Source organism: Pseudoalteromonas sp. PAB 2.2 (genome assembly GCF_001938575.1).
Classification (GTDB): domain Bacteria; phylum Pseudomonadota; class Gammaproteobacteria; order Enterobacterales; family Alteromonadaceae; genus Pseudoalteromonas; species Pseudoalteromonas lipolytica.
In genome coordinates, this window is the sequence record NZ_LYPI01000008.1 from 461372 (window position 1) to 519042 (window position 57671).

Annotated in this window: 46 protein-coding genes (2 of these 46 running past the window's edge); 23 read left to right on the forward strand and 23 right to left on the reverse strand. The window is 41.5% G+C overall.

Annotated features, from left to right (window positions below; genetic code table 11):
* Together BWD47_RS06145 and glk are read right to left on the reverse strand one after the other, a co-directional pair.
* Positions 1–629: the 5' portion of a LacI family DNA-binding transcriptional regulator gene (locus tag BWD47_RS06145; RefSeq protein WP_036968823.1), read on the reverse strand. Its footprint begins 385 nt before the window's first position; the window shows 629 of its 1014 coding nt (coding positions 1–629); its start codon is at positions 627–629; its stop codon lies beyond the left edge, outside the window.
* A 28-nt stretch (positions 630–657) separates the two neighbouring features.
* On the reverse strand, positions 658–1656 hold the full coding sequence (gene glk, locus BWD47_RS06150) for a glucokinase (RefSeq protein WP_065979840.1): 999 nt from the start codon (positions 1654–1656) through the stop codon (positions 658–660).
* A 406-nt stretch (positions 1657–2062) separates the two neighbouring features.
* Here glk and BWD47_RS06155 point away from each other — a divergent pair, with 406 nt between their 5' ends.
* Together BWD47_RS06155 and BWD47_RS06160 are read left to right on the forward strand one after the other, a co-directional pair.
* A complete protein-coding gene (locus BWD47_RS06155; RefSeq protein ID WP_036968830.1) occupies positions 2063–3082 on the forward strand; it encodes a LacI family DNA-binding transcriptional regulator in 1020 nt (339 codons plus the stop codon).
* Positions 3083–3287: 205 nt separating this feature from the next.
* Positions 3288–5474 carry an OsmC domain/YcaO domain-containing protein gene (locus BWD47_RS06160; protein ID WP_065979839.1) on the forward strand — a complete coding sequence of 729 codons (2187 nt, stop codon included), beginning with the start codon at positions 3288–3290 and terminating at the stop codon, positions 5472–5474.
* Positions 5475–5601: 127 nt separating this feature from the next.
* Here the strand turns inward: BWD47_RS06160 and BWD47_RS06165 are convergent, their stop codons facing one another.
* The 6 genes from BWD47_RS06165 to BWD47_RS06190 all read right to left on the reverse strand — a co-directional run bounded on the left by BWD47_RS06165 (position 5602) and on the right by BWD47_RS06190 (position 17698).
* A complete protein-coding gene (locus BWD47_RS06165; protein WP_075593639.1) occupies positions 5602–8004 on the reverse strand; it encodes a glucan 1,4-alpha-glucosidase in 2403 nt (800 codons plus the stop codon).
* 12 nt (positions 8005–8016) lie between these two features.
* On the reverse strand, positions 8017–9501 hold the full coding sequence (locus BWD47_RS06170) for an MFS transporter (RefSeq protein ID WP_074988286.1): 1485 nt from the start codon (positions 9499–9501) through the stop codon (positions 8017–8019).
* Positions 9494–11359 carry an alpha-amylase family glycosyl hydrolase gene (locus tag BWD47_RS06175; RefSeq protein WP_075593640.1) on the reverse strand — a complete coding sequence of 622 codons (1866 nt, stop codon included), beginning with the start codon at positions 11357–11359 and terminating at the stop codon, positions 9494–9496. The genes BWD47_RS06170 and BWD47_RS06175 overlap by 8 nt, the downstream gene beginning before the upstream one ends.
* A 94-nt stretch (positions 11360–11453) precedes the next feature.
* Complete coding sequence (locus tag BWD47_RS06180; protein ID WP_075593641.1) at positions 11454–13304, reverse strand: alpha-amylase family glycosyl hydrolase; 1851 nt, start codon at positions 13302–13304, stop codon at positions 11454–11456.
* A gap of 2 nt (positions 13305–13306) precedes the next feature.
* A complete protein-coding gene (locus BWD47_RS06185) occupies positions 13307–14803 on the reverse strand; it encodes a tryptophan halogenase family protein (RefSeq protein ID WP_075593642.1) in 1497 nt (498 codons plus the stop codon).
* 105 nt (positions 14804–14908) lie between these two features.
* On the reverse strand, positions 14909–17698 hold the full coding sequence (locus BWD47_RS06190) for a TonB-dependent receptor (protein ID WP_075593643.1): 2790 nt from the start codon (positions 17696–17698) through the stop codon (positions 14909–14911).
* Between the two features lie 244 nt (positions 17699–17942).
* Here BWD47_RS06190 and BWD47_RS06195 point away from each other — a divergent pair, with 244 nt between their 5' ends.
* On the forward strand, positions 17943–18224 hold the full coding sequence (locus tag BWD47_RS06195) for a hypothetical protein (RefSeq protein WP_075593644.1): 282 nt from the start codon (positions 17943–17945) through the stop codon (positions 18222–18224).
* 152 nt (positions 18225–18376) lie between these two features.
* The gene (locus BWD47_RS06200; protein WP_075593645.1) at positions 18377–20002 is read left to right on the forward strand and encodes an alpha-glucosidase family protein; all 1626 of its coding nucleotides are present in this window, start codon (positions 18377–18379) and stop codon (positions 20000–20002) included.
* A 49-nt stretch (positions 20003–20051) separates the two neighbouring features.
* On the opposite strand, the gene BWD47_RS06205 is transcribed toward BWD47_RS06200, so the two are convergent.
* Positions 20052–20600, reverse strand: a complete 549-nt coding sequence (locus BWD47_RS06205; RefSeq protein WP_036968856.1) for a TIGR00645 family protein — start codon at positions 20598–20600, stop codon at positions 20052–20054.
* Between the two features lie 243 nt (positions 20601–20843).
* Here BWD47_RS06205 and BWD47_RS06210 point away from each other — a divergent pair, with 243 nt between their 5' ends.
* A complete protein-coding gene (locus BWD47_RS06210) occupies positions 20844–21086 on the forward strand; it encodes a hypothetical protein (protein WP_036968859.1) in 243 nt (80 codons plus the stop codon).
* A 94-nt stretch (positions 21087–21180) separates the two neighbouring features.
* Here BWD47_RS06210 and topA read toward each other — a convergent pair whose 3' ends face one another.
* Both topA and BWD47_RS06220 read right to left on the reverse strand, forming a co-directional pair.
* Positions 21181–23847, reverse strand: a complete 2667-nt coding sequence (gene topA, locus BWD47_RS06215) for a type I DNA topoisomerase (RefSeq protein WP_075593646.1) — start codon at positions 23845–23847, stop codon at positions 21181–21183.
* A gap of 308 nt (positions 23848–24155) precedes the next feature.
* Positions 24156–27920, reverse strand: a complete 3765-nt coding sequence (locus BWD47_RS06220) for a hypothetical protein (protein WP_075593647.1) — start codon at positions 27918–27920, stop codon at positions 24156–24158.
* A gap of 193 nt (positions 27921–28113) precedes the next feature.
* On the opposite strand from BWD47_RS06220, the gene BWD47_RS06225 reads away from it, so the two are divergent.
* Positions 28114–29445 carry a dicarboxylate/amino acid:cation symporter gene (locus BWD47_RS06225; protein WP_036968865.1) on the forward strand — a complete coding sequence of 444 codons (1332 nt, stop codon included), beginning with the start codon at positions 28114–28116 and terminating at the stop codon, positions 29443–29445.
* Between the two features lie 62 nt (positions 29446–29507).
* Here the strand turns inward: BWD47_RS06225 and sohB are convergent, their stop codons facing one another.
* A complete protein-coding gene (sohB, locus tag BWD47_RS06230) occupies positions 29508–30524 on the reverse strand; it encodes a protease SohB (RefSeq protein ID WP_065979832.1) in 1017 nt (338 codons plus the stop codon).
* 99 nt (positions 30525–30623) lie between these two features.
* On the reverse strand, positions 30624–33056 hold the full coding sequence (locus BWD47_RS06235; RefSeq protein ID WP_065979831.1) for a VolA/Pla-1 family phospholipase: 2433 nt from the start codon (positions 33054–33056) through the stop codon (positions 30624–30626).
* A gap of 227 nt (positions 33057–33283) precedes the next feature.
* Here BWD47_RS06235 and BWD47_RS06240 point away from each other — a divergent pair, with 227 nt between their 5' ends.
* Positions 33284–34027, forward strand: coding sequence for a YciK family oxidoreductase (locus BWD47_RS06240; protein WP_036968874.1), 744 nt, complete (start codon positions 33284–33286; stop codon positions 34025–34027).
* Positions 34028–34062: 35 nt separating this feature from the next.
* Here the strand turns inward: BWD47_RS06240 and rluB are convergent, their stop codons facing one another.
* The 3 genes from rluB to BWD47_RS06255 form a co-directional block, all read right to left on the reverse strand.
* Positions 34063–34935: a 23S rRNA pseudouridine(2605) synthase RluB gene (gene rluB, locus BWD47_RS06245; protein WP_036968876.1), complete on the reverse strand. Its 873-nt coding sequence runs from the start codon at positions 34933–34935 to the stop codon at positions 34063–34065.
* Positions 34932–35522 carry an SMC-Scp complex subunit ScpB gene (gene scpB / locus BWD47_RS06250; protein WP_075593648.1) on the reverse strand — a complete coding sequence of 197 codons (591 nt, stop codon included), beginning with the start codon at positions 35520–35522 and terminating at the stop codon, positions 34932–34934. Before scpB ends, rluB begins: the two co-directional genes overlap by 4 nt.
* A gap of 240 nt (positions 35523–35762) precedes the next feature.
* Positions 35763–36197, reverse strand: a complete 435-nt coding sequence (locus tag BWD47_RS06255; protein ID WP_036968882.1) for a hypothetical protein — start codon at positions 36195–36197, stop codon at positions 35763–35765.
* Positions 36198–36444: 247 nt separating this feature from the next.
* Here BWD47_RS06255 and xthA point away from each other — a divergent pair, with 247 nt between their 5' ends.
* From xthA to BWD47_RS06270, 3 genes are read left to right on the forward strand one after another with little or no spacing between them, the layout of a single operon-like run.
* Complete coding sequence (xthA, locus tag BWD47_RS06260; RefSeq protein WP_065979830.1) at positions 36445–37254, forward strand: exodeoxyribonuclease III; 810 nt, start codon at positions 36445–36447, stop codon at positions 37252–37254.
* A complete protein-coding gene (locus BWD47_RS06265) occupies positions 37251–37901 on the forward strand; it encodes an energy-coupling factor ABC transporter permease (protein ID WP_075593649.1) in 651 nt (216 codons plus the stop codon). Before xthA ends, BWD47_RS06265 begins: the two co-directional genes overlap by 4 nt.
* Complete coding sequence (locus BWD47_RS06270; protein WP_075593650.1) at positions 37898–38695, forward strand: putative RNA methyltransferase; 798 nt, start codon at positions 37898–37900, stop codon at positions 38693–38695. The genes BWD47_RS06265 and BWD47_RS06270 overlap by 4 nt, the downstream gene beginning before the upstream one ends.
* On the opposite strand, the gene yfbV is transcribed toward BWD47_RS06270, so the two are convergent.
* Positions 38692–39138 (reverse strand): terminus macrodomain insulation protein YfbV, encoded by a 447-nt coding sequence (gene yfbV / locus BWD47_RS06275; protein WP_036968894.1) that lies wholly within the window; start codon positions 39136–39138, stop codon positions 38692–38694. The genes BWD47_RS06270 and yfbV overlap by 4 nt on opposite strands.
* A 272-nt stretch (positions 39139–39410) precedes the next feature.
* On the opposite strand from yfbV, the gene BWD47_RS06280 reads away from it, so the two are divergent.
* The 7 genes from BWD47_RS06280 (at position 39411) to BWD47_RS06310 (ending at position 46049) form a co-directional block, all read left to right on the forward strand.
* Complete coding sequence (locus BWD47_RS06280) at positions 39411–40625, forward strand: acetate kinase (RefSeq protein ID WP_075593651.1); 1215 nt, start codon at positions 39411–39413, stop codon at positions 40623–40625.
* 2 nt (positions 40626–40627) lie between these two features.
* Entirely contained in the window at positions 40628–42784 is a 2157-nt protein-coding gene (gene pta, locus BWD47_RS06285) for a phosphate acetyltransferase (RefSeq protein ID WP_036968900.1), read from the forward strand.
* A 210-nt stretch (positions 42785–42994) separates the two neighbouring features.
* Positions 42995–43387 (forward strand): ACT domain-containing protein, encoded by a 393-nt coding sequence (locus BWD47_RS06290; RefSeq protein WP_036968903.1) that lies wholly within the window; start codon positions 42995–42997, stop codon positions 43385–43387.
* Positions 43388–43391: 4 nt separating this feature from the next.
* Entirely contained in the window at positions 43392–43889 is a 498-nt protein-coding gene (locus BWD47_RS06295) for a PTS glucose transporter subunit IIA (RefSeq protein ID WP_075593652.1), read from the forward strand.
* A gap of 5 nt (positions 43890–43894) precedes the next feature.
* A complete protein-coding gene (locus BWD47_RS06300) occupies positions 43895–44239 on the forward strand; it encodes an ArsC family reductase (protein WP_036968906.1) in 345 nt (114 codons plus the stop codon).
* The gene (dapE, locus tag BWD47_RS06305; protein WP_036968908.1) at positions 44239–45369 is read left to right on the forward strand and encodes a succinyl-diaminopimelate desuccinylase; all 1131 of its coding nucleotides are present in this window, start codon (positions 44239–44241) and stop codon (positions 45367–45369) included. The genes BWD47_RS06300 and dapE overlap by 1 nt, the downstream gene beginning before the upstream one ends.
* Complete coding sequence (locus BWD47_RS06310; protein ID WP_075593653.1) at positions 45366–46049, forward strand: M15 family metallopeptidase; 684 nt, start codon at positions 45366–45368, stop codon at positions 46047–46049. Before dapE ends, BWD47_RS06310 begins: the two co-directional genes overlap by 4 nt.
* A gap of 1 nt (position 46050) precedes the next feature.
* Here BWD47_RS06310 and BWD47_RS06315 read toward each other — a convergent pair whose 3' ends face one another.
* Complete coding sequence (locus tag BWD47_RS06315) at positions 46051–46911, reverse strand: DMT family transporter (protein WP_283246056.1); 861 nt, start codon at positions 46909–46911, stop codon at positions 46051–46053.
* A gap of 134 nt (positions 46912–47045) precedes the next feature.
* On the opposite strand from BWD47_RS06315, the gene BWD47_RS06320 reads away from it, so the two are divergent.
* The 4 genes from BWD47_RS06320 to BWD47_RS06335 are packed head-to-tail and all read left to right on the forward strand — an operon-like array spanning position 47046 to position 49946.
* Positions 47046–48410, forward strand: coding sequence for a COG3014 family protein (locus BWD47_RS06320; protein WP_075593654.1), 1365 nt, complete (start codon positions 47046–47048; stop codon positions 48408–48410).
* Positions 48411–48418: 8 nt separating this feature from the next.
* Complete coding sequence (locus BWD47_RS06325) at positions 48419–48844, forward strand: YcfL family protein (RefSeq protein ID WP_036968913.1); 426 nt, start codon at positions 48419–48421, stop codon at positions 48842–48844.
* 10 nt (positions 48845–48854) lie between these two features.
* The gene (lpoB, locus tag BWD47_RS06330; protein ID WP_036968915.1) at positions 48855–49466 is read left to right on the forward strand and encodes a penicillin-binding protein activator LpoB; all 612 of its coding nucleotides are present in this window, start codon (positions 48855–48857) and stop codon (positions 49464–49466) included.
* Positions 49467–49478: 12 nt separating this feature from the next.
* On the forward strand, positions 49479–49946 hold the full coding sequence (locus tag BWD47_RS06335) for a glycine zipper 2TM domain-containing protein (protein WP_036968917.1): 468 nt from the start codon (positions 49479–49481) through the stop codon (positions 49944–49946).
* A gap of 346 nt (positions 49947–50292) precedes the next feature.
* Here BWD47_RS06335 and BWD47_RS06340 read toward each other — a convergent pair whose 3' ends face one another.
* On the reverse strand, positions 50293–51510 hold the full coding sequence (locus BWD47_RS06340) for a pyridoxal phosphate-dependent aminotransferase (protein WP_036968919.1): 1218 nt from the start codon (positions 51508–51510) through the stop codon (positions 50293–50295).
* A 93-nt stretch (positions 51511–51603) separates the two neighbouring features.
* Positions 51604–51948 (reverse strand): Hpt domain-containing protein, encoded by a 345-nt coding sequence (locus BWD47_RS06345; protein WP_065979823.1) that lies wholly within the window; start codon positions 51946–51948, stop codon positions 51604–51606.
* Positions 51949–52074: 126 nt separating this feature from the next.
* Between BWD47_RS06345 and BWD47_RS06350 the strand changes: the two genes are divergently transcribed.
* Both BWD47_RS06350 and BWD47_RS06355 read left to right on the forward strand, forming a co-directional pair.
* Entirely contained in the window at positions 52075–52674 is a 600-nt protein-coding gene (locus BWD47_RS06350; RefSeq protein ID WP_065979822.1) for a tRNA-uridine aminocarboxypropyltransferase, read from the forward strand.
* On the forward strand, positions 52671–53450 hold the full coding sequence (locus tag BWD47_RS06355) for a CLCA_X family protein (RefSeq protein WP_371915637.1): 780 nt from the start codon (positions 52671–52673) through the stop codon (positions 53448–53450). Before BWD47_RS06350 ends, BWD47_RS06355 begins: the two co-directional genes overlap by 4 nt.
* On the opposite strand, the gene BWD47_RS06360 is transcribed toward BWD47_RS06355, so the two are convergent.
* The 3 genes from BWD47_RS06360 to BWD47_RS06370 form a co-directional block, all read right to left on the reverse strand.
* The gene (locus tag BWD47_RS06360; RefSeq protein ID WP_176714570.1) at positions 53416–55842 is read right to left on the reverse strand and encodes an EAL domain-containing protein; all 2427 of its coding nucleotides are present in this window, start codon (positions 55840–55842) and stop codon (positions 53416–53418) included. The genes BWD47_RS06355 and BWD47_RS06360 overlap by 35 nt on opposite strands.
* 187 nt (positions 55843–56029) lie before the next feature.
* Positions 56030–56617, reverse strand: a complete 588-nt coding sequence (dcd, locus tag BWD47_RS06365; protein ID WP_036968938.1) for a dCTP deaminase — start codon at positions 56615–56617, stop codon at positions 56030–56032.
* A 410-nt stretch (positions 56618–57027) separates the two neighbouring features.
* Positions 57028–57671: the 3' end of a TonB-dependent receptor gene (locus tag BWD47_RS06370; protein ID WP_371915638.1), read on the reverse strand. 2263 nt of this gene lie beyond the right edge of the window; the window shows 644 of its 2907 coding nt (coding positions 2264–2907); its start codon lies off the right edge, out of view; the stop codon is at positions 57028–57030.

The following is a 57671-nucleotide window of genomic DNA, read 5'->3' on the forward strand; positions in this document are numbered from 1 at the left end:
CCATTAGTAGCAAGTGCGCGACGATAACCTTTAAAGCGCTGCTCTGTCGCACTGTGATCCGGGTGACCTTTAATAAACGCAATTTCTTTGTGGCCGAGCTTAATTAAATGTTCTGTTATTTCAAAAGCGCCTTGCTCATCATTACTGCGTACAGAAATAGAATCATCCTCTAGCACGGCTGATGCAACACGGGCATACGGAATTTTTTTCGATTTTAAAAATGTAACAAGTTCAGCAAAATCTGAAAATGGAGGCGTTAGAACAATCCCGTCGAGTCGTGATGTTTGAAGTAACTGTTCTATATTACTGATCAGCTCTTCACCACGTAATTCACACGGGTGAATCAACAAATTATAATTGTGTTCATGACACGCAGCTAACGCACCTGTTTGTACCCGCGTGATATAACTCTTACTTGGATTATCGTATAAGCAACCAATAATAAAACTACGGTTCTGCGCTAACCCTCGTGCGATAGGGTTTGGTGTGTAATCAAGCTCTTTAAATACTTTTAGTACTTTTTCGCGTGTAGCATCACTCACGTTTGGCTCATTATTGAGCACACGAGACACTGTTTTTTTAGAAACACCGGCGTAGCTGGCGACACTATTAATGGTTACTTTTTTCATCCGATACTCATCCAACGACACTCCTTGGTTACGCGTTACTATTTACATGTAAACACGCAGCAGCACCAACCAGTGGAATGTTGTCTTGTGTTACAAGCGTAACAGGGATTTGCGACGTATATTGCGACATAATACCTTTATCAGCAAAACGCTCAACAAATCGACTAGATAATAACCGTTGTTGCATACGAGGTAAAATCCCACCACCAATAAATACACCCCCTAAGGCGCCAAATGTAAGTGAAAGATCACCCGCAACACTGCCAATCCAATCACAGAACTGGTTAAGTGTGGCTTCGCATACTTCGCACTGGCCTGTGCTTGCCAGCTCGCTTATTTGCGCTGCATCAAGGTTTTTAGCTTCAACACCTTTAACAGCGGCCATTGCGCGATATAAATGGGCAATGCCTGGACCTGAGAAAACAGTTTCTACAGATACATGGTTTAATTGCTTTTTAAGCTCTTTAATTAACTCACGGTCAAGTTCGGTCACTGCCGCAAGCGTAATGTGTCCTGCTTCACAGCTTAATACAGCACTGCCCTGCGACGTTCTCACTAAACAAGCAGCACCAAAACCCGTACCAGGTCCCATGACAGCAATATTTGCATTGTCATCAGCTTGCCCAGCTTTCACTGCGACATTTTTTGAATCATCTAAATAAGGTGCAGCATACGCAAAAGCAGCAAAGTCATTAATGACTTCTAATTGCGTAAAAGCAAATTCATTTTTAAGGTCGGCAACACTAAAGTGCCAACCTAAGTTAGTAAGGTGTACTTGTCCAGCTTTAATTGGACCCGCAACGGCTAAACATGCTCGCGACGGTTTTGCATACGAAATATGATTAAAATAATGTGATATGGCGCTTTCAAGTGAACCAAAATCTGCGCTTGGAAATTTAAGATTTTGCTCGATAACGAATTGATTTGTTTGTTCGTTAAAGTCTGTGATTAAGGCAAAACGCGCATTAGTGCCACCAATATCGGCAACGAGAATGGGATCAAATTCTGTGTTAGGCTGTGTGTTCATGTTGTTTTCTCTATTTGTCTAAGCTTTTTGCCGCTTATTCTTATATTTTTCAATGGCCTAGCCACTGTATTTGATAATACTTTGAGCTATCCTCTCAAAGCAGCTATCTTTAGTATTAAAAAAATGCTGCCCAAATAAATGGGCAGCCAAATACGTTTTGACAACAAAATGATAAAACAGTGACATTATGACACCGGTGTCAGCTTTGAATCAATAAAAATTTTCATTATTTACCCATGCATACGTATTTATTCACTAAAATGACAGTGTAGGTATGGATAAAAAGTAAAATAAATGCTTGCTTATTAACGTATTTCGCTTTGCTGTGTGACTCATCACAAATTGCTTGAAAAAAATAATAAATAGCCGAAAATGGCACTCACTGACACTGTAACTTGGTAACCATATGAAAGGTAAGGCTACATCATTTGACATTGCACACTATGCAGGTGTGTCTCAGTCAACCGTGTCTCGCGCACTCAGAAATAGTCCGCTGGTCAACGAAGAAACACGTCGACGAGTTCACGAGGTCGCAAAACAGCTTAATTATAAAGTAGATAAAAATGCCAGTAACTTGCGCACGCAACAAAGCAGTACCCTCGCGCTGTTACTCTTTGAAGATCCTACATCGGATGAGTCACAAATAAATCCTTTCTTTTTGGCCATGCTTGGCAGTATTACGCGTGCTTGCGCAAAAGAAGGCTACGATTTATTGGTTTCCTTTCAGTCAAGTAGCTCTGATTGGCAAGCCGACTATGAAGATAGTCACCGCGCTGATGGCCTTATATTACTTGGCTATGGCGACTACTTAGACTATCAACCCAAGTTTAGAACCTTAATTGAGCAAAACACCAAGTTTGTTTGTTGGGGAGCCAGTGTAGATAACCGCCCTGACTTAACGGTTAGCTGTGATAATTATGGTGGCGGAAAAATGGCGGCGCAGCATTTACTGGCAACCGGTCGCACCGATTGTGCTTTTATAGGTGATGCATCAGACCATAGCCCTGAATTTTTTGCTCGCTACCACGGTTTTAAAGATGCCTTTTTGGCAAAAGGGATTACTCTTAGCGAACGAAAAATGGCCAATGCAATTTCTACAGAAGAGTCAGGTTACCATGCCACTCGTTCACTGATTGCTAATAATATTCGCTTTAACTCGCTGTTTGCTGCGAGTGACTTAATTGCTATTGGTGCTATTCGGGCTTTAAAAGAAGCAAAAATCAACGTGCCCGACGATGTTCATGTTGTAGGGTTTGATAATATTGCTGTTGCGAGTTTTGTTAATCCACCGCTAACAACAGTACAGCAAGACACCACACTCGCAGGGCAAATGTTAGTTGATAACCTTTTAAAACTAATTCGAGGTGAACCGGTTGAGAACACCCTACTCCCGCCGCGTTTAATCATTCGAGGTTCAAGTATTTAAATCGCTAGATAAGGGCTCTTAAGCGAGTCAATCTCTAGCCATTTTCATTCACTGACAATTCAACCACCATTAAAATGGCTTTTTTTTCGATTTACCCAAGACTATTACCGCGAAAAAGCAGATAATTACACCTATTATGATGAAAACGCTATTAGCAAGCTTTTAAAGTTTGTAGTAGCTAAGCGCACTAAGGTGGAATTTTTTAATGGAAATTAAAGTTAATTTTCTCGACAACCTCAGACTTGAAGCCAAGTTTGATGACTTCTCTGTCATCGCAGATCAACCTATACGCTATAAAGGCGATGGTTCAGCACCAAGTCCTTTTGACTATTTCTTAGCGTCTTCTGCACTGTGCGCCGCTTATTTTATTAAAGTGTATTGTAACTCTCGTGATATCTCGACGGATGGTATTCGTGTTGCACAAAATAATATTGTTGATCCTGAGGATCGTTACAATCAAATATTTCAAATTCAAGTCGAATTACCAGAGCACCTATCCGAAAAAGATCGCACGGGTATTTTGCGCTCAGTAGAGCGTTGTACAGTAAAACGTGTTATTCAGACAGGCCCTGAATTTAAAATTGATACCGTAGAAAACATTGAAGCCGATGCGCAAGCAATGTTAATGGCAAAACCTGATGAAGATCATAATACCTTTATTTTAGGCAAAGACTTACCGCTTGAAGAAACCATCGCGAATATGACCGCGATACTCGAAGACTTAGGGATGAAAATAGAAATTTCATCTTGGCGCAATATTGTGCCAAATGTATGGTCGTTGCATATTCGTGACGCCGCATCGCCTATGTGTTTTACCAATGGTAAAGGCGCAACCAAAGAAAGCGCACTGTGCTCTGCGCTTGGTGAGTTTATAGAACGTTTAAATTGTAACTTCTTCTATAATGATCAATTTTTAGGTGAAGAAATAGCAAACAGTGCATTTGTTCATTACCCAAATGAAAAATGGTTCAGCCTAACCGACGATGACTCCCTGCCTGAAGGTATATTAGACGACTACACGCGCGACATTTATAACCCCGATGGCGAATTATGTGGCTCTCACCTAATTGATACTAATTCAGGTAACACAGCGCGCGGAATTTGCTCTATTCCTTATGTGCGCCATTCAGATGGTGAAACCGTTTATTTTCCATCAAACTTGATTGAAAATTTATTCTTAAGCAATGGTATGAGCGCGGGTAATAACTTTGCAGAAGCAAAAGTACAGTGTTTGTCAGAGATTTTTGAACGGGCCGTTAAACGCCAAATAATTGAGCAAGAAATTGCTCTTCCAGATGTACCTGACGCAGTCTTAAATAAATACCCAAGCATTGTTGCTGGCATTAAAGGCCTTGAAGAACAAGGCTTTCCTGTTGTTGTTAAAGACGCATCACTGGGTGGTCAATTTCCGGTTATGTGTGTCACGCTAATGAACCCAAAAACAGGCGGTGTATTTGCCTCGTTTGGCGCGCACCCAAGTTTTGAAGTCGCATTAGAGCGCAGCCTTACAGAGCTGTTACAAGGTAGAAGCTTTGAGGGCTTAAACGATGTTCCTAAACCGACCTTTAATAGCATGGCCGTGTCGGAGCCAGAAAATTTTGTTGAGCACTTTATTGACTCAACAGGGGTTATTTCATGGCGCTTCTTTAGTGCGAAGCATGATTTTGAGTTTGTGGAGTGGGATTTCTCAGGCACAAACGAAGAAGAAACCGCAAGCTTATTCGGTATTTTAGAACGCTTAGGTAAAGAAGCCTACATTGCAGAGTTCTCAGATCTTGGTACTGCGTGTCGTATATTAGTCCCTGATTATTCTGAAGTTTACCCAGTCGAAGATTTGATTTGGGATAACACTAATAAAGCCCTAAATTTCCGTGAAGATATTTTAAATCTGCACCGTCTAACTGAAGATCAACTGGCTGATTTAGTTGAGCGATTAGAAGAAAGTGAGTTAGATAACTATATCGATATCATTACGCTAATCGGTATCGAATTTGACGAAAATACGGTATGGGGTCAATTAACAATTCTTGAGCTTAAGTTATTAATTTACCTAGCATTGGGTGATTTAGAAGCCGCTATGGAGCTAGTTGAAGCCTTTTTACAATACAACGACAATACCCTTGTTGAACGAGGTCTATTTTATCAAGCGATGCATGCAACACTGGAAGTTGCGCTTAGCGATGACCTAGAAATTGAAGATTACATTCACAACTTTACGCGTATGTTTGGTCAAGAAACCATGGACGCCGTGGTTGGCTCGATTAATGGGGATGTTATGTTTTATGGTTTAACCGAAACAAGTATGAAACTTGAAGGCTTAGACAGACATCAGCGTTTAATCGACAGCTACAAAAAGTTGCACGCAGCGCGAGCAAAAAAAGCAGGTTTATAAGGCACAATCAGACACAATCAGACACAATCAGACACAATCAGACACAATCATTTTGCTGAACTGATAAATAAAAAAACCGCTGAGGGTTAAAGCTCAGCGGTTTAATTTTAATATTTAAATGCTCAATTTACTTCAAAGCATCTTCGACAACAGGGTAATGATCCCACACATGTTTATCGCTTAAAGAGCGAAGTAATTTAATGTACTCTGCATGCGTCCACGCAAGTGGTGTCGCTGAGTTCGTCCCCTCGCCTAACACATAGCCAGCTTTATTGTTACCAACACCATCCCACACTTGCTCAGGTAGCATCATGCCTTCATTAGCAAATGCTTCCATGCCTTTTACATACGTGTTTTTGATCGTGTTTTGTTTCATCGCATTTAAGCTATTGCTGGCATTTGCTGCGGCAATTTCATAGTGACCGCGTTCACCCGTGAAAAACGGCCATACTCGCCCACGCTGACCTGGGGTATTATTCCCCCCTTCTGCGTAGTTATTGCCCGTAACTTCGTCTTCGCCGTAACCATCATTACCATAACGACGGTAGCCTGGGAATGACCCTGAGCCATCAGCAAAGTTAAAGGTATAGCGCACTTGTAGGTTATCAATTAAGCTTTCGTCATCATATTCTGGAAGCGTTTTTACAATGCTTGGTGCAAGCGCATCACGAACACCGTAGCGAACCAGCTCTAAAAATCCTCCGTCCAGAATTTGCTTTTTGTCGAAGCCATCACGACCATTATTCGCATTAAGCGTGGTCGATGAGTTTGGATCTTTATCTTGGCCAATGCGAATGAAATATTCTCCATCGGCATTGTCTGATTTTAGGTTACCTTGCGTGGTAAACATGGTGCTTTCGATTTCACTATTGTATTGCTTAGCGGTTTCTAAGTAACGCACTGCGTTTTTAGTATCACCTGCTTTTCTGGCAATATCAGCAGCAGTAACTAGGCCCGCTACAACAGCAGCAGTCGTAGAAGGAGAGTAACCGTTTTGTTCTTCCCAGCGCTCTTGCTGCGTTGCGGGTGGGGTGATTTGTGTATCATTCCACAGAATCTTTGCAAGGCCACCATCTACCAAAAAGTCAGCCGCTGGTTTGAGCATTTTGCCATACCACTGTGTTAACTCTTGGTCGCTAAGTACGTCGGCTTGATGAAGTTTCCATGCAAGCATAATTGGCATAGCCGTTTGGTCAAGTTGCACACCAACCCATTCAAGTTCACCATCAACGTGTGTTTTTTGTAAAAACCAACCAGTGTCTCCCCCGTTACCAGGAGTACGAGCGGTAACTTGTACTTTTTCTAAATATTCAAAGGCTGTCTTAGCTGTTTTAGTATCGCCCATGGCCATAAATGCCATAGCCACCTGATAAAAGTCACGTACCCAGACTGCTTTATAGCCTGTAGAACCTGTTTTAGCTGAGACCGTTTCACCCCATGGGTTTGATAACGACGCAATTAGTGCCCCCGCATGCGTTTTATCTTCTTGCGCCTTTAATACCATGGCACTGGTATAAAGTAGTTTGCCATTATCAGCGGTACTGCTAGTTAATGTGCTAAGGGGCTCAAGGCTTGCTAAGTAGTCTTGCCAACCAATTGCATCACCTTTACCGTTATAGGCATCTAGTAACTTTTGATAACCTTGACTTAAGCTTGCTTGACCTTCTTTTAAGCTCGCAGCTTCTGATTGACCAAAACTTAGTGCTAAATCGAATGTTGTATTAGTTGAAATATCACCCAGTTCAGCAAGTAAACTAACGTTACCCGATTGCTCACCGGTATTTTGGTACGTTGTGCCAAGTGATTGCGACTTTTTAAGTTCTTTTAAACCATCGCTTATCCCCGTAAAACCAACCGTTGCCTGCTTGAATGGCTGACTAGCTTGCAGTGATAAGAAATTATCGTCTTGCCATGCAACTAAGCCTTTATCAGTTACTTTAGCAAAATCGTCTAGGCCGTTATTATCAATATAAGGGTTCACATTCACATAGGCTTTAACGCCTTCTAAATCGGTATTAAATACGCTGCGTACAAACAGAGTTTGACCGTTTGGATCAGTGAAAATATGCTTTTCTAAAGAGAAACGACCTTGCTTATCTTTGCTTACCACTTTATAGGCAAGTGAAAGTGGCCGACCTGCTTCATCTTTGTATAGATAATCAATGCTGACATCAAGATCGTCATTTTCTGTCACAGTAAAATCTTTGCCTACTACAACAAATTGCATATCTTTAATTTGTGCTTGGTGAATAAGACCAAACATGGTTTCAGTGATCATGCCTTTGGCAATTGAAAACCACACTTTTGACACTTTACCAGTCGCAGCTGAATCATCATAATGACCCGCTTTATATTGCTCATAGGATGTGCCAATACCTGTTTTACCTGAATAAGCCCAAAATGGCTCAACACCGGGCGCGCCTGGGGCTGAAATCTGCGTTAACGCTGTTGTTGATACAGATTGCTCAGAGCTACAAGCCGTTAAACCTAAAGCAATAAAACTTGCCGTAATAAGATTAATTTTTTTCATTGTGTGTCCTTATTATTGTTGCTTAACGCGAAGTACAGCGAACGCTGCCAGTACGAGCGACACAGCACCTAGCACTAACGCATAAATGGGTTGGTTATCGAAGAAGTGGCGTAAAATCAAGCCTAAAACACTCGCCGCAAGTAACTGTGGGATAACGATAAAAAAGTTGAAAATCCCCATGTATACCCCCATTTTTTTAGTGGGTACAGAGGTGCTTAACATGGCATACGGCAGTGATAAAATAGATGCCCATGCAAAGCCTACTCCTATCATGGGCCAAATAAGTAGACTGGGGTCTTTAATAAAGATAAAGCTGGCAAGTCCCAAGGCACCCAGCACTAGATTGATTGCATGCGCCAGTTTTAAACCACACTTCTTAACGATGACCGGGATACATAATGCTGCAATGGCTGCAAACCCGTTGTACGCTGCAAACAAAACCCCAACCCAATCGGCTCCGTTGTTATAAGCCAGTGAGCCTGTGTCACTACTGCCGTAATGAAAACTGGTTACCGCTGAGGTTGTATAAATCCACATAGCAAACAGTGAAAACCAGCTAAAAAATTGCACTAAAGCCAGTTGCTTCATTGCCTCAGGCATTGTGAATACATCATTTACTACTTGATAAAAGCCACCCGAGGTTGCATTTTTAGCTTTTAACGCTCCCGCAATGAATTGAATAACACCAAAACTAATTAAACCACCCGCTAATAAATAAAGCTCTTTTTCAAGTGATAACCCCGTAACAATGCCCAGCACCACGATACCAAGCACAGTAAAAATAACCGCACCTTTATTAAAGTTTACATTACTGTGAGTGGCGTTCTGTGCGTCGCTGTGTTCATGTTCATTAAAGCTTTCAAGCTGTTCTGGTGAATATTCTTTGGTGGTAAATATGGTCCAAAAAACGGCAACAAGAAGTACAACTGCACCAAAGTAAAATGAAAACTTTACCGAATCAGGAATTTGACCCGCAGGTGCAGTGTTAGCAATATCAAACCAGTTTGTCATCATCCACGGTAAAGCAGAGGCAACAACCGCACCAATCCCTATAAAAAAGCTTTGCATGGCATAACCAGTTGCACGTTGCTTCTTAGGTAGGTTGTCGCTTACCAGCGCACGGAAAGGCTCCATAGTGACATTAATAGAGGCATCCATAATCCATAGCATCCCCGCAGCAATCCACAGGCTGGGCGAATTTGGCATAATAAATAACGATAACGTTGTTAAAATTGCACCGTAGAAAAAGAATGGACGACGACGGCCTAGTTTATTCCATGTTTTGTCGCTCCAGTAGCCAATAATAGGTTGAACAATTAAGCCTGTTAGCGGTGCGGCAACCCACAAAATAGGGATGTCATCAACATTCGCGCCAAGGGTTTGAAAAATGCGGCTCACATTACCATTTTGTAATGCAAAACCAAATTGGATACCGAGGAACCCAAAACACATGTTCCATATTTGCCAGAAGCTTAGCGTTGGTTTGTTATTATTCATAATCAGCCTTTAGGGTATATACTGCGCTGCTTAAGCCGTTCAGTTTTAATTGAATGGGCGCCTGTTTTGTTAGGTCAGAAATAACAATGTCGGCATGACTTTCTAAGTTATCGGTAAGGGTAAGTGACGTGTGATTAAGCGTGGGGAGTTGCGTTGCATTAAGTGTAAATGACACAGTTTGAGACGCTTGTGAGAAGTTACTCACTACCAACACCAATTGCTGACCTAGCTTGCGGGTAAAGGCTATTACTTGCTCTGAACCAGTTAGCTCAACTGCTTGCATGTCACCGCCCACAATGGCAGGTAACGTATTAAGTGACATTAGTTTTGTGTAATAGGCCCGCAGTTCTGCTTGTTCTTTCGTTAATGCCCCACCATCAAACTTTCCATCATTCATCCATGCTTGATGCGCTGGCACACCCACGTAATCAAAAATACTGGTACGGGTTGGGTCGCCAAATCCAGCGTCTTCAGAGCCATCTTCACCCACTGCTTGGCCAAAATACAGTAATGTCGGCGAGCGAGTCATCAGTGTTGATACCACCATAGCTGGCTTCCCTTTTTCGCTGCTACCCGCAAAATCAGGACTAGCAATACGTTGCTCATCATGGTTTTCTAAAAAGTGCAGCATGTGCTCTTCAATATCGGCCACTTCGCTTTGGATATCAAAAATACTAGTGGCAGGTTGCTTACCTTGCATAACAGCTTTAACGGTATCGTAAAAACCAACTTTGTCGTAAAGGTAGTCCATCTTGCCTTGCTGAATATAAGGACGATAAAGGCTTGGGTTGTATACTTCAGCTAAAATAAACGCATCCGCTTTTTGCATTTTGATAGATGAATTTAAAAAACTCCAAAACTCCACTGGCACCATTTCGGCCATATCATAGCGAAAACCATCCACGCCTTTATCTAACCAGTAAAGCGCGATATCACGGAATTTATACCAGCTGTTTGGTAAGTCTTTGTCTTGCCAGAATGCATAGTGAGCGCGGTAGTCTTTACTCGCATAATCAGCTGGCAACGTTGGAAAATCATAACTGCCGTCAGGCTTAACACCGTAGTTAATTTTTACTGTTTCGTACCAATCATTAATATCTGGTTTTGCTTCGCGAGCTCCATTACCTGTCCATTTAGCGGGCGTTTCATCAAAGTGATTATCAGCAAGTGGGTGTGGCTGCCCACCTAAAACTTGGTAATCTTCACTTGTAGGTACTTGGAATGATTGACCTGTGACATAGTAAAAGTTGTTATCACGTACGTAAGCTTGTGTTGTATCGTCTTCAGCACCAAAGTCTTTAATTCCTTTTGGTTTTGCTACTGAGTCATAATTACGCGCCACATGATTAGGCACAATATCGATGATGACTTTCATGCCATGTTGATGCGTACGTTCGATAAGCTCTACAAACTCTTCTAGCCGACGTTCAGGGTTTATCGCTAAGTCAGGGTTTACATCATAATAGTCTTTAACAGCATAAGGTGAACCTGCTCGGCCTTTTACAACGTCAGGATCATCTTGCGATAAGCCATAGTGTGTATAGTCAGTCACTAACGCATGACGTGGTACGCCAGTGTACCAAATGTGGGTAGTACCAAGCTCTTTTATTCCCTTTAATGCTGCGTCATCAAAATCAGCAAATTTACCCACTCCATTTTCTTCAAGCGTCCCCCATGGTTTATTTGTGGTGTTGGTATTACCAAATAAGCGGGTAAACACCTGATATACGACGGGCTTCGACACTGTTGCATGTGTTTGCTGTTTTTGTGTGTGCTGTTGTGTTGTTGCTTCATTACCACAGGCTGCTAAACCTAAAATAGAAGCCACGACTAATGCAGTTAATTTATATGTTGTCATCACTACTTCATTATTCTGTAAATATCAGTTAATACTAATGTTAAGGGCTACTCACGGACAGTAAATGCATACGTATTCACCCTAAAACTCACAATTATTCAAGTTCAATTAAGCGTGCTTGCATGGCTTTTAAGCGAATAGGCACAGTTAAAGTAACAGATTCGTTGCTCATTAAGTCGACCCCCGTTTGAGTGTTTTTAAGTACTTCTTGCATATAACTGACATCCCACTCAAGGTCATGTTGGTTTTTATTCAATAACACCACAACTTTTTCACCATTGTGCTCGCGCACATAGCTGTAAACACCTTGCTTAGGTGAAAAATGCATTAAACTCCCTTCACTAAGCGCGGGCTTTTCTTTGCGCAGCTTCAGTAATGTTTGCATTGTGCTTAACATGTCTTTTTGGTCTTTAGAGAGTCCTTCACCGGTAAAGGCATTGACTGTATGTGCTCTAAAACCACCTGGGAAATCAATTCGAATATCGCCATGGTCGTTACTTGGGGTATTATCTAATAGCACCTCTGTGCCGTAATAAATTTGTGGAATTCCGCGTGTAGTCAACAGTAATGTCATTGCCAATTTTGTTTTAGCTAGATTTTGACCCAGCTCTGTATAGACACGGCTCATATCGTGATTGTCGGCAAACACTAAAATATTATCGGTATCTGCATATAAAAAATCATTCGCAAGTGATTGGTATACCCTGACCCAGCCCGTGTTCCAGCTTTCTTGTTCATTCAGTGCTTTAATTAGCGCCTTTTGCAATGAAAAATCCATGACACTGGGTAAGTCTGAGGTATAACCATCTTGATTTATTTTTCCGCGTTGCCAGTACGATGCAATTGCAGGATTACTTGTCCACTCTTCACCCACAATATTAAAATTGGGGTATTCGGTCATAATCGCTTTAGTCCAATCTGCTAAGAACGCTTTATCTGAGTATGAATACGTGTCGACGCGAATGCCGCTCAAGTTAGCGTATTCAATCCACCAAATGGCATTTTGAATAAGGTAAGTCGACAATAACGGTTGACGCTGATTTAAATCAGGCATCGACTCAACAAACCAACCATCATTAAATTGGCGCTTATCGTATTGGCTCGCATGTGGGTCTTGAATTGTTTGACGGGCATGCGTTGTGGCATTTTTACCTTTTTCAAACTGACCATCAAAGTTAACCCAATCAGCTGTTGGCATATCAGACATCCACTGGTGCGATGAACCAAAGTGATTAAGAACCATGTCCATCACTAAACCGATACCATGCTCTTTTGCTTTCACTGATAGCGTTTTATAGAGCTCATTACTGCCCATACGCGGGTCGACCTTGTAAAAATCTGTGATTGCATACCCATGATAAGAGTAACTTGGCATATTATTTTCAAGTACAGGTGTTAGCCAAAGTTGAGTGACGCCTAAATTTTCTAGGTATTCAAGACTATTAATCACACCTTGAATATCACCGCCATGGCGCCCGCCCTTAAACTCAGGGTTTGCTGCCTCTTGCATTGAAGCAATACTATCGTTCGTTGGATCACCGTTAACAAATCGGTCAGGATTTATTAAGTACAGTGTGTCTTTATTTGTAAATCCTGGGCGCTTTGCACTGTTTTTATTACGGGTATTTAACCGATATTTAAAGACCGTTCCATCCGACGCTTTAAAGCTAAGTTCACCTGCTTTTGCATTATCGCTGATGCTTAAATTCAGAAATGCGTAGTTAGCATTATTCGTTGTTGTAACCCCTTTAAACTCAACGCCTTTGTAAGGCAACATCTGCCAAGTTTGTTTCGCAATGTTGCCCTCGTGAAGCATAACTTGTAACGATTCGTTCTGCATGCCCACCCACCAGCTTTCTGGTGAGGCAGTGATTGCATAACTCGCTGTCGAATTTAAAAACGTTAATACGGTGCTTACTGCAAAAATTGTATGTGTCTTTTTCATAATTAATTTTGTATTTTTTCTAAAAATTCACTGTGGCTGGGCAGCTGCTCAACCGTGCTATTAATCAAGGTTTTTAAATTGCTAAATAGCTCATTAAGCTGATTATCTGTTAAGGCATTTGTTAAAGGATGATAATCTTCAGCAATCAGGCCTTGCCCTATCAACACTTGTTGCCACGCGACTTCGGCAAATAACTCATCGTCTTCACGCACTAGCTTACCGCTGGTTTTAAATAGCGCTATTTTCTTAGCAAGGCTGCTTGGAATATCCATGCCCTTACAAAGACGCCAAAATGGACTGTCGTCTCGCTCTGTAAGTTTGTAGTGGAGAATAATAAAGTCACGAATTCGCTCAAATTCTGTTTTACTTTGTTTGTTAAATTCATCCACTAAGTTTTGCGTAATACCTTGATGTGGAAAAAACTTAATCAACCGGATAGCTGCACTTTGAATTAAATGAATACTGGTTGACTCTAAGGGCTCTAAAAAACCACTCGATAAGCCAATCGATACTACATTTTTATGCCACTGCTTTAAGCGTCGACCCGTTTTAAATTTAATAATTCGTGGCTCAGTTAAGGGCTTAGCTGGCAAGTTGTTTAGCAGCTGCTGTTTTGCATTTTCATCTGATAGATATCGACTTGAATACACCAAGCCATTACCAACACGATGTTGGAGTGGAATTTGCCATTGCCAACCTGACTCTCTAGCGATAGAGCGGGTATAGGGAATGGCGTTGCTTGCAGACTCACTTTGGACAGCTACAGCGCTATCACACGGTAACCAGTGCGACCAATCTTCAAACCCCGTATTCAGCGTTTGCTCTATAAGTAATGCTCGCAGGCCGGTGCAATCAATAAATAAGTCCCCTTCAATCAGGCTACCATCTTCTAGCTTTAACGCATTGATAGACCCTGTTTGATCGCATTGACTTATCGTTTCTATTTTTCCTTCAATGCGATTAACTCCCCGCGATTGGGCTAATTCTTTTAAAAATTCACCATAGCGTGTCGCATCAAAATGATACGCGTAATGTAAGCCCGCTAATTGAGTATTAGGAATGTTTTTGAGATGGGCAAATTTATGCGCTTTTGCAGCTTGGTAGTTGAGAGAGAAATCCCAAAAATCAGGGGCGTTTTGTGTTTGGTTTGCTTTCAACCAAAAGTGATAAAATGCGCAAAACGGGAAGTCCTTACCTATTTCGCCAAAAGCGTGCATATAACTGTGCCCTTGGCTACGCCAGTTTTCAAACTCTATCCCCAGTTTAATGGTTGCACCAGTCGCCTTGATAAATTCTTTCTCTGAAATACCAAGAGCCCCATTTAAATGCAAAATAGGAGGAATACTTGCCTCACCAACGCCAACAGTGCCAATTTCGGCAGATTCAACGAGAGTAATATCAAGTGATTTTCCAAGCACTTTGTTGAGTAGTGCGGCGGTGATCCACCCAGCAGTTCCACCACCGGCAATCACAACTTTTGTTATTTTTTTTGCTTCCATAGTACACCTAACACCAATTTCAATTCATTGAGTGTAGCCCACTGATATAAAAAAGCCCTTGTAAAACAAATCACAAGGGCAATTTTCTATCGCTGTTTAAGCTAATTACAGCTTGTAGCTGAAACCTAACAGGAATGTACGACCGTAGTCTTGGTAATCACGTACTTGCAGTGCGTTATCACCTTGTAGAGACGTGAACGGCTCTTCTGTGATGTTTTGCACTTGGAAAGTAACACTCAAGTTTTCGAGACCTTGGATACCAGCTTCTGCAAAATCATAGCCGATTTGCGCATCCCAAATTGTTTCGCCTTTGATATCAACTTGCGTTGTTGCAAAGCCTAAACCATAAACATCGCCCTTAAAGTCGCTACGTTTACGCATGCTAGTACGCGCTTGGAAACCATTACGTTCAAAGTACACGGTCAAGCTATCGATTTGGTCCGATAATCCAGGTAACTCATAATCATTACCATTTTGGTCTGTAATATCCTGCTCAACACCAGTATGGCTTGCGATTAAACCAAAACCATCCAGTGAATCACTAAACATAGTGAACGGTAGTGTTAATGAAAGCTCATAACCCCAAAGATCACCTGACCCACCATTAACTTTACCAGAACCTGTACCTGTAGATGAAGCTGGGATTTCACCTGTAGATGGGTCCGCCACACCACTCATGTCGATTTCATATGTACCATCAAAAATCCACTGAGTGATATCTTTGTAGAAAAATGCTGCTGCAAAGTACCCTTCTTCATGGAAGTAGTTTTCGTAACTTAAATCAAAACCTGTTGCCTCTTTTGGCTCAAGTTTAGGATTACCACCTGACACATTCCAAAAGTTGCCATTTTCATCTGGCTGTTGACTGTAAGATGCGTTCACTGATGCATTCATTTCATCTAAACGCGCACGAGAAATCGTTTTCGCAGCACCAAAGCGTATTGTTTGCTCTTCATCAATTGCAAACGATAAGTTTAAGCTTGGTAAGAAATGACTGTAGTCATGACTGATGTCTGTTGGCGTAACAACAACGAGTCCATCCACCGTGTTTGCAGCAAAACCTTGCGAAGATTGCTCGGTTCTTACATAACGAGCACCAATATTACCTGTTACAGGAATAGAGCCAAGTTCAGCATTAATGTCAGCTTGCGCAAAAATGGCGGTTACTTCTTCTTGCACTGTCCACGATTGTGTTTTGTGTTTTTGATCCGTTAAACTTTCTTGTAAAAGGTTATAATAACCATCATTTACTAAGCCGTTCGTATCGTAAGCAACCATGTTACCCATACCGATAAAATCAAGGCTTGCACTTCCTAAACGATACTGTTCAGGAATTGATAACATACCTGGATTGTCTAAAGAGAAGTCTTTTAATGTCATGAAGTAACCTTCAGACACTTTACTCTTCTCACGGTCACGGTAAGACATACCAAATGAAACACGGCTGATATACGCGTTATCTAACACCTTGCTTGCAGCAAGTTTTAGTGTGCTTAATTCATCGTTGATTTCTGGTGCATTGATAAAACCATCTTGGGCTGTATTCTGATATGGCGTATCTGTCAAACCATACTTGTCATTCAATGCAGCGCTTGCACCCCATGATAAAGGACCACCTAATTGAATTAGATCATAATCACTGTAATCAAGATTATGTGAGAACTGCGCTCCGGTATTGCCACCGTCAAAAACATAACCAATCGTATCAGCAACACCATTTGCATCACCGCGGCCTGTACCTGAATAACTCTCGATACTCCAAATTTGACGCTCAACTTCTGAACGACTCGCATCAAACTCAACTGACCATTCGTCATTAATATCGTATTTAGTATTGAAACCAAACTGGGTTAGTTCTGCATTACGCTCTTCATAGTCGTTACGAACAACAACACGCTGGCCTTCTGTTACTGCACTTGTGATAAAACCAGAATCTGCATCTACAACTGCAGAGCTAGGATCGATTGTTCCTTGACCCCAAGCGAATGGTACTTCAATACCACGAAGGATTTTCTCGTCAGAAAAATCTACGTAAAGAGCATCAAATGTCATATTAAGGCGGTCATTCGGTGCTGCTTCAATAACGAGCATTGCTGAATCACGCTCAAGCGTTGATGAACGTACGAAAGGCTTTGCCCCACCTAAAATAGAATAAGTGTTACCATCTTCACCCGTAAATTCTGGATAACCCCATGAATTCCAGCGTTTCTCTTGGTTAGGTGAGCTCATTGTGTTGTAAGCAAATGCAACACCGATGGTGTCATCAGCAAACTGATCAATGTATGAAACCGTACCACGGAAACCTTTATCGTCACCGTCTGGGTTTAATTTATCAAAACCTGTTTGCTCATATTGGCCATTAAACATGATAACTTGCTCGCCTTTACTTAAAGGCTTAACAGTTTGCATGTCGATTACACCAGCAATACCTTCCGCTTCGATACCTGCGCTTGGTGTTTTGTATACCGTTACGCCGCTCATTATTTCTGATGGGTAAAGGTCAAACTCAACACCGCGGTTATCGCCAATTGATACTTGCTCACGACCGTTAAATGTTGTTGCACTTTCGTTTTCACTGAAACCACGCACACTTACGCGACTAGCACGACCATCTAGACGTTGTGCTGTAAGGCCAGGAAGGCGTGCGATTGATTCTGCAATTGATGAATCAGGTAATTTACCGATATCTTCTGCTGAGATTGACTCAACAACTTCAGGAGTGAAGCGTTTCGTGTTAATAGATTCTACAACACTGCCACGAAAACCTTTTACTTCGATAACTTCAACGTTATCGTTTTTTGTTTTTTGGTCTTCTTCTGCAGCATACGCTACAAAGCTATTTAAACCTGCGGCTGTTAAAGCCAGAGTTAATATACTTGGTTTGAACATAGACATGATGTTTTCCCATTACCCAAATTGTAATGTCAACGCCTTGCAGTTATTCATGATAGCAATAGCTGTTAATCGCTGACTGATTTTGTTGTCAACACGAATATTAACGCTCAGATTATTTTCTTAACAAATTTATGCATACGTATTCAGACTAGACGATGCAAACAAAAATTAACAACAAATTTACACGCGGATGTTGTAATGCATTGTTTATTAATCGTTTATTTATAAAACAGAGACGTCAAATGTGAATGAAACATTTTTTATCCAACGTCGTATTGTATTTGGCACAAATACGTATGGAGCACGCCTCTACCTAGTTTATATAAAAGTTGAATGTCATTTAAAAAAGGTAAACGAACGCAAAGTGTTAATTGGTCTTACCAAAAATATTTTGCACCTTTATGGTGAAAGCCAATTAAATTATGCACCACGTAGGCGCGTTGTTTGGTATCACTCTCAACGGCAAAAATTGGTAAATAATTTACTCTTAAAAATAATCGCTGTAAAAGTGGACTCAATCCCTTAGTTTTACAACGATGGCAGATGAAATTACCGTGCATACGTATGCAGAGTTTTTACAGCATCCCACCCTTCACGTATGCTTTTGACATTCTGGCAACATATTAATACGCGTTGCCCTAGGGTTTACATACACTGAGTGTCACGATGGAGAAAAACATGGCTCAAAAGCAGTGGTATAAAGGTGCGGTTATTTATCAGGTTTATCCGCGCAGTTTCCAAGACACCAATGGCGACGGCATTGGTGATATCAAAGGTATCATTGATCGCATTGATTACATTAAAAGCTTGGGTGTGGATGCTATTTGGGTTTCACCTTTTTTTAAATCACCCATGAAGGACTTCGGATACGACATTAGTGATTACCGCGATATCGATCCTATTTTCGGTAACCTAGACGATTTTGACGAATTAATTGCCCAAGCGCATGAGCGCAATATTAAAATCATCATCGATCAGGTATTGAGCCACACTTCAGATCAACACCAGTGGTTTCTCGATAGCCGTGAAGATAAAAATAATGATAAAGCAGATTGGTACGTGTGGGCTGACGCAAAACCTGACGGCACTCAACCAAATAACTGGCTGTCTATTTTTGGTGGTCCTGCATGGCAATGGGAGCCACGTAGAGGGCAATATTATTTACATAACTTTTTTGCTGAACAGCCTGATCTAAACTTCCATAACCCTGAAGTGCGTAAAGCCGTCCTTGATAACGTTGAGTTTTGGCTGAAAAAAGGCGTAGATGGCTTTCGTTTAGATGCCATTAACTTCTGCTACCATGATGCATTATTACGCGACAACCCCGCAAAACCCCCTGAGAAACGTCAAGGTCGAGGTTTTAGCGAAGACAATCCATATGCATTCCAGTACCACTATTACAATAATACACAACCTGAAAACTTAAGCTTTATGCAGGATATCCGTGCGTTATTAAATAAATACCCTGGCACAGTAGCCCTTGGTGAAATTTCATCTGAAGACTCACTAGCAACAATGGCTGAATATACATCGGGTGGCGATAAGCTTCATATGGGATATAGCTTTGAATTACTAACAAACGATTACAGCGCTGAGTATATTCGTAACACAGTAAGTACACTTGAAGAACGAATGACAGAAGGCTGGCCATGTTGGGCGTTTAGCAACCACGATGTTGAGCGTGTTGCGAGTCGCTGGAGCAAAGGGGATAACATCAACCCTGACCAATGCAAAATGTTAACAGCACTTCTTGCATCGCTTCGCGGTAGTGTATGCATGTATCAAGGCGAAGAGCTTGGATTAGGCGAAGCAGACGTTGCATTTGAAGACCTACAAGACCCATACGGGATAACTTTTTGGCCTAATTTTAAAGGTCGAGATGGTTGCCGCACCCCTATGCCATGGGATGCAAGTGATATAGAGCAAGCTGGGTTTTCTACAACAAAGCCGTGGTTACCTGTGGGTGAGCAGCACAAAGCAGTTGCTGTAAGCGCACAAGATGATGACAACAACTCCATTCTAAATGCATACCGTGAGTTTATGGCTTGGCGTAAAGCGAAAGATGTACTGCTAGAAGGAAGCATCGAGTTCATTAATACTGATGAGCCAGTACTTGCATTTTATCGCAGCCTCAACAGCACTAAGATGCTATGTGTGTTCAATCTAAGTGCACAACGCGCTGAATTTACAACTACTGATGTAATAACGCAGCAGCACAATGAACTATCACATCACACTGCTGAATTAACAGATAATACAGTTACTCTGCCCGGGTTTGGTTGTTTTTATGCAACTCTGAGTTAATCATCAGTTGTATTGTGAGAAGGCCCTGCATTATGCAGGGCCTTTTTTCTTAATGATTTGTTGTTTTACTATTAATATAATCTGTCAGCGCGAATAGCACGCCCGAAACAACAAAAGTAACATGTATTAAAACCTTCCACAGTAATTCATCCGTTGAATGATTTGCCGAACTTATAAACACCTTTAAAAGCTCTACTGCCGATATAGCCACAATAGCGCTTATTAATTTCATTTTTAGGCCAGAGAAGCCCACTTTACCCATCCAAACGGGTCTGTCTTCATGGTTATCTATATTGAGTTTAGAAACAAAATTTTCATAGCCACTAAAAATAATGATTAATAATAATCCCGCTAATAAAGCGGTATCAACCAGTGTCAAAATACCAACCAAGAGTTCCTGATTGCTCGCTGTGAATGTATTTAAGGCCATGCTGTATAAGTATTTAAAAAACTTTAATAGTAGAATCACAACCGCAACTAACAAACCGATAAAAAACGGGGCTAGCAACCAACGAGAGCGGAAAATAAAAGTTTCTACGACTCGCTCTAGTGTTGATGGAACTTTTTTAGGTTTTGTTTGCGACACTGACTCTGACATAACTACACGCTCATTTTATTTTTAAAATTATGTGGATAATACGTGGTTTACAATGCCAATGACTAGTTTCTACAGACAAAAAAATGATTATTTTTTGCTTATCTTAACGATAAAAATATTTCGTTATCTTTTTTAGATATTTAGTTTATAAATTCACTCAAGCAAAGTGGATAACAGTTTGCGTTCCATTACTGCGCTTTTCGATGGCAGTAACTATTAATTATGTTGATTAGGAATAATTAAATGAACAAAGCATTGCTAGCACTAATTTTGGCACCTGTATTAAGCGTGTCAGCGTCATACGCAATCGCTAACGAAGCACCTGAAGCGTCACCAGAAATGATCAAAGAATTCACTGAAATGTGTTTAAACTGGGCAAAGGACGACGATATCAGCAATGAAGAATTAAAACCATACGTATTAAAATGTGTTAACGATGAACTTGAAGCTGAAGGCTTTAAGAAAGTAAAAGACGTACAAATCTAATTTATCGTTGATAGCTAATAAAAAACCGGAGTTGACACAATGATGTGCACTCCGGTTTTTTATGTTCAGCTATTCTATCGCTTTAACAGACAGGCTACTTTTTAGCCTTTGTTGCAGCTTTCTTTTTAGCGGGGGCCTTCTTCTTACTTTCTTCTACCCATTTTCCACCTTGATAATGAGCTGTCCAGCCTGTTGCTTTGCCGTCTACCTCTGTCATCACATACTGTTCTTTATTTTTACGGCTATAACGAACAATTGATGGGTTACCATCTGGATCATGCGTAGGAGCATCTGCTAGGTAATAAAACTTCTCAGAAATACGGTCTCTAAAACGTTTTAATTCTTCAACTTTAGGAGCTCGCGTTTCCCGTGATTTCGGGAATGTATTCGCCGCTAAGAAAATACCCGACGCGCCGTCACGCAGCACAAAATACGCTTCTGACTTTTCACACTCTAATTCTGGTAAATGAACAGGATCTTCTTTTGGTGGCGCAGCTTCACCATTTTTAAGTAGTTTACGGGTATTTTTACAATCATCGTTACTACAACCAAAATATTTACCGAATCGGCCAGATTTTAGTTGCATATCAGCACCGCATTTATCGCATTCGATTATTGGGCCGTCATACCCTTTAATTTTAAACGTGCCTTGCTCAACCACATAGCCTTTACAGGCTGGGTTATTACCGCAGACATGCAGCTTACGGGTTTCATCAATTAGGTATGAATCCATAGCTGTTTCACAGATAGGGCAACGCTTCATTTGCATCAACGTTTCTGTCTCGACGTCTTCAACATCGGCAGCAATGGCTTCATCACCAGATACAAGATTCATTGTCGTAGTACAGCGCTCTTTGGGCGGTAAGTTGTATCCTGTACACCCTAAGAAAACACCAGTCGATGCAGTACGAATCCCCATTTTACGGCCACAGGTTGGACAATCTATATCTGTTTCAACCATTTGGTTCTGACGCATACCACCTTGTTCTTCATCTCCTGAAGCGATTTCAAGCTGTTTTGAAAAGTCTGCATAAAACTTATCGAGTACTTGCGTCCAGATGCGCTCGCCTTCAGCGATATCATCTAGGCGACCTTCCATTTTTGCTGTGAAATCGAAGTTCATTAAATCTTCAAAGTTTTCAACTAAGCGGTCAGTAACGATCTCTCCCATTTTCTCAGCAAAGAAACGACGGTTTTCAACTCGCACATAACCACGGTCCTGAATGGTTGAAATAATTGAGGCATACGTTGATGGACGCCCAATACCTCGTTTCTCAAGCTCTTTAACCAAGCTTGCTTCACTAAAACGAGCAGGTGGTTTTGTAAAATGTTGTTTCGGGTCAAGCTCAACTAAGCTCAGAATTTCACCTTGCTTTACAGCGGGGAGTGACTGATCTTCTTCATTTTTCTTACGCACAGCAGGCTGTACTCTTGTCCAACCATCAAAACGAAGGACACGGCCTTTTGCTTTTAATTGGTAATCACCCGCGCCAACCGTTAAGGTTGTTAAATCATATTCTGCTGGCACCATTTGACACGCGACGAATTGACGCCAAATTAACTCATATAATTTTTTCGCATCGGCTTCAACACCGTCTAAATGACCCGACAATATAGAAACACTTGAAGGACGAATCGCTTCGTGCGCTTCTTGTGCATTGCCTTTAGAGCTGTAGCTAATAGGTGCTTTTGGTAGGTACTTATCACCGAACTGCTCAGCAACATAGTCACGGCACATTTCAACCGCATCTTTTGACAAGTTGGTTGAATCAGTACGCATATAGGTAATATGACCTGCTTCATACAAACGCTGAGCAAGCATCATGGTCTTTTTAACACCATAGCCTAAGCGAGTGCTCGCGGCCTGTTGCATAGTCGATGTAATGAAAGGAGCACTCGGTTTGCTTTTACTTGGCTTTTCTTCAACGCTTACAACTTCATACTGAGCTTTCTCAAGGTCACGAACCGCAGACATTGCTTGCTGCTCGTTAACAGGCTTAAATGCCTTATCAGCGTGTTTTGTAACTTCAAGGCGTAAGGCAGACTCACTATTTTTAACATCGGCATGCACATCCCAAAACTCTTCAGGAATAAATGCTTTTATTTCACGTTCACGTTCTACAAGCAAACGAACAGCAACAGACTGAACACGGCCTGCAGAGAGACCGCGTGCAACTTTGGCCCACAACAACGGCGAGACCATAAAACCCACTACTCGGTCAAGGAAACGGCGTGCTTGCTGCGCATACACCATATCGGTGTTTAATTCACCGGGTGTTTCAAAAGCTTGCTGAATCGCATTTTTGGTAATCTCGTTAAAAACAACACGCTTATATTTCTCTGGCTCACCACCGATAATCTGTTCGAGGTGCCATGCAATCGCTTCCCCTTCTCTATCCAAATCGGTTGCGAGATAGATTTTATCGGCATTTTCTGCAAGCTTCTTTAATTCTTGAACGACTTTCTCTTTGCCAGGCAAAACTTCATAATGGGGTTCCCAGCCTTTCTCAGGGTCAATTCCCATACGTGCAACAAGATTTTTGTAATCTCGTTGTTTTTTATACGCAGCTTTTTCTTCTGGTGACATTTTTCGAACCTCAGCAGGGGTTTTCGTTGCTGCTGTTTTCGTTTTGCCTGAACCTGAAGTCGGTAGATCACGTACATGCCCAACACTGGACTTGACGATAAAATCGTTACCTAAGTATTTATTAATTGTTTTAGCCTTTGCTGGAGACTCTACAATTACAAGTGATTTGCCCATAGCTGCCTATTTCTGACCAAGAATTTTAAAAGTTTTTTGCCCTTATAAATGTATATCTATCACATCAAACAAATTAGTATGATTTATTAACATCGGAGCACGAATATTTATAGGTATATCTACAAACACCAATTGTTACAAGCTTTTAATCGAAACTTTTAACCATTGACTGAATAATTGAACAATTTTTGCTGCTAAATTAGCCAAAATGATAATTTGCTGTATTTTTATGGGGAATATATAGAACAGCAACAAAAATGCCAACCTTCTGGTTGGCATTTTTTTAAATTTAAACAATTAAATACTTGTTAACCATCATCACTGATTGCGATTGGAGCTGAGGTAACTAAGCCTTTACCTGTGGTAAATTGAACAACTAGGTTCCCCTCTGCTTTTTTATTTGCTTCAGCCTCTCTACTAATTGTTAAACCAAAAGACATGGCTGACGTTTGACTAGTATTAGGCAGCTCAAAGCCAGATGTTCCACTGTAATCACCATTATCAGTGCTCACTGAAACCGCCGTACTCGCTGGTAATGGGTTATTGTAAACATCTGAAAAATAAAGCTCGAAACTTAAAGCAGCCAATTGGTTGCCAACCATCGCTGTGGTTATATTTATTGAACCTAAATCACAGTAATCAGTGTTATCTGTAGGTTCTAAGTCCAAAATAACGGCAGTTGATGAGTCACCAGCTTGACGATAAATCGTATTACACTGCGCTATATCAACCCCTAATTGCATTGCATTGTCAGTAAAAACTGTTGGGTCTGCTGCAGTTTTTTCATTGAGAGCCGAAGCAAATCGATTACGTAACTCAGCTTTTGTAACGACAAAACGAGTGTATGCTTCACTGCCTGACATAACAATTTCAAAAGTATCCCGAATATCAATGACTTCTTTGGTACATAAACTTTCAAACGTTGCTCCCACGGTTGGGGTAGTCGCGCTTTCAGTACACACTAAACCATTGTATTTACCATCAGCAAGTGTATGCATTCCATTTAAGTCAATATCCCAATTTTCCTCAAATTGTCCTGCATTGGTATTTGTTGGGCTACAGGGATCAGTTGCATCACCTTCTTGGCAAAATTCAGTTGACTTCGTCACAGTGCCACTCACTGGGTCGTAAATAGCTGCTAAACCGTCATAGAAACCATTTTCATTATGGTCGATAAAAGCTTCTGGTAAGTCATAGCCACTGTAATATTCATTAGTATCAAAGCGGCCATTCCCATTAATATCAATATATGATTCTTGACCCTTTGCTGTCACCAACACCGTCGAACGTGCGCCTAATGGTACACCATCGTCAAAAAACGCAGCGTTTCTAATTCCAGCCATACAAGGGGCTGCGGAACCAAAATAAAGGTCACAATTGATAACACCTGTTTTCGGGTTGATACTGTTGATTTTATTGCCCCACTTATCCTCGGTAAATGGCTTTGGATTCTGTGAACGCCACTGCGCAACACATTGACCATCAACTGTATTACACTCAAGTTGAGGGTTAAATTCAGCACCATCAAGAGTGCCAACCGCCCCACCTTCTGTTGTTAAATACACAGCCGTACCATCTGGTACAGGGTTATTAAAGTGATCAGCTAAATAAACAGAGATATCCGTGGTATCACCAATATAATTAAGTGCTTCTATGTTAATTATAGTAGGGCCGGCTGTGAAACTATTACCATCGGGTAAGCCTGAACTAATAGAGACTAAATCTGATACACTCACCACTTGCTCATCAAGTGACACTAATGATAATTCACCTACAGGACACGATACATTACCATTACGTTCCGCTTCTGCTTTTTGGCATTCTAAATACAACTCCTGCCAACACGTGACATTATTATTCTGATCAGCAGGTATGAGCTCTTCAGGTATATAACACGCCTGTACACGTACCGCTTGTGGCACAAAGCCAGCATTTACTTGAATGCGAGCAAGCCCTTCAGAATCGGTAGAAACACTTGCATGTGAATAGCCACCTGCATCTGTTACCTCAGATAGTGAAATGCCACCGTTGGTTGAGCTTAAACGAAAATCCATTCGTTTTTGTTTTGCAGCATTACCGATTTCATCCGTTAGCTTAAATGTTAATTGACTGATTTCCTTACGAGATACGCCACCAGTTCCTTTTAACGCTAAAACATTTTCAGTGGCTTCAATGAATTCTATTGAACTGACTTCTGCAGCAGAAACAGGAACGTTTACATTAACTACTTTGGGCGTGCCACCGGTGAGCACTGTGGCTGTCACAGTATCACCTTGCGAAGTATTACATCCATTGGTTCTGTATGTAGCCGTTGCAACCCCGCTAATACTGGTTGCTTTTGAGTCCATTACAGCCAATCCCGACTCTACGCAACCAGACGTAAACTCAACATCGAGCGGTGTAACAATTGGGTTTCCGTTGCTATCAAAAATCGAAACGGTGATCACCGTAGTTGCACCAGCAGCCAATGGAACATATTCACCGTCGATTGGGTTACCTGACGCATCAAGTTTGTTGTATAGGCCATTGGTGATTTCAACATTAAGCTCTGCGGTGGCAATTTCAAATGCTTTTGAAAGAGTCACTGACTTGGCTGTCACCGACACTTCACCTGCACCACTGTTTGCACCTGGTTGTAGTTTTAAAACCGCGAAACCAAAAGGATCCGTTAATGCTTTGCCAGACTCAGGTAATAAACGACCTAGGTCAGTAGATAACTCTGCGATAATTCCTTCGATTCCATCACCTGAGCTGGTATCGGTAACTTTAACCAGAACGTCAATGAGTTGATCAGATGAAAACTGATTAACAACAACACAGCCCGATGATAAATACGTTGTTTCTAATGAAGTCGTATAGCGATTAGCATCCCAGTCTGCCGCACAACCTTTTAAAAGCTTAATATCAAGTGCGGCTTCTGCATTTTCGATTGGGGCATCATCACCACTCGAAATAAAACCGGCGATTTTAGTAATTGTGTTACCACTTTCATCAGTGTATGTAGCTACAACTTGACCCGCCCCTTTTGAATTACCGCTACTTAAAGTAACAAATGCTTCGCCGTTGGCGTCTGTAAGTGCCGTCCCTAAAACAGGCGTAATTTTACCTGTATAGTTGGTAGAAAAAGAAATCAGTTGACCTGCTAAAGGCGTCTCATCGTCTAATAGAGTGGCTGTTACTGTTCCTTTATTATCTTTACTTACTGGGTTTTCTACACTGAATGGGAGGCCTGAGGCATCAACAATAGAGACGCCCAATGTCACTGTGCCACTCACACTTGAATCATCTGACTCAGAACCGTCTGATGTAAATGCAAATGTATCAAAATAGGTTTCGCCACTGACAGTATAAGAGGCTGTCACAATACCCGCACCGGCAACATCACCCGCTGTAAGCGTCATGAGTGCGTTACCATCGTTATTTGTTAATGCTGTACCTGATGAAGGGGTTAGCGATCCAATATCATCGGCAAGTGAGAATGTAACTCTTTGACCCGAGATAACTTCATCATCACGTTTTAAAGTAGCAACTAGGTCTAATGGTGCACCAGCGGTTACTTCATTATTGCTAGTTTGAGTTCCTTTAACAAAACCATTTAATGTAACCGTGAAAGTTTGATCGCCAGTTTGCGCATTGTCGCCCGCTGTTGAAAAGCTAAAACTACCAGAGAAAACAGTACCTGAGCTTGAGGTAAAACTGGCAATAATTTCATCTGCGCCAGCTTGGGTGCCTGCGTTTAATTTAACTTCAGCATTACCTTCACTGTTAGTCAGCGCTGAGGGTTGATCTAAAGTCCCCAAGTTATCCGCTAATGAAAATGTTATTTTTTTACCTGTTACATCTGAATTGCTACTCGTTAAAGAGGCGCGAATCATTAAGGGCTGATCGGCTGTTACATTATTCGATTCAGTACCATCAGCGCTATACCCTTGCACTGTTATTGTATAAGTTGGGTTATCAGTAGTATTCCCACCGTCTAATGAACCCCCTTCTTTCTCAAGTGATCCACCACCGCCACAGGCGACTAAAAGTGAGCTGAAAACTATAACACTTAGCCATCGCAATAAAGGCATTGACCTCTCCCTAGTTAGCTATTTTCATATTTACATTATTGTTTACCTGATATTAACCTAAAATCTGGACGAATATCATAATTATTTTATCTGAATTGCATCGAATTAATTCTAATATTTATCGAATTTTTCTGTATAAAAATCTTCATGCTGGTAGGCTATGGCAAAATTTATAAAAATATAGATTAGGTGTATGTCAAAAGTCCGTTCATTGAGTCTCACATCTCGTATCATGATTGGTATGGTCTTGGGTGTGATCGTTGGTTTTATCTTCCAAGCAATTTTAGCGGGTGAAGACGATTTCCTTATTCCACTAGGGTTATTCTCTTTGCCAATTAAAGCATTTTTCGTTGATGGTATTTTCCACATTGGTGGTCAAATATTCATTGCCAGTTTAAAAATGCTCGTCGTGCCCCTCGTATTCGTTTCCTTGGTGTGCGGTACGTGTAGTTTAAGCGATCCAAAAACACTGGGCCGTTTAGGGGGTAAATCAATTCTACTTTACTTGGTTACAACAGCGATCGCGATTACTGTTGCGATCACACTTGCACTGTTATTTAATCCTGGCGAGGGTATAAATTTACCGTCAGATGCAACCTACAGTGCGAAAGAAGCCCCGACTCTTGCGCAAGTTATTATTGGGATGTTCCCAACCAATCCAATTGATGCAATGGCAAATGGCAATATGCTACAAGTTATTGTTTTTGCCCTTCTTTTTGGTGTGGCAATGGCTTTAAGTGGTAAAGCAGGTAAGCGAGTTGCTAGTGTATTTGAAGACCTTAACACTGTTATTTTAAAGCTTGTAACACTGCTAATGAACATTGCACCTTATGGCGTGTTCTTTTTAATGGCGAAACTATTTACAACCATCGACTTTAAACTGATTAAAAGCTTGGCACTGTATTTTAGTATTGTGATGCTAGCATTATTTATCCACGGTTTAGTGAACTACAGTATTCTTTTAAAAGTGTTAACAGGACTAAACCCAATAACGTTCCTAAAGAAAATGAAAAATGCGTGTCTGTTTGCATTTAGTACATCAAGTTCAAGTGCAACGATGCCAATCACTCTGGAAACTGCCACTAAAAAATTAGGAGCTCAGAACTCAGTAGCTTCATTCACGGTCCCATTAGGCGCGACTATTAATATGGATGGCACTGCTATCATGCAAGGTGTTGCGACCGTATTTATTGCGCAAGTATTTTCTGTTGATTTAACTATATCAGATTACTTAATGGTTATTTTAACTGCGACTTTAGCCTCAGTTGGTACTGCAGGTGTACCCGGTGTTGGTCTGATTATGCTAGCGATGGTGTTAAATCAAGTAGGCTTGCCTGTAGAAGGTATCGCTATCATTATCGGTGTTGACCGTTTACTTGATATGACGCGAACAGCTGTCAATGTAACTGGTGACTGTATGGTGACATGTGTGGTAGCAAAATCGGAAGGACAGTTCGATGAGAAAGTCTTTAACGACCCTGACGCAGCCAAAGACCTAGAAGATTATCACAAATCAATTAAATAAATTTGGTCAATAAAAAACCCGCTCCTGAAGCGGGTTTTTTATTTGCATGAAAGCGAATAAATTTAAGGATTCATTCCTTTAAAACGTGACATTAAATTTACCCCTGCTTGGCTGATACTTGAACTCAGACCCACCGCGAGTTTATCCGTTAAGTTCTTTTTAACTTTGTACTTTACTTTATAGATTTGGCGTTCATCCGCTTGGTTTAGCAAGATATCATCACTGGTTTCAATTTTGTCCACTAAGCCTCTATCAAAGGCCTGAGTTGCAAACCAATGTTCACCTGTGGCAACCGAATCGATATCAAGTGAAGGACGTTGTTCACTCACGAAGGTTTTAAATAAACCATGTGTTTGTTCTATTTCCTCTTTAAACTTCTCACGGCCCTTCTCTGTATTTTCACCAAAGAGTGTCAAGGTGCGTTTGTATTCACCAGCAGTGATTTGCTCAAAATCCACATCATTCTTCTTCAAAATTTTATTGAAGTTGGGTATTTGTGCAATAACCCCTATAGAACCGACAATTGCAAATGGCGCAGCAACAATTTCGTTGGCAACGCACGCCATCATATAGCCACCACTGGCTGCAACCTTATCAATTGCAACGGTTAAATGAATACCAGCATTGCGTAAGCGTTGCAGTTGAGATGCAGCAAGCCCATAGCCATGAACCACTCCACCACCGCTTTCTAAGCGTACCAATACTTTGTCTTTTTCTTTGTCAGCAATGGTAAGAATTGCAGTGATTTCTTCACGTAAACTTTCAACTTCATGGGCATCTATACTTCCATTAAAATCAATCACATATAATCTTGGCTTAGGGTCTTTATCTTGCTGCTCTTTGGCCTCAGCTTTTTGTTGTTTAAAGTAGGCCTTAAGCTCTTTTTTAGAGAGCGTATTTTCAATAAAGTTTTGCTTAAGATCAGCCAATTGCTCACTTAAATCATCAATGCTTATCTCGCCTTTCTTAGCCTTTGGCTTAACAGCAGCACCCACAATAATCGCAACGATGGCAGCAACAGCAACCACAAAAGTAAGGGTTTTGGCAAAAAACAAGCCATATTCATATAAAAATTCCAAACACTCTCTCCATTAATTGTTAATTCGCCACAATTTATCATGCTTTAAGGCAAAAAAAAGCCACATTATGTGGCTTTTTACTTAATTGGCGGATTTCACTTATTCTGTGACAACATCCGTATTCGTAACCTGTAGAAATTGACCGCGAGCTGCTAAGAAAGTCCCAATTTGCAGCTGCATTTCAGTGGTCGCTGCTGCACTCTCTTGCGCTGTTGCACCTGAGTCTTCAGTAGGCACAGGTGTTAGCACAGAGCTGTGATGTCCTTTAGTAAACTTAACAACATAACTCATAGGATCTGCGGTAGGCGCTTGTGTTTCAGCCACTGTCGTTAACCCCATAAGCTTTGCAAGAGGCAGACTCCCTGCAATTGGGTTGCTTGCAACCATCGGTGGAATAACTTGGTCTGCTTTATTATCTGCACCATCACCCACAACAACACTCATGTATACTGGTGTACCAAGCGCTGCAACTGCAGATGCATAGTTAGAGGGATCGCCACTGTCTAGTGCGGTTTGTGCTGCAAACGCAAATTGCGTTACTACGCCTTGAATATTAGCAAGTTTTTCGGTTTCACCAGCCATAGTTAATGAACCTACATACTCTTTATATGCACATGCTACAAAAGCCGTTTGATCAGCGGCTAAAGAACCACAATTTGAAAGTGCTTCATTTTGTGAATACGCACTAAACTCAGCCGACTCTTCAATACCAGCAGCAAGTAACACAGAACCTTGTACAAATGGGCCAAACCTAGCTGATTCGATTAAGAAACTAGCAAGACCACCGCCACCACTGGCCAGTGCAACGCTTTTTACATTAAACAGTGGATCAACTTGTTCATCCAACGGTGAATTAGCAACCGCGATAAATGCAGGCGCCACTACAGAGCCCAGTGAATGGCCAAGGAAAGAGACATCTTGTGCATTAAGATCAGCTTGGCCTGTGAAGTTCAAGCCCATACGTAAACCTAATAAATCAGCTACCGATTGACGTAAGCTATCACGTGCAACTAATAATGACTGCAAGTTCATGTAGCTTAACACCGACCCAGTCGATGCATTAAAATCATCGGTGCCATCGCCATTAACATCAACACCGCGCTCACCATGTCTTGGGTGATCAATTGCTACAGTCGCAAAACCTTGAACTGATAACTGAGCCGTAATGGCTAACATGTCTTCTTTTTTAGACGTAATACCATGTTGTAAAATAACAATTGGCCAACCACCCTCTGGCATTACAAGCTCATCTTCTCCTAATTGCACTCGGACAGCATTAATTACAGGCAAAATTGGCTTCGTAATTTGCACCGGTACATTAGCCATGCTCTGTGTTTTTGGGATGGTATTGTACTTAGTTAGATGTTTCGTTTGGTCAAGCCCTAAATCACGCAATTTACCACCACTTAGCGCCATACAAAGACCATCATTCTCGCTAATTGGATCCGTTGGAAATGATGCTCCCGCAGAAGACGCATAACCAAGTACTGCCACACCACTGTCACACAACCCTTGCCAATAGGTTGCCGACAAATCACTGACATCAGTCCCCGTCGGTGTACCTAGGTACATGGGTAGCATCACGCTGCCTTTTTGATATTGCACCCCTGCAAAAGCTGGCGATAAACCAGTAATACCCCGTGATGCAAATACTTGCTCAACTGTCATAACAGGTCGCTCTGGGATTTGCACTGTAGGACGCGGTAAAGCGTCTTGGGTTAGGCTGGCAGCTAGCAGTTGTTTAACAGTGCCTAATACTTGACCTGCTGATTGCATTGTCATTGCCGCAGAGTAAATAATGTCATCTTTACTGATTTGGCCACCTGAAGTGACAGCATTTTCATAGCTGTTAATAACTGCTTGAAGTGACTTTTGAGAATCAGTAATAAGCGGTGCTTCTTCACTAACAAGCGCATACGTAGACGAAGGCTCAATTGAACGACCTTCAGAGTCCAACAACGACGTCGTTAATACATTTATATATGTACTACCCGCTTTAAATGGTTTTAGCGGAATAACAGCGACAGAATCACTCGAACCTTGCGTAATAAAATCAACACCAAAAGTGAGTTCTGATACCAGCTTACATGCAATACCTGCAGGTACTTGTGAACAGGTCTCATCAGTTTGACTTGCACCCATCACAACTTCAAAAATACGTACAGCACCAGGCCCCCCCGCCGAAGCGGCATCAAGCGAAACACCTGGAGGGAATGCGAGGTCGATTTTAAACGGAGTCTGTGTTGACCAACCATCGAGTGCACCCAATGCAAGTTGAGGATTAGCATACGCGGCACGAGGAACACTGACATTGTTGTCATCTAATTCGCCAGGGATATTCAGTGTACCGTCTAGTGTGCCACTCATTAATAAGTCATTTGGCACAGAGATAACACCGTTGGCAGGGTCAAACTTAACTGTCGCGCTAGGGATGATAGGAGGGCTGTCATTTTTTACATCTTCTAATGTTTCTCCTCCACCACAGCCGGTAATGACTGATGCAATGGCTAGTGAAAGTAGCAATTTTTTCATAATTTCGCTCCGCGCAAATCTTATTGTTATTGTGTGTTCAAGTATAAAAGTAGTCGCTAGACTGCCTTTAGTTAAGTTAATTTAATGTAATTAGGTTATTAATAAGACATTAGACCAGTTAAAGTTAACGTAAAGTTTCAATTTTCGCCACCTTAATTTGCAATAAATTCGATAACTTGGCTTTTTGCTATGGTAAAATAGAAAAAAATGTAATCAATGGTACTTTTATGCACACATATAAAGCTGCTGAGAATGCGCTAAAAGACAAAGTAATTCTAATAACAGGTGCCGGTGATGGTATTGGTCGCGTTGCCGCATTAACCTATGCAAAGCAGGGTGCCACTGTTATTTTACTTGGAAAAACAACCAGTAAACTTGAAGCTGTTTACGATGAAATTATCAATGCGGGTGGTCCACAACCTGCTATTGTGCCAATGGACTTAAAAGGCGCAACTAAGCAAAACTACCGTGATCTAGCTGCTACTATAGAACAACAATTTGGTAAATTAGACGGACTCCTCAATAACGCTGGAATTTTAGGGTCGCTCGGCCCGCTTGAGCACTTTTGCGTTTCAACTTTCGAAAATATCATGAAAGTTAATGTGACAGCGCAGGCTATGATCACTAAATATATGTTCCCAGTACTTCGTAAATCGCCGAGTGCTTCTGTGATATTCACATCGTCAGGCGTTGGCCGTAAAGGGCGTGAGTTTTGGGGAGCATACGCTATTTCAAAATTTGCAGTTGAAGGGATGATGCAAACATGGGCATCTGAAGTAGGTAAAACTAATATCCGTATTAACTGTATTAACCCTGGTGCAACACGGACAGCCATGCGCGCGTCTGCCTACCCAGGTGAAGACAGAGATAAATTGGCTACTGCAGAAGATTTAATGCCAACCTATTTATATCTGATGAGTGATGATTCTAAAGAAGTGAATGGTCAATCACTTGATGCACAGCAAAAATAAAAAACGCGGGTATTAAACCCGCGCTTTACTGTTCATTAACGGCGCTTAGTTTGTTTAACACGGTGATTATGCTTTTTAACCGCTTTACGAATTTGATTAATCTTAGCGCGCTTCTCTTTACGCTTATCTGGGATTGCAGATAGCTTAGTTTGTGTCTCACGGCCTAGCTGTACGGTTTTACGCAAATAATTCACTGTGTCTAGGTCAAGCTCTGCCCATCCACCTTGCGGTAAACGTTTATCAAGTTCTAACTTACCATAGCGAATACGGATCAAACGAGACACTTCAACATCTTGTGACTGCCACAAACGACGCACTTCGCGGTTACGACCTTCAGTTAATGTCACATTAAACCAACGGTTAATGCCTTCTCCACCCATCGGCTTTATATTTAAAAATTTCGCAGGGCCATCTTCAAGCTCAACCCCTTTGGTCAAATTTCGTAACGTTTCGTTAGTAACTTCACCAAATACACGCGCCGAGTACTCACGCTCTACTTCATAACTTGGGTGCATCAAGCGATTAGCCAGTTCACCGTCATTGGTAAACAACATTAAGCCAGCCGTATTAATATCAAGGCGCCCGACCGCAATCCAGCGATCACCATCAACACGAGGGAGACGATCGAATACTGTGCGTCGGCCTTCTGGGTCTTTACGTGTACATAACTCACCTTCTGGCTTGTTATACATTAATACACGACAAATACGCTCTGCCTTATCTTCAATTTTTACTACATGACCGTCGACACGAATTACATCAGTTGGTTCAACACGATCACCTAAACGGGCAACCTTACCATTTACACTCACGCGATTTGCATCAATGTATTTTTCCATTTCGCGGCGCGAACCCACACCCGCTCTCGCCAACACTTTTTGTAACTTTTCAGTTTCTACTGTACTCATTCAGATAGTTCTCTCACAGAAGGATCACTCAATAGCTGGTTGATTTTACTTTCCTGAGTGTCAGGCAAAGGCGGTAACTCATCTAAACCAGCTAATGAAAAATAGTCTAAGAAAGTGGCCGTCGTTGCATAAAGCGCCGGGCGCCCTGGCACTTCTTTGTGCCCAACAACTCTTATCCACTCTCTTTCTAATAACGTTTTAATAATTCCTGAGCCCACCGTTACACCTCGTACTTGTTCAATTTCGCCACGGGTGATTGGTTGTCGATAGGCAATCAGAGATAATGTTTCTAACAGCGCTCTTGAATATTTAGGCGCACGTTCTTGCCATAAATTCGCAAGCCAAGGCGCAAGGCTTGCACAGGCCTGAAAGCGATACCCACTGCCAACAGCAACAAGTTTTATGCCGCGAGTTTGATAATGCGTTTGAATCTGATCAATTGCATTATTAATTCTGGGCATTGATACGCTTAACTCAGCTAAAACCGTTTCTTTTAAATGACGTTTAGACAGCGGTTTTCCAGCAACAAAAATCGCGGCTTCTATGATTTCGACAAGCTGTTCATCACTGATACGTTTTGTAGCCATTGCACCTAAAGGTCATTTTATTTCACTAACGCTCTATTATGACAGAAGTCACTGAAGGTTGGAAAATTTATTACTAAAAACCAGCGTAATTTACGCCATGCTTTTGCAGCGTGGATAAAACAGAGACCTTTTTGACAGTTTTAGTCATTAAAAAAGCGCTACAAAGAGCGCTTTTATCATTCAGAGTAAGTTATTGCGTCATTCAGCAACACTCACCTGTTTTATAAACAGTTATTTTCATTAAATTGCTGCGTTTTGGTAGCGTTTTACAAAGTCTGTCACCGCTTCGCCATTACATTTTAATGAATTTAAGTTACCTATTTTCTCACGCACAGGAGTTAAGCCTTGCTTAAGTGCTGTAATACACAGCTGAGTTTCTTTTTGCTGGTTTTTTGCAAAAACTTCAACCTGCGCTTTTTTTGGAACATGCTGTGAGGGTGCTTTTTTAGCGAGCTCACGAATGTCAGTTCCATTGCATAAAATACTTGGTGAAAAACGTGACATTGCGATGCCATGTTTTGCTGCTTCTTTACGAGCAGCGGTAAACCCTTCATTTGCACTTAAACTACATAACTTAGATTCGATACTGTTGTCTGCAGAAAAGTAGCTCGGGTTGCTTGCTAATGTGCCAAATGAGATAGACGCAATTGAAAGCATCACTAATTGTTTTTTCATGGTTTACCTTTAAGTAGTACATAATTTGAACGGGTGTTTTCGCGCATTATATAAACAAAAATAAGCAGATCAACTGAATTATTTATTTAATTTAATAATTAATAATGAGTTAACAATACCTTTAAGAAGTCAATCAATTGTGCAACATTTATTCATAGTGTTTTTCAAAATTTGCTCATGAATAGCCGTTAGTTTGATGGTAGAATTAACCTACTCGTTCTAAACAAAAATAACTTATAGGTGCACGATGAAGGTAATTTCATTCAACATTAACGGGCTGCGTGCTCGTCTACATCAATTGCAAGCCGTTATCGATAAACATCAGCCTGATATCATTGGCTTACAAGAAATTAAAGTTCACGATGAAGCCTTCCCTCTCGAAGACGTGCAAAAAATGGGTTATCACGTTTATTTTCATGGTCAAAAAGCGCATTACGGTGTAGCTATGCTGTGTAAGCAAGAGCCAAAGTCTATTGTTAAAGGTTTTGCGACTGATACAGACGAATCTCAGCGCCGTATGATCAGCGTAACTGTGGCGCAAGAAAATGGCCGTGACTTAACGGTAATGAATGGTTACTTTCCGCAAGGAGACAACATTGCTCATGAAACAAAATTTCCTTATAAACGTCAGTTCTATAAAGATTTAATGACGCATTTAAATGATAACCACACGCCAGATCAAGATGTAATCGTGATGGGAGATATTAATATTTCACCGACTGACCTCGATATTGGTATCGGTGAGCCAAATCGTAAACGTTGGTTAAAAACGGGTAAATGCTCATTTCAACCTGAAGAGCGTGAATGGCTAGCCACATTATTAAATTGGGGTTTTAAAGACACGTTCCGCGAGCTATATCCTGAAAAAACAGAGCAGTATTCGTGGTTTGATTACCGCTCGAAAGGGTTTGATGACAACCGAGGACTGCGTATCGACGTTATTTTAGCAACCCCAACCCTTGCTGAGCGTTGTGTCGAATCTGGTATCGATTACGAATTACGTGGAATCGAAAAGCCATCAGATCACGCCCCTATCTGGTCTTCATTTGACGCATGATAGAGCAATTGCAATGGCAGCTCCCTTTGTGGAGCTGTGTGGCTTTAATACTTTTGCTTAGCTTTGATAAAAACAGCTTTGCACAGCTATTGGCAACGCCAATCAGACAAGTAGGTGTGCTTGCCTGTGCACTTGTGCTTGCTGTGCTGTGGCGTATAAAAGCCGGTATTTTACCTGGCCTCGAATTGCATATACTAGGGGTCAGTGCCGTTACCCTTATTTTAGGCTGGCGGTTGGCAATTTTTGCAAGTGTACTGGCAAGTGCCTTGTTGATTTTAGTGGCTCAGTTGCCCATAAGCCTTCTGCCGATTCACTTACTTTTCACTGCCTTTATACCCATTTCGCTCAGCTACCTGTGTTTTGTGCTTTGCTATACTTACTTACCAAAACACTTTTTTATCTATATCTTTTTCTGTGCTTTTTTAACTGCTGCACTCATCGCCTGTATTAAAATACTCACCAGTGGCATGCTCTATTACGTTATGGGTGAATATAGCTTGATTGAAATTTCGCAAAACTACCTAATTTTATGTGCCATAATTTGGTTTCCTGAAGCGATGCTCAATGGCATGGCTATTACCTTATTGATCACCTATCGCCCGCATTGGGTTAAAACCTTTTATGATAAGGACTACTTAGACTCATGAGTCTTCACTACCACTGCCCGCTTTGCAAACACGCACTGACTTTAACTGATAAAACATATCGCTGCGTGAATAATCACAGCTTTGATATTGCCAAAGAAGGCTACGTAAATTTATTACCCGTACAAAATAAAAAGTCGAAGCAACCGGGTGATAACCTCGACATGGTACAAGCGCGCCGCGCCTTTTTATCTGCTGGCCATTATGGCTTTTTACAGCACGCTATTGCACGCTTAGTCTCTAAATTAAAACCTGTGTCAGTAATAGATCTTGGCTGTGGCGAAGGGTTTTACACCCAAGCGATAGCGAACTCATCGAATGCAACAGTGTATGGGGTCGATATTTCGAAACCGGCAGTGAAATATGCCGCAAAACGCTATGAAAATGCCCATTTTAGTGTCGCATCAATTAGCCAATCGCCCTTTGCAGATAGTGAAGCTGATGTACTGGTAAGTGTCTTTGCCCCGCTTTTTGCAGACGAACTCGCGCGCCTAGCAAAACCCCAAAGCACATTGATTGTGGCAAGCCCCGGCCCATGGCACCTTAAAGAGTTAAAGTCGTTTATTTACGCAGATGTTAAACCACATACCCAAATAGAAGCGCCCAATGGTTTTAGCACAAAATCGACAGAGCTACTTGAACAACAAACCGTATTACGTGTTGAAGACATTAAGCATTTGATAATGATGACGCCATTTGCGTGGAAATTTCGCCCTGAACATTGGCAAGAAATAGAACAAAAAGGCCCACAAACAGTGACATTATCATTTTATGTGAGCCAGTTTATTCGTGACTAAAAGTGTTCTTTTGTGAAGGCTTTGTCCATTTTTTCGAACATATCTTTTAGCAGTTGAGCCAAATCAGAATAGCGTGGTTTTTCAGTCGTTAATTGCGACTGGTAACCATGCGCTTTCATTTTACTATGAAGCTCTGTGTACCAGTTAAACATTGCAGGCTCTAACCGAGTTTCTGCGCGCTTACCTAACCACAACAAACCTTGCAATGGTAATGACAGAAAAAATAATGCAATTGTAATTGCTTGTGGGAAAAATTCACTGCCTAAGTAGTTTACTTGCATAAACACAGTCAGCATTGCCAGTATAGGCATTACTGTAATGGCAAGCTCAGTGGCTTTTATCACTTTAAATTCAGCAAACAAGGGAGCAAGCTCTTGTCGCATAGGCCACTTTTTGGCGTATTGGCGACCTGTTTGCACTTGTGACATGACACTTTTTTGCATCATCACTCCTAGGTTTTCATACTGTTTCACATGTGAGTGTAACACACTCCCGGACACAATCCCTGCAAAACCTGTCCTAGTTTTTTGTTAATCAGGCTAACGTTTAACAACTAAATGAGATAAAATATTATCGGCACAAGTCAACAAGACTTTAGTATAATTACGACCTAACTCTGTTAAGTGTAGCAACAAAATATGTTTTTACTATACTGGCACAGAACACTAATTATCAAGCCGTACTCACTCTGATATTGTATTTTTAGGACTCAGCTATGCCTTTGCAACCTTGCTCACCACGCCATGTTTTAGTATTAAACTGTGGTAGTTCAAGTCTAAAGTTCGCCATTTTAGACGCCGCCACCTCCGACGAAATAATTTCTGGTCTTGCTGAACGATTAGGCTCAGAAACACCTTCAATTAAGTACAAATACAAGGGCAACAAGCAAGTTATTGAATTAGCAAATGGTCAAGCACATGACGCGGCAATCGCTGAGTTAGTTAATCTGGTGAATAGTTTAGGTTTAGCAGACAACCTAATAGCTGTCGGGCATCGTGTTGTTCACGGTGGAGAACATTTCACCGAGTCAGTGCTAATCGACAACGATGTATTATCTGCGATTGAAAAAACGGCAGCCTTAGCCCCCTTGCATAACCCTGCAAATTTACTTGGTATTCGTACTGCGCAGCAGGCATTTTCAACGCTGCCACAAATTGCAGTATTTGATACCGCTTTCCATCAAACAATGCCAAATATTGCTTACTTGTATGCCCTACCTTACTCGTTATACAAAGAGCATGGCGTGAGACGATACGGCTTTCATGGTACCAGCCATTTCTATGTAGCGGGTGAAGCGGCAAAATTACTCGGCAAAGAACGCGAACAAACCAATGTGATCAGTGCTCATTTGGGTAATGGCTGTTCTGTGTGCGCCATTAAAGATGGCAACAGTGTTGATACAAGTATGGGCCTAACCCCTCTTGAAGGCCTTGTGATGGGCACGCGAAGCGGTAGCATTGACCCGGGTTTATTTACGTTCTTAACCCAGCAACTTAACTATTCTGTACAAGAAATTGATGATCTACTAAACAAACAAAGTGGTCTATTAGGTATCAGTGAGTTATCTAACGATTGTCGCACAATTGAAGAAGCGGCTGTTGCTGGTCATCAGCAGGCTAATCTTGCGCTTGATATTTTCTGCTACCGATTAGCAAAACAAATAGCCGCATTTATGGTGCCTTTGCAGCGCCTAGACGCGCTGATTTTTACCGGGGGTATTGGTGAAAACTCAGACATCATTCGCAAAAAAGTGATCACACAATTAGGCTTTTTAGGCCTTGTTTGTGATGATCAAGCAAATTTAGCCGCACGCTTTGGTCACGCAGGCTTAATCACACAAGGTGATGCCTTTACAAAAGCCTTTGTTATTCCAACCAATGAAGAATGGGTAATAGCAAACGACGCAGCACGCATTGCGAAGGAGTGTTAATTATGGCTCGCAGAATAATGTTGATCCCTATTTCAACAGGGGTTGGTTTAACATCCGTTTCGGTTGGTTTAGTACGCGCACTTGAACAAAAAGCGTTAAAAGTAAACTTTTTTAAACCGATTGCACAGCCTCGTTCAGGTGATACAGGCCCCGAGAAGTCAACACAAATTGTGACTCATGGCTCCCCCATCACTCCACCTAAGCCTTTTGATTTAGCCTATGCTGAGCAAATGATTGGGGATGGTAAGGGAGATGATCTACTTGAAGAAATTGTTGAACGCTTTGAAAACACCATAAAAGAAGACGAAATTGCCATCATCGAAGGCATGGTGCCAACGCGACGCCAGCCTTATGCTGGGCGAGTAAACCGTGAGATAGCGCAAACTCTTGGGGCTGATATTGTCTTTGTGCTAACCCCAAGCAACGACAGTAATGACCAAATTGAAGACCGCTTAGAAATTGCTTCTGGTAACTACGGCGGCGTCAATCACCCTCGCGTATTAGGCTGTATTTTTAATAAAGTGAATGCCCCACTTGATGAAGAAGGCCGCGCACGTGCTGACCTTGTTGAAGCGCATGAACCTGAGCAACTTGAAAACGAATTAAACCGTTTAGCTTCATTGCCTATCTTTAGAAAACACCCATTTAAATTACTTGGTTCAATTCCGTGGGATTTTGATCTTGTTGCACCTCGCGTTAAAGATTTATGTGAATACTTAAAAGCGGAAGTCATTAATGAAGGTGATATGGCACACCGACGTTTACGTCACGTTACTTTTTGTGCTCGCACGGTCTCAAATATTTTAAACCATTTTACCCCAGGCGTCCTTTTGGTTACGCCCGGTGACCGCTCCGACGTACTCGTTGCTGCGTGCTTATCAGCAATGAATGGTACAAAAATTGGCGCTATATTACTCACCGGTGGTTTTAAACCTGAAGACCGTATTATGCAGTTATGTGAGCAAGCAATGGACACTGGTTTGCCTATTATTGCCACAAAAGAAGACACTTGGCGCACTTCATTGCTGCTGCACAACTTTAATATGGAAGTGCCGTGTGATGATGACCAACGTATCGATAAAGTGAAGCACCATAACGCCAGCCACATCGACTCTGACTGGCTAGACAGTCTTGCGAAAAGCGTCGGTCGCACCCGAAAAATGTCACCGCCAGCGTTCCGTTTCTTATTAACAGACAAAGCACGCCAAGCGAACAAAACGGTTGTGTTACCCGAAGGTAATGAGCCACGTACAATTAAAGCTGCCGCAATTTGTGGCCAACGCGGGATTGCCAAAACCATTCTCCTTGGTGATAAAGAAGAGATTTTACGTATTGCACAACAGCAAGGTGTTGAGCTTAACGACCATGTAACCATTGTTGAACCTAAAGATGTGATCAACGAGTATGTTGCACCAATGGTAGAAATTCGTAAAAGCAAGGGCCTAACAGAAGTCGTTGCACAAGAACAACTGCTTGATAACGTTGTACTTGGTACGATGATGCTCGAACAAGGCAAAGTAGATGGATTAGTATCAGGGGCCGTTAATACCACTGCTAATACGATTCGCCCGCCATTACAACTTATTAAAACAGCACCAGGCTCGTCATTAGTATCATCCGTGTTTTTCATGTTGTTACCTGATCAAGTGCTAGTCTATGGTGACTGTGCTATTAACCCTGACCCAACGGCTGAACAACTCGCCGATATTGCGATTCAATCAGCTGACTCTGCCGCTGCATTTGGCATTGAACCCCGTGTTGCGATGATCAGTTACAGTACTGGCACATCAGGTTCAGGAGCTGATGTTGAAAAAGTGCGTGAAGCCACCAAGTTAGCGCAGCAAAAACGCCCTGATCTCATCATTGACGGTCCTCTTCAATACGATGCCGCAATTATGGAAAATGTCGCAATTAAGAAAGCGCCTGACAGCCCTGTTGCGGGTAAAGCAACTGTCTTTGTGTTCCCAGATCTTAATACCGGTAATACAACCTACAAAGCCGTACAACGAAGTGCAGAACTCATCAGTATTGGGCCTATGTTGCAAGGTATGCGTAAACCTGTGAATGACTTAAGTCGCGGTGCATTAGTTGACGATATTGTCTACACAATTGCCCTTACGGCGATTCAAGCAAAACAGGCAGAAAGCTTACTAAAATAACCCCTCAAAAATTAGGCTAGTTTATAATTCACTTATAAATTAGCCTGTTACCTTCTTTATACTGAGCTATTCCCATATTTATCCACAGATTCTGTGGACAACCTTCCAGCCCCTCTTTGACTAAAAACACGGCAACTAAATTTATTGCGCTTTAACTTACTCGTATTTATATATACTATAAATTTAAAGGCGACCTAGATAGGATTACAGATGTCAAAACAAACGCTACAGCTTCATAGCACAGAACTTACGATTCATAGCCTTGATGTCAATGACACAATTGATCCTGCCTTACTTCAACAAGCCATTTTTTTTATTGCTAAAACTGCTGACGAATTATCGATTGTTTGTCCGAGTAGTTTTGAACTTCAAAGCCTTGATCAAGAGACTGATTGGCTAGCACTTGAAGTGATTGGTCCATTGGGCTTTTCACTAACGGGGATAATGGCAAATATTTCTGGGGTATTAGCAAAAGCCTCTATTTCAATTTTTGCGTTATCAACGTATGACACTGATTATGTATTGGTAAAAAAACAAAGTATGCCAAAAGCCATAACTGCGCTAAAAAAAGACGGCTACCATGTACTCGGTGAGCAAAAGTAACCCCATGAGTAACGACGTAAAATACTTGCCAGAGCGTACGCTAAGAAAAAGCCAAATAATGGCCATTAAAAGCCCTTTTAGCGGTCGGGTAAAACCAATAACAGAACACCCTGAGCCCTTTTTTCGATTTTCGACATTGGGTCCGGGGATTTCTGTTGAGCTCACAAGCCATAACATTATTGCACCGTTCGATGGCACCTTATTACAAGTTAAAAATGCGGGTAAAGAATACCTATTACAAGCAAACAATGGCCTGAAAATTTTAATAAATTTATATTTTTCATCTGAAGATGATCACATTAATCACACCAACATTGCTAAATTAAACGGCAATAAAATTTCCCAAGGCGAACGCTTAGCGTATTTCGATTTACGTGAATTAACGCGCCCAATGATAGGCACACTGTGTGTGTTGAATGCTGCAAACCTTGGACCGCTTTATTTTTCGTTATCTCAGGTCACCGCTGGGGTAGATACATTACTAACAGTAACTAAAAAGTAGAATTTATGACGATCATGTATGGTATCAGCAATTGCGATACAATTAAAAAAGCCAAGAAATATTTATCTGATAAAAATTATGACTTTACTTTTCATGACTATCGAAAAGACGGCATTAGTATCGACCTTATCACCGAATTTGCACAACATATAGACTGGCAAGAACTCGTCAATAAGCGTGGAACAACCTACCGTCAACTCACTGATGAGCAAAAACAAAATTTAGATAAAGAAAGCGCTTTAGCACTCCTTGTCGCGCAACCAGCAATGATAAAACGTCCAGTACTGATTCATAACGGTCAGTATCATTTAGGATTTAAAGCTGCTCAATACGACGAGATTTTTGCCTAATGACTGATCCCGTTATTGAATTAGCCCAAGCACTCATCCAACGAGAATCGGTCACCCCTGACGATGCAGGCTGCCAAGCGCTTATGAACGAACGCTTAGAAAAGCTAGGGTTTAATATTGAGTCGCTATTTTTTACCGACACGCTTAATACGTGGGCAAGAAAAGGGACTGAATCTCCCCACTTTTGTTTTGCCGGACATACCGATGTTGTCCCGACAGGCCCAGAAAAAAATTGGCAATTCCCACCTTTTTCAGCCCTTATTAAAGACGGTATGCTTCATGGCCGTGGTGCTGCAGATATGAAAGGCTCTTTAGCAGCAATGGTTATCGCAACTGAGCGCTTTGTTGCTAAACACCCTGACCATAAAGGCTCCATATCATTTTTAATCACCTCTGACGAGGAAGGCCCATTTATCAATGGTACAACCCGAGTGATTGATACACTCGAAGCACGTGGTGAAAAGATTGATATGTGCTTGGTCGGCGAACCGTCTTCGCGTGATGTGCTCGCAGATGTTGTAAAAAATGGCCGCCGAGGCTCTCTCACAGGGTTTTTAACTGTCAAAGGAGTGCAAGGACACGTTGCCTACCCTCACCTTGCTGAAAACCCCATCCATTTAGCTGCCCCAGTTCTTGCAGAACTGAGCCAAACTCAATGGGATGAAGGCAATGCGTTTTTTCCAGCGACCAGTTTCCAAGTATCAAACATTAATGGTGGCACCGGTGCAGGCAATGTCATCCCTGGTGAGTTAGACATTCAATTTAATTTTAGATTTAGCACCGAAGTAACCTATGAGGAACTACAACAACGCGTTGTTAAAATTGTTGAAAAGCATGGCTTAAACTACGAATTAAGCTGGATTGTTAATGGCTTACCTTTCTTAACCGACCACGGTCCGCTCGTCGACGCAACGGTAAACGCCATTAAACACGTTACGGGTCGCGATACTGCACTTGAAACCACAGGCGGTACGTCTGATGGACGTTTTATCGCACAGACAGGTGCCAAAGTCATTGAACTTGGTCCTCGCAACGACACAATTCATAAAGTAAATGAATGCGTGAGCTGTGACGACCTCATTCAACTTGCAAAAATATACGAAACCATTCTCGAGCAATTGTTAACATGAGTCAGCCCGATTTACTGCAATGCGTTACAGGGTCAAGTAGCTCACATTTAGTTGAGCTGCAGAACCACCGTTTACATGCAGATATTGTTACCGACTTTTTAGCATTACAACAAGGCGCTAAAAGGGCTGGAATTGAGCTTAGAATTGCCTCAAGTTTTCGTGATTTTACGCGCCAAAGTGTAATTTGGAATGCTAAATTTAAAGGCCTTCGCCCTGTTTATACCCTTGAACAAGAAACCGTTGACCTATCGGCATTGAGCGATGCTGAAAAATGCCACGCAATTATGCTTTATTCAGCCTTACCCGGCGCGAGTCGACATCATTTTGGTACCGATTTAGATATTTTTGACACTGCAGCCATCAGTGATAGTTATCAACTGCAATTAAGCCCCGAAGAGTATTCAACTTCTGGGCCATTTGCTAGATTAACAGCGTGGCTTGATGATAATCTCGAGAAATATGGCTTTTTTCGTCCATACCGAGAGTACATGGGTGGCGTTGCACCTGAACCATGGCATATCAGCCATATAGCGCAGTCAGCAAACATGATGCAGTACCTTTCTATCGACACATTACAACAGCGCATAACTGAGAGTGACTTATGTGGCAAAAAAGCCATTTTATCCGAGTTAAACAGTTTATATGAACGCTACGTATTAAATGTAAATAGCCCACAATAAGTTACGTTCTCACTGGCCTTTTTGCTAATAAAAACACCATAACAGCGCCAAGAATTAAGGCGCTGGCTATCACTAACCTCATGGTTAATAGCTCATTTAAAAATACCACACCAGCAAACGTTGCTAGTACAGGCACAATAAGTTGAACAACGCCTGCTTGACTGCTTTTGAGTTTAGGTAACACTAAGTACCAAATACTATACCCAACCCCTGATGCCAGTGAACCCGAGGCTATAGCAAGCCAAATGCCGGTAGGTGATACAGCGTGCCATTGCATCGTCACTAACAAAATGAGTATGGGTACGAGCATTAAGCTCCTAAGAAAGTTATACGCGGTTGCTTGAAGAGGCGCTTCGCATGTTTTTCCTCGAATACTGTATATTCCCCAAGCAACACCACTGACAGCCATTAACACCGCGGGTAATAAGGATGGAACCGTTGCAGAGGGTAACATTAGATACACAAAGCCGGCAAAAGCAACGATGAGTGCGCCCCACTGTAATTTACGCAATGGCTCTTTGTTGATAATACTGTGCCCTATCATCGTCAATTGCACTGCTGAGAATAATATCAGCGCCCCCGTTCCCGTGTTTAAATTAACGTAAGCAATTGAAAAGCACAGCGCATATACAAACAAACTCAATGCACTTAAGTTATTACCTCTGTCCACAACGGTCATCGATTTAACTGATTTAACCTGCCATTGCATTAACAAAAATAAGGTTAATGCACCACTGACTAAACGAATGGCAGTGAAGCTCAAAGGGTCAATATCACCACTTTGTAAAGCCATTCTGCACAATAAAGAATTGGCGGCAAAAGCGCACAAAGCCATCAAGGTATAGAACACAGTGGTTAGCAAAATACAGATATCCTTTTGATAATAAAATACAAGACCGTTCTAAACGTAAATCACTTACGATTTTTTACATAATTTATCATAGACGGTTAAGTCGCGTATGCTACTCTGATTACATTGTCTTATAGGAGTATTCAGTGCATCGACATTTATTTATTGGAGCTGTTTTACTGTTATCTGGTTGCAGTACCATAGGTATTACTGATCTATTCCAAGATTATGCAACACAGCTAAGGCCAGTGCGCCAAGCTGTCAGCCAAAATGATATCGACACAGCCAACCAACTATTACCTAGTAACAGTTCAATGCACAGTAACTATTTGTTAAATCAGCTTGAAACTGCGCGGTTAGCGTTTTTATCAGATCAGCACTCTGAGGCTAACAGCACATTTGAAGCTGTTTATATGAACATGGAAAAAAAGCGCCAAGCTGCAAAACTACAAATAAGCGCAGGTCTTGAGCAAAGTAACGCATTATTAACCAATGACTCAGTCATTAGTTATGAACCACCCGCGTACGAAATGACTATGTTGCATAGCTATAAAGCGCTTAGTTATGTATTTGAAAACCAATTAGAATCGGCTTTAGTAGAAATAAGGCGTGCAAACAAAGTACAAGAAGATGCACTGAAAGATAATCAAGCTGAGCTCGATAAACGCACTGAAGAAGCCGCCGCTGGCTACCCCGACATGACCATGCTAATTGGTGATGTGAAGAACGGTTTTCAAAATGCTTTTACGTTTTATTTATCGGGTATGCTTTATGAGGCGAATAAACAATTTGATGATGCCTATATCGATTATAAAAAAGCCCTAGAGATAAACACCGATAATACATATTTACAACAAAATGTATTACGACTCGCTAAAAAACAAGGTTTTGATCAAGACTTTGAAACTTTTAGTCAGCGTTTTGGTAAGCTCAATGAGGTCAACGCCAATCAAGGTCAGGTTATTATTATTGCCGAGCAAGGCCTGGTCCCTGCTAAGCAAGAATATAATTTACGGTTACCCATTTATACTTCGCGTGGCGATGCGCGTTTTTACAGTATCGCCATGCCCGTATACAGCGACGTGCCTTATGTGAGCTCACAAAAAAATATCACGGTCTCGGGTGAAAGTTTAACACTCACGCCGATAGTTCGGCTTGAGTCACTTGCAGCGAAAACATTGAAAGATCAAAGTGCGGGCAGAGTTTCACGACAAGTTTTGAGGCTAGTGGCAAAAGAAAAAATGCGTGCAGAACTTGCCAGAAGTGGTGGTGATGTCGGCAATATTTTAGCGAATATATATAACCTTGCCTCTGAGCAAGCAGATACTCGCAGTTGGTTAACTTTACCAAATCAGTTAAGTATCGCACAAACAGCAATGACCCCTGGTAATCACTCTCTGTGGGTGTCAGGGCACGGAAAAATTGACTTTGCGGTTAGTAAGCAGGGGTTAACCTTTGTCTACCTAACCTTTATTAATAATTACTTTGACTCACATGTAGTCCAACTCTAGGAGCAATAATGAAATATTTAGTGCCATTACTAACCCTATTACTCGTTGCGGCTTGCTCCTCTCGCCCAACCACCTCTGGTATCGGTGTCGAGCAAGCATCACAACAATATAATCAACAACTTATTGTTAATAACCCTGAACTTGGTAACAAGCTTGCGATTTCTGATGTAAAAACTCGCCAAACCAATGGCTTAACCGATGTGGTTGTGACATTAGCAAGTCAGTATAAAAAGTCTCAATATTTACAATATCAATTTACTTGGTATGACGCCGATGGGTTTGTCATAAAAGGCAATCACTCACCATGGCAAGCAATTACCTTGTTTGGTTTTGCAAAAACACAACTACCGGGCTTAGCCCCAACATCTGATGCAGTCACCTTTTCGCTTGCTGTTCGTGAAGTCTCAACAGAAGCACAAGAATTCGAAGATTAAGGAAGCCACAATGAAATTATATTCAGTGAAATCAGCCACCGCTATCGCAATTGCAACGTCGTTACTGTTATCTGGCTGTGCCAACAAAGCAGTTGTCAGTTATGGTGATGCTCAGGCTGTTGAAACAACCGATATCAACTTTGGTTCAACTGATTTGCAAAAGGTCGCCAGCCAAATGACAGATTCGTTATTGGCATCGCCTGTTGTGGGGACATTAACAGCAAATTCGCGTCCTATCGTGTTTGTTGAGCGGATAAAAAATAAAACCAGCGAGCATATTGATACAGAATCAATCACTGACTCTATTTCGACACAATTATTACGCAGCGGTAAATTCCGTTTTGTTGATATGACGCGTGTCGAAGCGGTGCGCGAACAGCTTAATTTCCAAAATGTCGACCCGCTCGTCAATCCCAATACTGCAATCGCATTTGGTCAGCAAGTGGGAGCGCAGTATATGTTATACGGCAACCTGTCGAGCATTGTAAAATCTAATGCAGATAAAGCCGATGTCTATTATAAATTCACGATGCGTTTAATGGATTTAAAAAGTGGCCTGATTGAGTGGGCTGATGAAACTGAAATCCGTAAAACACGCGAAAAATCTACTTTTGGCTGGTAGCCAGGAGGTTATATGAAGTACCTTATTAGTTTATTTAGCCTATGTTTACTGCTCAGTGCGCCCAGTTACGCTGATTATCAGCGTAATAAAGCGGTTCCCGTGCAGCAAGTTTTGTTTGGTTCAGTGCAGTCAGTTCGTAATATTACCGAGCAAGAACTGGTTAAAGACCAAACAAATGGCTGGAAAACCTTTGGCGGCGCACTATTAGGCGGTGTTGTAGGGAATCAATTTGGCGGCGGAAGTGGTCGAACTGTGGCAACTATTCTTGGTTCAATGATTGGCGGGTCGATTGCACACAACCGTCAGCAATCAAGCCGTTATATTGAATATCAACTTGTTGAGTTAATGATTCAAGTAGAAAGTGGCGAGCAATACATGGTCGTTCAAGACAAGGATAGTCGGATGATATTTAATCAAGGTGACAAAGTTCGTCTTGTTTATTTAAGTGATAACACCGTTCGCGTAGATAAGGCTTTTTAATGGTAATACCAATTTGCTTATTTAAGTAATCTATTTTGAGGCAATAAAACCGCGTTGATAATAAGACAAAAATGTCGTTATTTAGGTGTTCTCGGTAATTGCTCTGCATCTATGCCGTCGTAAGTCAGAGATTTTTAACGCGGGTAGCGACAGGTTCAATTCCTCAAAATGATTAAGTCTTATTGCACATTGGAATAAGTATTATTAAGTATTATTAAGTATTATTGCGAACTGGTAAAAGTAACAGCGAGCAATCGTTACTTCATAAAAAGAAATGCCGCTCACCTAAAGTGAACGGCATTAGAGCCTTATCTCGCTGTTATGAGCGCTGTTATGAGCGATGATTTTAGCTCTGTTTGTAATCTGCAAAGAATCGTTGCATCTTACCCATTGCTTCAGTTAAATCATCTTTGTTCGGTAAAAACACCAATCTAAAGTGGTCAGGCTCAGGCCAGTTGAATGCCCTGCCGTGCACGAGCAGTATTTTTTCGGCTTTTAGCAAATCTAAGATCATGCGTTCATCGTTTTTAATCTTAAACTTGTCGGTGTCAACTTTTGCAAAGGCATACAGTGCGCCTTTTGGTTTTTTACAACTAATGCCGTCTATCGCATTTAGTCCTTGCCATGCAATATCACGTTGCACACACAAGCGCCCACCGGGGTTAATTAGATTATCGATTGACTGTACACCACCCAATGCTTGCTGAATCGCATATTGTGCAGGTACATTGGCACACAGGCGCATAGATGCCAACATATCTAAACCACGCACTAAGTCTTCCATTACACTTGTACGGCCACTTAATACCATCCAGCCCATACGCAAGCCCGCTGCTCGGTATGTTTTTGCAAGGCCGTTAAAGGTAATAATAGGCACATCATCACACAACGCCCCTATTGAGGTATGTGTGGCGCCGTCATATAAAATTTTCTCGTATATCTCATCACTTAATAACAGCAGCTTATGCTCTCGCGCAATATTAATAAGCTCCATTAATAAGTCATCACTGTAGACAGCCCCCGTTGGATTGTTCGGGTTAATCAGTACCAGCGCTTTTGTCTTTGAGGTAATTTTACTTTTTATATCAGCAATATCTGGAAACCAATCTTGTTCTTCATCACATAAATAATGAACAGGGTTACCACCCGCTAATTTAACAGACGCGGTCCATAGTGGGTAATCGGGTGCTGGGATCAGTACTTCATCATCGTTATCAAGCAATGCTTGAGTCGTCATTTGAATAAGCTCGCTCACCCCATTACCGATATAAATATGGTCGACATCTAGGTTGAATAATCCACGTTGCTGATAGTGTTGATAAACAGCCACACGGGCAGAGTAAAGGCCTTTAGAGTCACAGTAGCCTTGGGCTGAATACAAGTTACGGATGATATCGCGGTGCATATCTTCAGGCATATCAAAACCAAAGGCCGCAGGGTTGCCAATATTAAGCTTGAGAACTTTTTGACCTTCATCTTCCATTTTTCGAGCTTGTGCAAGCACAGGCCCACGAATGTCATAACAGACACCGTTAAGTTTGTGACTCTTTTTTATTTGTGACATGGTTACCTCTACTATTAGACCCTAAGACTAACCTAGCAGAGGCTAACCACGCTAGTGGATTTTTGAGGTTATAACTGAAATAAATTCAAGTTATTAGCGACCAGCAAACCAGGCCTGTAGTTTTTCAACTGAACCTGCAACTTGCGCGTCAAGGTTTTGTGACTTTTCTATTGCTGTATCCACATGCCCCTCGTTTAACGCCTGTTCAATTTCGCGAGCAACATCAGATAAGCTCGATGCACCGAATTGCGCAGCATTTGACTTTAAGCTATGTGCATGACGCGCAGCAACTTCATTTTCTGAATCCAAATTCGCTAAAACTTCACCACTCAAGCGTTGAAACTCACTGCAGCAAAAGGTTAAGGTGTCGGCAAATTGATCACCCAAAAGCGATTCCATACCTTCAAGTGCACCTTCATCTATTGTGATCGTCGTCATGTTTATCCCTTGATCAAAAACGTCATCATTTAAATCGCAACTCTAGCTGTTCATTGTAAAAAAGCAACCCTATGACCAGAGCTCATGTATAATAGCCATACTTTAATTGTATGCTAGAAGTTTAATATGGCTAGAGAACTGTGTTCGGGTTGTGGCTTTTCAGTCAGAACCTGCTTATGTAATGCGATAAGCATAATTAATAATAAACTAAAAATCATTATATTACGTCATCCTAGCGAAGAAAAAGTAACTAAAAATACAGCGCACCTGCTTAAATTAGGTTTAGCGAACTGTATTATTTTGAGTGGTGAGTCTGAGCAAGACTTTCCTGAGCTTGCCTCACTGCCAACACAGAGTACGGCACTGTTGTATCCCGCCGATAATGCAATCATGCTTGATAAGTGCACTGATGCAACATTAGACTTTAAACAACAGCTTACTCATTTAGTGGTGCTTGATGGCACATGGAAAAAAGCCTACAAAATGCTGATGCTGACCCCAAGTTTGCAGCACTTCAAGGCTGTCAGCTTCGCCACTTTACCAAAAAACAAATACGTGATCAGAAAAGCACCTCGCGCCGATAGCTTGTCGACATTAGAAGCCGTTGCACAGAGCCTTAATTTAATCGAACAGTGTAATGTTGACCCGCTTTATCATTTACTCACGGCGCTTGTTGAAAAACAAACTCAGCACATGCCTCAAGCAGTCAAGGCACGTTACTTATAATGCGAGTGTCTAAACGTTTAAGTGCGGGGTTTAGCCGCCAAGGTCCCGATTACCGTTTTGATGACCAAGTTGATTTTGACGATATTCGCGACACGTTCGGATTTCGTACCCTCGTTGTGGGTCATTGGGTTACCAAGCAAGAACGATTATTAGCTGCAAATTTAATTTATGACGCGCTGGCAGATCTCGCACAAATACTGTCATTACCACCTGTGGCAATGGGCCTTCGTGGCAAACTGAATTTTGCTTTCGGTCATGGCGGTCAAAAAGGAGTGCAAGCACATTATAATGCGCAAAGCCAAACACTTGCTCTGGCAAAAAATGCCGGAGGAGGAGCCCTCGCACATGAGTGGTTTCATGCCTTTGATCACCATATTTGCCAGCATATGTTCCCACACAGACAACCCATGCAGTTTTGCTCATCATTGTGGTTAACCCAAACACCTGATTTAACACACCCGTTAAATCATTTCCTCAATCAGTTTTTTCATCAGGTTTTTTTAGATACTCAAGGTAATAACCCAAACGAGTTCGTCACACAATCGATAGCCTTTGATAAACAACGACAGCATATTTATATGAGCATGCCAGAAGAACTTGCGGCACGGTGTTTTGAGCAATGCATTGCTGTCCATCCTGCGATTAAAAATAGTTTTTTAGTGAGTGGCTTAAATGACGGTGGTTTAATTTACCCAAGCATAGAGCATACATCACGCTGCTCAGACGCATTATTACGGTATTTTAATCAACTAGGTGTGCTTTTACATCGTGGCTAACATCAACCGACTTAAAGTTCTTGATCCACAGTAAATAATCGTCAGCCTCAAGCGGTTTGGAAAAGTAATATCCCTGCCCTATTTGGCAGCCATAACGTTGTAAAATGGCCAAGCTCTGCGGGTCTTCAATGCCCTCGGCCACCACTTTGGCACCGAGCGTTTTAGCAATATCACAGGTTGCTTTACAGATACTTTGATCATTTAACGAAAAAGCGAGATTAAGAACAAACTGCTTATCAATTTTCACCTCATCAAAGCCCAGTTGACTTAAATAAGCGAGTGAAGAGTAACCTGTACCAAAATCATCAATGGCGAGTTTCACACCAATTAAGCGATAATCGTCCAGTGTTATTTTTATATTTTTACTTTCTTCCAGGGTCGCTGATTCTGTTAACTCAAGCATCACAGAATCAGCACTTACACCTAGCTCATTTAACTTAGTAATAAACAGCACAGGTAAATCTTTATTGAGCAAATCTTTTGCCGAGATATTAATAGAAATGACATGCTCAGGTATTAACTCACAAAACCTTGCTTGCCATTCTATGCCTTTCGCAACGACCCACTCGGTAAGTTGATTAATGACCCCTGAGGACTCAGCAATCGGAATAAAGGTATCAGGGCCGATTGCTCCAAGTGCAGGGTGATGCCAACGAAGTAGCGCTTCGCAACCCACAATATCACCCGTTTCTAAACATATCTGTGGCTGAAAATGTAAGTTTAATTGGTCTTCTTCAATCGCTAATTTTAATGATGCGGCAATGAGCAGCCTTTGCTCTGAGAGTCTCGCACTTTCTAAATCAAACATACGCCAGCGCTCACCTTGCAGGCGCTTTTCACTCATAGCTTGAATCGCGCACTGTAGAATTTGTCTGGCGGTATTACCATGTAAAGGATAATGGGCAACACCAATATCAACACTATCAACTAATTTTACATTGTTATGCGTGATGCCCTCTTCAAACACTCCATGAATCAAACAAGCAAATTGCTCTATATGACTCAGTTCCAACTCCCCCATTACAACACAAGCAAAAATACTGTCATCAACGCGTGCTATCCAGACACCTTGATCAACATGGGTTTCCAGCCTTAAAGCATTAATCGATTCAAGCTGTTGGGTAAGTACATCCAGCGTAGTCACAATGCAGTTATTAGCATGCTCATAGCCAAATGTTGCTCTGGCATTTACCAAGACATGGGGCCTGAACAACATCACAGAAAAATGTTGTTTGTGCGCTACTTTTTTCATTATTTCACTCAGTAGCAATTGTTTATTGGGTAATTTTGTATCCGCATCATGTGTCATTGAATAATTAAATGATGAAATTCTGTGTCTATCTTTAAGTAACAACAATGAACTAATAGCTAACGATGTGAATAATAGAATGACATTTTGCATGGTGTGATTACCAACACCAAAGCCATTCCACACCAACCAACTAAACGCTTGAACAGACAATGTAAGCACCATTAATAATCTTAAACGCGTACGCTCACCTTTTCCTTTGTACAAAATAGTAATCGCAATACCTGCGAGCATTAAAAAGACAATACAACTAAAAATGTACGACGATTGCAGATTGAGTTGCGGCAATAACGAAGCCATTATTGCAGTAATTATTGACACACCTAATAAAGCGATCCACACCGATTTATAGTGACTTTTAAGTCTGTTTATTGCAGCAAAGTGATACAAAAAATAAGCACCAAAACACAATGCATACTGGTTTATAAGCCACTTAGCGCTCCACTCTAACCCGCTAACAAAAAAGCTCGTTAAACCATTATCTATCATAAATCCAATGGTCACTAAAACGAAGTAAGCATTTAATGTCAGATACTTAAAGCGTTTCGATATGAAGTAATACACCCCACATACAAACATGCATAAAACCAAGACACCCAGGATAGCGCCATACCCCAAAATTGTTTGGTGTAAATTAACTTCAAACGTTTTAGCTGAAACAACCCCGACTTCAATTGATATCGCATGCTCATGTTGGAAATTAAGAAGTGCCCAGCGATTTTGACGATTGTGATCGACTAACCAGTGTGGTCGCACACTCGATAAGCTGACTAATGATGCCAATCTATCTTTATTTTGAATTTGTAATAAATCATCAAGAAGATAAAACTTTTTCCACGTTAAGTTGGGTTCAGCAATATACACAACGTAGTCTTGATTACTTGGTAACTTATTTAAGTCGATGACAAGCCAATACGAACTGTGTGCTTTTAAGCGAAGTGTTTTGGGTTCAAGCATATTTACTTTATGCTTATCGTCTAATTTCTGCTGCAGTGATTGGCTAACAATAAAAACTGGGTCATCAGTGTTTATCAGCCAAACAGGGAGTTCAGCCGCATTTAAAGTCGCTGTAAAGGTATACAAAAAAAGACAACAAGTAGCAGTTACCAGCTGTTTATAAAACGTAAGGATGCACCTGCTGATTGAAAGCATTTTAGCTCCGTGCCATTAAACACCAGCTAAAAGTATGGGGGGGAACAGCGTAAATTGCCAACTTTTGGGAACGATTTGCAATTAAAGTACTGTGGCCCGAAGGCCACATAAGAAAAGCTTACTTATTATCGTCGCTAATACGACTCGCTACCGCCGAGTTTTGGTCTTTATATTTCGCATCTTTACGGGTGTTGTAAGGATTTTCGGCTGGGCTGGTCATGGTCTCAAAACTCATCGCCCCTATTTTCATCATGGGTCTTAATGCCAAAGGCAATTTACCCGAGTTATAAAACTCAAGCACAATATTACCTGACCAACCTGGGTCAATTCGGTGTGCCGTTACGTGCACCATTAAACCAAGGCGAGCGAGTGAGGAGCGGCCATCTAACCAACCCACAATATCAGCGGGTAACGTAACTTTTTCATGCGTAATCGCCAAGGCTAATTCGCCCGGGTGAAGAAAAAAAGCTTCTTCTTCCGCTAACACGATTTCGTCGCTCATAATCGATTCCATCGCTTTATTAAGTTGATCTTTCGGACCGCTTAAATCAACGTAAGCTGCGGTATGATCTTGAAACACTCGAAACTTATTGCCTAAACGTAAGTCTACCGTCACCCCAGAAATCATGTCTTTACTCGGTGAAGGTTCTATAACGATACGACCCTCGTTAATATATTGCTGAATATGGGTATCTGATAATCTCATTTATTATTCTACCTAAAACAGCCAAACAGTTATTATCAACATGTTGCGCTGTAAAAATTATCTTGCTTCACGTTAATTCATGCATTTAATGCAATCAATAAGCGTTAAAGCTCACAGTATGCTGGGATTATTGTGACACAAAACTCACTTATCAAGTTAGTCTTACAGACATTTCTTCATGAATTAATTTTTTTTATACTCATTTAAACCGTTAAGAATAACTTATACGCTTAGTATGGGGTGAAATGATTTTTTTAATACAATGAATGTATAACAAGACGTGACATAAGCTGAGAAAATATGAACCTTCAAATACGTTAACGAGTTCGTACTCTCGCGATGTTAGTGCGCAAAATAGTAAATAAGCCGCTCAGAGAGCGGCTTTCATGTCTTGGGAGATAACGTGTTGTTTAAAATCTGTAGCGTGCACCAATTGCGTAACGAGCGCCGTATTGACGAGCAAACAAAAACTGCTCTTCGTAACGGCCATAACCGCGCTCGGTTTCATTATTGAGGTTAATTCCCTCAAAGAACACCGTCATGTTTTCGTTTATATCGTAGTTTACGCTTAAGTCCCACTGCCCGAATGTGTCACCAAACTGTGGTGGTGCATCCGCTGAGCCTTGTGATTGACCAACACCAATCAAGTAAGCGTCACGCCATGCGTAGGTCACTTTTACCGACAAACCGTCTTTGTCATAGAAAGCTTGGAAGTTTGCAGAATTACTCAAACCTGGTAGTGGCGACTGTTGTGTTAGGCTGTCTACGTCAAATTCAACATCACCATCAACAAATGTCGCGTTCACACCTAAGCCAAAGCCGCTTTCACCAAACAAGTGCTGTATCGCAACCTCTACACCATCAACTGACTTACTGTCCGTGTTTTGCGGCTGGGTAATATTCCACACTATTAACGGGTCTGAACTACTTGGTTCTATTTCACCATCAGCATTACCATAGCCAAGGGCAATCATTTCGTTAAAAATGGCTTTGCTTGTGACTTGCTCATTACGCGCTTCAATAGCCGCAATGGCTTCTTGATAACGCGGCCCGT

Excerpts from the sequence above, each read along its gene's own strand:
- BWD47_RS06185 (WP_075593642.1), bottom strand. The coding sequence starts at position 14,803 with ATGGAAGCAAAAAAAATAACAAAAGTTGTGATTGCCGGTGGTGGAACT.
- BWD47_RS06200 (WP_075593645.1), top strand. The coding sequence starts at position 18,377 with ATGGCTCAAAAGCAGTGGTATAAAGGTGCGGTTATTTATCAGGTTTAT.
- BWD47_RS06310 (WP_075593653.1), top strand. The coding sequence starts at position 45,366 with ATGAGTCAGCCCGATTTACTGCAATGCGTTACAGGGTCAAGTAGCTCA.
- BWD47_RS06165 (WP_075593639.1), bottom strand. The coding sequence starts at position 8,004 with ATGAAAAAAATTAATCTTATTACGGCAAGTTTTATTGCTTTAGGTTTA.
- BWD47_RS06225 (WP_036968865.1), top strand. The coding sequence starts at position 28,114 with ATGTCAAAAGTCCGTTCATTGAGTCTCACATCTCGTATCATGATTGGT.
- lpoB (WP_036968915.1), top strand. The coding sequence starts at position 48,855 with ATGAAATTATATTCAGTGAAATCAGCCACCGCTATCGCAATTGCAACG.
- xthA (WP_065979830.1), top strand. The coding sequence starts at position 36,445 with ATGAAGGTAATTTCATTCAACATTAACGGGCTGCGTGCTCGTCTACAT.
- dapE (WP_036968908.1), top strand. The coding sequence starts at position 44,239 with ATGACTGATCCCGTTATTGAATTAGCCCAAGCACTCATCCAACGAGAA.
- BWD47_RS06240 (WP_036968874.1), top strand. The coding sequence starts at position 33,284 with ATGCACACATATAAAGCTGCTGAGAATGCGCTAAAAGACAAAGTAATT.
- pta (WP_036968900.1), top strand. The coding sequence starts at position 40,628 with ATGGCTCGCAGAATAATGTTGATCCCTATTTCAACAGGGGTTGGTTTA.
- dcd (WP_036968938.1), bottom strand. The coding sequence starts at position 56,617 with ATGAGATTATCAGATACCCATATTCAGCAATATATTAACGAGGGTCGT.
- BWD47_RS06210 (WP_036968859.1), top strand. The coding sequence starts at position 20,844 with ATGAACAAAGCATTGCTAGCACTAATTTTGGCACCTGTATTAAGCGTG.
- BWD47_RS06190 (WP_075593643.1), bottom strand. The coding sequence starts at position 17,698 with ATGTCTATGTTCAAACCAAGTATATTAACTCTGGCTTTAACAGCCGCA.
- scpB (WP_075593648.1), bottom strand. The coding sequence starts at position 35,522 with ATGGCTACAAAACGTATCAGTGATGAACAGCTTGTCGAAATCATAGAA.
- BWD47_RS06160 (WP_065979839.1), top strand. The coding sequence starts at position 3,288 with ATGGAAATTAAAGTTAATTTTCTCGACAACCTCAGACTTGAAGCCAAG.
- BWD47_RS06295 (WP_075593652.1), top strand. The coding sequence starts at position 43,392 with ATGAGTAACGACGTAAAATACTTGCCAGAGCGTACGCTAAGAAAAAGC.
- topA (WP_075593646.1), bottom strand. The coding sequence starts at position 23,847 with ATGGGCAAATCACTTGTAATTGTAGAGTCTCCAGCAAAGGCTAAAACA.
- rluB (WP_036968876.1), bottom strand. The coding sequence starts at position 34,935 with ATGAGTACAGTAGAAACTGAAAAGTTACAAAAAGTGTTGGCGAGAGCG.
- BWD47_RS06155 (WP_036968830.1), top strand. The coding sequence starts at position 2,063 with ATGAAAGGTAAGGCTACATCATTTGACATTGCACACTATGCAGGTGTG.
- BWD47_RS06220 (WP_075593647.1), bottom strand. The coding sequence starts at position 27,920 with ATGCCTTTATTGCGATGGCTAAGTGTTATAGTTTTCAGCTCACTTTTA.
- glk (WP_065979840.1), bottom strand. The coding sequence starts at position 1,656 with ATGAACACACAGCCTAACACAGAATTTGATCCCATTCTCGTTGCCGAT.
- BWD47_RS06345 (WP_065979823.1), bottom strand. The coding sequence starts at position 51,948 with ATGACGACGATCACAATAGATGAAGGTGCACTTGAAGGTATGGAATCG.
- BWD47_RS06350 (WP_065979822.1), top strand. The coding sequence starts at position 52,075 with ATGGCTAGAGAACTGTGTTCGGGTTGTGGCTTTTCAGTCAGAACCTGC.
- BWD47_RS06270 (WP_075593650.1), top strand. The coding sequence starts at position 37,898 with ATGAGTCTTCACTACCACTGCCCGCTTTGCAAACACGCACTGACTTTA.
- BWD47_RS06325 (WP_036968913.1), top strand. The coding sequence starts at position 48,419 with ATGAAATATTTAGTGCCATTACTAACCCTATTACTCGTTGCGGCTTGC.
- BWD47_RS06280 (WP_075593651.1), top strand. The coding sequence starts at position 39,411 with ATGCCTTTGCAACCTTGCTCACCACGCCATGTTTTAGTATTAAACTGT.
- BWD47_RS06205 (WP_036968856.1), bottom strand. The coding sequence starts at position 20,600 with ATGTCAGAGTCAGTGTCGCAAACAAAACCTAAAAAAGTTCCATCAACA.
- BWD47_RS06180 (WP_075593641.1), bottom strand. The coding sequence starts at position 13,304 with ATGAAAAAGACACATACAATTTTTGCAGTAAGCACCGTATTAACGTTT.
- BWD47_RS06340 (WP_036968919.1), bottom strand. The coding sequence starts at position 51,510 with ATGTCACAAATAAAAAAGAGTCACAAACTTAACGGTGTCTGTTATGAC.
- BWD47_RS06300 (WP_036968906.1), top strand. The coding sequence starts at position 43,895 with ATGACGATCATGTATGGTATCAGCAATTGCGATACAATTAAAAAAGCC.
- BWD47_RS06335 (WP_036968917.1), top strand. The coding sequence starts at position 49,479 with ATGAAGTACCTTATTAGTTTATTTAGCCTATGTTTACTGCTCAGTGCG.
- BWD47_RS06170 (WP_074988286.1), bottom strand. The coding sequence starts at position 9,501 with ATGAATAATAACAAACCAACGCTAAGCTTCTGGCAAATATGGAACATG.
- BWD47_RS06255 (WP_036968882.1), bottom strand. The coding sequence starts at position 36,197 with ATGAAAAAACAATTAGTGATGCTTTCAATTGCGTCTATCTCATTTGGC.
- BWD47_RS06290 (WP_036968903.1), top strand. The coding sequence starts at position 42,995 with ATGTCAAAACAAACGCTACAGCTTCATAGCACAGAACTTACGATTCAT.
- BWD47_RS06175 (WP_075593640.1), bottom strand. The coding sequence starts at position 11,359 with ATGACAACATATAAATTAACTGCATTAGTCGTGGCTTCTATTTTAGGT.
- yfbV (WP_036968894.1), bottom strand. The coding sequence starts at position 39,138 with ATGCAAAAAAGTGTCATGTCACAAGTGCAAACAGGTCGCCAATACGCC.
- BWD47_RS06265 (WP_075593649.1), top strand. The coding sequence starts at position 37,251 with ATGATAGAGCAATTGCAATGGCAGCTCCCTTTGTGGAGCTGTGTGGCT.
- BWD47_RS06235 (WP_065979831.1), bottom strand. The coding sequence starts at position 33,056 with ATGAAAAAATTGCTACTTTCACTAGCCATTGCATCAGTCATTACCGGC.